Genomic DNA, 55,877 nt, shown 5'->3' on the forward strand with positions numbered 1-55,877 from the left:
CATCCGGCCTCACCTTCACACGCGAAACACTCTTCATGGCGGCGCTTCGTGGCGAGCGACTCTGGACCATCTGGGTCGGCCCAGAATCGGTGGATGCCGCGGCCTCCCTCGTCGGCGAACTCGGGCGTCTCCGCGATGTCACGCCGGGGCCAGACGGCACTCTCTGGGCAATCACGAACAACACCGACGGGCGCGGCAACCCCAACCCCGGCGACGACAAGCTCGTGCAGATCCAACTCACCGAGCGCACCCCGGGCTAACCTGAGATGAAACTGATCGGGGCACGACGTGAGCATCATCCTGGGCTATGACCCAACCACCCTTCGCGAGAAGGTTGACCTCAATGGCGCCGGCGCCAGGCTTGAGGAGCTGGGCGAACTCCGCAGCTCAGACGCCCTCAACGAGAAGGTCGAACTACTGCGCCTCGTCGGGCGGCTCGATGAGGCGTGGGAGCTCGCCAACCAGACCCTCCGCACGGCCCGCTTCTCGACGACGCGTGACGAAATCTGCCTCGCCCGCATCCGCAAAGCCATGGTGCAGCGCGACCTCGGCAAGCTCGAGCCGGCCCTCATCGAGCTCGCCTCGTGCGTCGATGAGGCGCGCGCCCACGATTGGGCGGCCATCGAAGCGAAGGCGCTGCTCGAGCGCGGGCGCGTGCAGTTCGAGCTCGGCGAATACACGGCGGCGCTCATCGACTTCCGTGGTGCCGTGACCCTCCGCGTGCGCATCGGCGCGAGCGCTGCCGACATCGACAATGCCATGATGGCGACCGCGATCGCGGAGTCGTTCGTCGAGCCGTAACCCTCCCTCACGTCGGCGCCGGATGCTGCGCTGTCGGATGCGGCGCGTAGGCTTTTCTGCGTGGCAGACCTGGTCAGAGTGCGCGTGTGGGCGAACGCCCTCATCGCCCTGCACCTCGACCCGTCGTGGAGTTTCGACTTCGACCACGCCCGCCGCCGGGCGGGGCTCTGCAACTACACGCACAAGCGGATCACCGTCTCGCGGCACCTCGCCACCCTCTTCGAGGACGACGACATCCATCAGGTGTTGCTGCACGAGGTCGCCCACGCGATTGCCGGCGCCGGCACCGGGCACGGGCCCAAGTGGAAGAAGGTCGCCGCCGAGCTCGGCTACGAGGGCGGAACAACCCACGACGGCCCCACCGCCGACCACCTCGCACCGTGGGTCGGGGCGTGTCCAAGCGGGCACACGTATTACCGGCACCGCGAGCCGAAGCGTCCGCAGTCGTGCGGCCGGTGCGCGCGGGGGTTCAGCGCGCAGCACACGATCGTGTGGCAGCGGAGGAATGCCGCCGCGAGCGCGTGATCTGGGTCGGGTCGAGTCAGCTCGCGAAATCGCGGAGCACTGGCACCTCGGCGCTCGGCGTGAAATCCGGATGCACCCCGCCGAGCTCGCGCGCCGACACCGACGCCCCAACGAGGTGCTTCACGGCGCGGCGCAGTCCCTCATAGGCGGCGGATGCTGCGGCCGCCTCCGGCGAGTTGTGATCGATGCCAACGGCCGTGAGGGCGTCAATGACGGCACCGGCGCCGAGCAGATCCTCGACGGCGAAGCGCAGCGAGCCATCCTCGCGCGGCTCCCCCGCCGCGACGACGGCGATGCGAAAGCGGTCCCCGCGTTCCGTCTGCTTGGTGATCACCCAGTCGGCGACCGCGGCGGCGTTGGCGATGCCGCCCGCGATGATCGCAGCATCCGTCGTCGGCAGCTGCTGTCGAGTGCCGAGCTCGTCGATCCACACGACAGCATCCGCGCCGTCGAGGATCGCGGTGGCCCCCGCGAGGCCCCAATCGAAGCGGACCTGGTACATGGACTGGGCTGAGGGAGACGTCACCCGAAAAGCGTAGCGGCGAAGCGTGCCCGACGATCGAGGAGCCCGTAACGTTGGGTAGCCGTCGTGCAGACCCGCTGGGAGACTGCAGGCATGCGCAAGGGAATCGCTTCGATCATCCTCACAGCGGGAATCGCCGTGCTGTTGACCGCGTGCAGCATGGTGCCATTCGCCTGCACGATGGTCGGCTACAGCTTCTCAGTCAGTGTGACGAGCGACATTCGTGTGGCCGGTGGCACCAAGCTCCTAGCCTGCATCGAGCAAGAATGCACGCTGGAGGGTGAGCCCGTTGACTACACAAATGCGTCTGCCGTGATCGTCACGAAGCGACCGCCCGTTGGCTGGAATATCGAACTCGGGATGAACAGACCCGAGCGACTCGAACTGGCGCTCCTCGATGCCGATGGCATGGAGATCACGCGCGACGAGTATGAACTCGACTGGGTGCGCACGGGCGGCAGCGAACGGTGTGGCGGGCCCATGGAAACGCCGCCACTCTCAATCACTTCTGGGTAGGGAGCTTTTCGGCCGCCGCGGCGAGGTCGGCCACGACCGCCTTCCAGTGGCCGAGCATCATGGTGCGCTCATCGCGGTCGGCGAGCCCATCGTGGCTGATGCTGATCGTCGTTCCCGCATCCTTCTGCTTCACGGCGAGCGTGAGGGTCGAGTTGTGGGGCCAGTCGCCCGGCCGCCACGTGAGCTTCACCCTGGAGTTCTCGGCGTAGCGGTGGATGATGCCGCGCACGCCATCATCCGTCTCATACTCAGCGTTCTGGTCGTGCGGCAGTTCGGTCTCGCCGAGCCAGAGCGGCAGACCTTCACCGACGAGGAACTCCCACACGAGTGGCAGCGGCACGGCCACCGTCTGCCGCACGCCAACATCGAAGGAGTCGCCGCGATTGCGGCCGGTCTTGTGCGAGTTCGAAGCCATGCTCTGAGCGTAGGCGAGCGGATGCCCAGCGGCCGACAGCCGGGTAATGATAGGGTGGTGCTACTTGTGAATCCATCGTTGGGTTCCCTGCGTCGTTGAACGCTTACTCTTCTCGTCTCTCACCGAGGCTCGCAGATACTTTCTCCGGCGAACGGATGTGGCCATCGCCACCTTCGCCCATGCAGCTGGTTTCGATACGGCGCTGCGCGCCTACTCAACCGGCAATCATCCGAAAGACACCACACCCTTGACTGAAATCACCTTCGGCGCGCTCGGCGTGCCAACAGCCCTCGTCACCGCCCTCGAGAAGGTCGGCAAGACGACGGCCTTCCCCATCCAGGTCGACACCCTGCCCGACACCCTGAACGGGCGCGACGTGCTCGGGCGCGGCAAGACGGGCTCCGGCAAGACCCTCGCCTTCTCGATCCCCATGGTCGCGCGCCTCGGCGGCAACCTCGCCGGAGGCAAGCGTCGCCCGGGTCGCCCGCTCGGCCTCATCCTCGCCCCGACGCGTGAGCTCGCCACCCAGATCACCGCCGTGATCGAGCCACTCGCCGCCGCATACAACATGAACGTCACCACGATCTTCGGTGGCGTCTCGCAGCAGCGTCAGGTCGCCGCGCTCAAGGCCGGCGTCGACATCGTCGTGGCCTGCCCCGGCCGCCTCGAAGACCTCATGAAGCAGGGCTTCGTGCAGCTCGACGCCGTCGAGATCACGGTGCTCGACGAGGCCGACCACATGGCCGACCTTGGGTTCCTGCCCGTTGTCACCCGCATCATGGACAAGACGCCGCAGACCGGCCAGCGCATGCTCTTCAGCGCCACGCTCGACAACGGCGTGGACAAGCTCGTGCGTCGCTACCTCCACAACGAGGTGTTGCACTCGGTCGACGAGGCCACCTCCCACGTCGCCGACATGACCCACCACCTCTTCGAGGTCGACGGTGTCGACGCCAAGAAGGCACTCGTCGAGAAGCTCGCCTCAGGCAGCGGCCGTCGCATCCTCTTCATGCGCACCAAGCACCACGCCAAGAAGCTCGCCAAGCAGCTCACCGACGCCGGCATCCCCTCCGTCGACCTGCACGGCAATCTTTCGCAGCCGGCCCGTGACCGCAACCTCGCCGCCTTCAGCGATGGCAGCGTCAAGGTGCTGGTGGCGACGGATGTCGCGGCGCGCGGTGTGCACGTCGACAACATCGAACTCGTCATCCACGTCGACCCGCCCGCCGAGCACAAGGCGTACCTGCACCGCAGTGGCCGCACCGCCCGCGCGGGAGAGTCGGGCGATGTCGTCACCCTCATGATGCCGACGCAGAAGAAAGACACCCTCGCGCTGCTGCGCAAGGCCGCGATCGACGTGCAGCCGCAGCGGGTCACCGCCGACTCGGCACCCGTCGTCGCCCTCGTCGGCGCCGTCGCCGAGTACGTGAAGCCGAGCCCGCGCCAGGAGCAGACTCGTGGCGGTGGACAGTCGCAGGGCGCCAACGCGCAGCGCAAGCGCGACGCGCGCGACGGCTCGGGCGCACCCCGCCGCGACCGCTCGGGCCGCCCGGCCCGCTCGGGTGCCGGCGCCCCGGCATCCGGCGACACCGTGCGCTCAGGCGCACGCAGCGGCCAGGGCCGACCGGCCCGCGCCGCCGGCTCGGGCGCCGGATCGCACGCGCCACGCACCCGCAGCGGCGGCAGCACCACCACGTTCAGCACCTCCACGCCGAGCGCCGCACCCAGCGGTCAGCGCCGTGCCGGGCGCCGCGCGCAGGGCTAACAGCCACTCGCTGGTTGAGTAGCGAGCGTCAGCGAGCGTATCGAAACCCCGACGAAGGTTCGTTCCGGGTTTCGATACGGCCTGGCGGGCCTACTCAACCTACGGGAGCGCTCGGCGAGAGCGGCGCGCCAGGGTGGACGGTCGATTTCGCTCGGGACCGCCCGCGTCTTAGGCTCAAGCCATGAGCACCAACGATGTTGCCAACGCCCTTATCCGCCCGATCCGCGACTCCGACGTCGAAGACCTTGGACGCGTGCACGCAACCTGCTGGCACCAGACCTATGACCACCTCGTCAGCACGGCTGCGCTCGAGAACCTGTCGCCGCGACGCATGGCCGAACTGTGGTCACGCATGGCCACGCGCGGTGAGGAGTATCACCAGTACGCGGCGCTCGTCGACGGCGAGATCGTCGGCTTCGTCGGCTCCGGCCCGGCGCGCGACGACGACGCACCGCGCGAACGCGAGCTGTACTTTATCTACCTGCTCGCCGACTACCAGGGCACCGGGCTCGGTCAGCGCCTGTTCGACGCGGCGTGTGGCGCCAACCCCGGGTACCTCTGGGTTGCGAAAGACAACCCCCGTGCCCACGCGTTCTACACGCGCAACGGGATGGCCCTCGATGGGGCCGAGCAGACGAAGCCGTTCCTCGGCGAGGAAATCGTCGAAGTGCGGTTCGTGCGGTAGGAGCCGAAGGGTGCGGGTTTCGATACGGCCCTGGCGGGCCTACTCAACCAGCGGCTCTGGCTAGGGCAGCACTCCGACGTGCGCGAGCGCTGCACGGAGCAGCGTCGCCCTGCCACCCTCCATCTCATCGGTGAGGGTGTAGCTCGTCGCCTCGTCTGGCGTCACCCAGGTGATCTCGAGTGCGTCTTGGCGCGGCTCGCATGTGCCGGTGACCGGCACAACAAAGGCGAGCGCGACGGCGTGCTGGCGATCATCCGTGTAGGCGCTGATGCCGGGCATCGGAAAGTACTCCGCGACCGTAAACGGTGTCGGGCTCGCCGGCAGCTGCGGGAACGCCATCGGCCCGAGATCCTTCTCGAGGTGGCGAAAGAGCGCCTCGCGCACCGTCTCGCCGTACATGACGCGGCCGGAGACGAGCGTGCGCGTCATCTCCCCCGTGATGGATGCCCGCAGCAGCACGCCGACCTGCGTCACCACCCCGAGCGGGTCAAGTCGCACCGGCACCGCCTCGACATACAGGATCGGGATCCGTCGCCGAAGTTCGAGCAGCTCAACGTCGGAGAGCCACGAATTGCCGGGGTCGGGGGTGCCTGTAGCGCTCATGACTTCATTCTGTAGCACTGCAAGGGGGAAGACTGTCAGGGGTCTCGGCGAGGATAAACACCATGGGTTCCGCCCTTGACCTCTTCAGCCCCGCAACACGCGAGTGGTTTGAGGGTGCCTTCACCGGGCCGACACCGGTGCAGGATGGCGCGTGGAAAGCCATATCAGGCGGCGGCAACGCACTCGTGGTGGCGCCGACGGGCTCGGGAAAGACGCTGGCCGCGTTTCTCTGGGCCATCGATCGGCTGGCGGCCGAAGCATCCGCCGACCGCCCTCCCGGCACGCGCGTGCTCTACATCTCCCCGCTTAAAGCGCTCGGGGTCGACGTCGAACGCAACCTGCGGTCGCCGCTCGTCGGCATCACCCGCACGGCGGCGAGGCTCGGGATGCCGGCGCCGGCTGTGAGCGTCGGTGTGCGCTCCGGCGACACCACCTCGGCGGAGCGCCGCGCACTGCAGCGCACCCCGCCCGAGATTCTCATCACAACACCCGAATCGCTCTACCTCATGCTCACGTCGTCGGCGCGAGAAGCCCTCGCGACGGTCGACACCGTCATCGTCGATGAGATCCATGCGGTCGCGGCGACGAAGCGTGGGGCGCACCTCGCCGTCTCGCTCGAACGCCTCGACGCTCTGCTCGCGCGGCCCGCCCAGCGCATCGGACTCTCGGCGACCGTGCGGCCTCGGGAGGAGATCGCACGGTTCCTCGCCGGCTCGGCACCCGTCGAGATCATTGCCCCCGCGTCGGCGAAACAGTTCGACCTGACGGTCGCCGTGCCGGTCGAAGACATGACCGAGCTCGGCTCGGCGCCGGTCCGCGAGGGTGCCACGGCGAGCGCCGCCCCACAGCAGTCGATCTGGCCGCATGTGGAGGAGCAGATCGTCGACCGCATCCTCGAATGCCGCTCGACCATCGTGTTCGCCAACTCCCGAAGGCTTGCCGAACGGCTCACCGCGCGGCTCAACGAGATCTATGAGGAGCGGTTGGGGGTGTTGGCGGAGAGTGGTGCGGGGGGCGGTTTCGATACGCTCGCTACTCAACCAGCGGGAGGGGGCACTGCGCGCCTTACTCAACCAGCGGCGGTGCCCGCGCAAATGATGGGCCAGTCCGGCTCGACGGGCTCATCGGCAGGGCTGCTCGCCATGGCACACCACGGATCGGTCTCGAAGGAGCGTCGCGCGTACATCGAGGACGAGCTGAAGTCGGGCCGACTGCGGTGCGTTGTCGCGACCTCCTCCCTTGAGCTTGGCATCGACATGGGGGCGCTCGACCTCGTCATCCAGGTGGAGTCGCCGCCGTCGGTCGCGAGTGGGCTCCAGCGCATCGGCCGGGCCGGCCACGGCGTCGGGGAGGTGTCGCGCGGCATCCTGTTTCCCAAGCACCGCGCCGACCTGCTGCACTCCGCGGTCGCGACGGAGCGGATGGGGCAGGGTCTCATCGAGCAGATCGCGGTGCCGCAGAACCCGCTCGACATCCTCGCCCAGCAGACAGTCGCGGCCGTCGCGCTCGACACGCTCGATGTGGAGGAGTGGTTCGACACGGTGCGGAGGAGCGCCCCCTTCGCGGCACTCCCCCGCAGCGCCTTCGACGCGACGCTCGACCTGCTGAGCGGTCGCTACCCTTCCGACGAGTTCGCAGAACTGCGCCCTCGAATCGTGTGGGATCGCGTTGCCGGCACCATCACCGGTCGGCCCGGCGCCCAACGCCTCGCCGTCATGTCGGGCGGCACCATCCCCGACCGTGGCCTCTTCGGCGTTTTCATGGTCGGCGGCGATGCCTCGACAGGATCAGCGACCGGCGGAGGCGGGCGGCGCGTCGGCGAGCTCGACGAGGAAATGGTCTACGAGTCGCGGGTTGGCGACGTCTTCGCGCTCGGTGCGACAAGCTGGCGCATCGAAGACATCACGCACGACCGCGTCGTGGTGTCACCCGCGTTCGGGCAGCCGGGCCGCGTGCCGTTCTGGAAGGGCGACGGTCTCGGCCGCCCAGCCGAACTCGGGCGCGCGATCGGCGAGTTCACCCGCGAGGTCGCCGCGGGGCACGAGGATGCCATGCGGCAGCGACTTGCAGAGGTCGGCCTCGATGAGCGCGCCGTCAACAACCTCATCTCCTTCGTGCGGGAGCAGCGCGAGGCGACCGGCCATGTGCCGACCGACCGCACCCTCGTTGTCGAGCGGTTCCGCGACGAGCTCGGCGACTGGCGCCTGGTGCTGCACTCCCCCTACGGCATGCCGGTGCATGCACCGTGGGCGCTCGCGGTGAGCGCGCGCATCCGCGACACCCTCGGTGTTGATGGCGCCGCAATGGCGGCGGATGACGGCATCGTCGTGCGCATCCCCGACACGGATGCTCCCCCGCCCGGTGCGGACCTGTTCGCGTTCGACCCGACAGAGTTGGCCGAAATCGTCACCCGTGAGGTGGGCGGATCCGCGCTCTTCGCCTCGCGTTTTCGCGAGTGTGCGGCGCGCGCCCTGCTGCTCCCCCGCTACAACCCTGCACGGCGGTCGCCGCTCTGGCAGCAGCGGCAGCGGGCGGCGCAGCTCCTTGCGGTCGCGTCGAAGTACCCGACGTTCCCGATCGTGCTCGAGACGGTGCGGGAGGTGCTGCAAGATGTGTACAACCTTCCGGCGCTCACCGAGTTGGTGACACAGATCGAGGGTCGCAGCATCCGTGTCGTTGAGGTCGAGACTGTGTCGGCGTCGCCGTTCGCCCGCTCCCTGCTCTTCGGCTATGTCGCCGCGTTTATGTACGAGGGTGATTCGCCGCTCGCCGAGCGTCGGGCTGCCGCGCTCTCGCTCGACTCGGCGCTGCTCGGTGAGCTGCTCGGCCGGGCTGAGTTGCGCGAGCTGCTCGACGCCGACGTGATCGCGCAGACCGAACGTGAGCTGCAGCGGCTCGCGCCCGAACGCCAGGCGCGCGACGTCGAGGGCGCTGTCGACCTGCTGCGGATGCTCGGGCCGATGAGCGTCTCGGAGCTGCAGGAGCGCTCGACCGTGCCCGTGGAGACAACCGCGCTCGACGCGCTCGCCCGGGCAAACCGGCTCCTGCAGGTGGCAATCGCGGGCGATGCCCGCTGGGCTGTCGTCGAGGATGCCGCCCGACTTCGCGATGTGCTTGGCGCACCACTGCCGGTCGGTATTCCGGAGGTGTTCCTCGAACCCGTCGACGACCCCGTTGGCGACCTCGTGAGCCGCTACGCCCGCACCCACGCGCCGTTCACGGCGGCGGAATGCGCCGCACGATTCGGGCTCGGCACCGCCGTCGTCACCGACACGCTCCGCAGGCTGGAGCTGCAGCGTCGCGTGGTGGAGGGCGAGTTTCGGCCGGGCAGCAGCGGCGCCGAATGGTGCGATGCCGAGGTGTTGCGTCGTCTGCGCAGCCGCTCGCTCGCCGCCCTCCGTCACGAGGTCGAACCGGTGGATGCCGCAACCTACGGACGCTTCCTCAGCTCCTGGCAGCACCTCGACGAGCCGCTCCGGGGCATCGACGGGGTGGCGCAGGTGATCGAGCAGCTTTCGGGCGTCGCCGTGCCCGCCTCCGCGCTCGAGACCCTTGTGCTGCCGTCGCGGGTGCGCGATTACTCCCCAGCCATGCTCGACGAACTCACCGCGACCGGTGAGGTCGCCTGGGCGGGGGCTGGATCACTCGGTGCAAGCGACGGCTGGGTCACCCTCCACCTGACAGAGACAATGCCGTTCACGCTGGGCGAGCCGGGGCCGCTCGACGAGACCGAACTGCACCGCGGCATCCTCGACGCTCTCGCCGGTGGGGGCGCCTACTTCTTTCGCCAACTCGCCGACGCCGTCGCGAGCCGGGACGACAAAGCCCTCACCGGTGCGATCTGGGATCTCGCCTGGGCGGGGCTCATCACCAACGACACGCTCGCGCCGCTGCGCGCCTCTGCGGGGGGCCCGGCGCGGCGCCCGGCACCGCGCACCCGATCATTCCGAGGGCACGCGCGACCATCGCTGCCGAGCCAGTCCGGCGGGCCGAGCGTTGCCGGACGATGGTCGCTCGTGCAGCGCACAGGCAGCGACGACACGACTGTGCGCGGGCTCGCTGTGGCGGAGGGCCTGCTCGAGCGGCACGGCATCGTCACGCGCGGTGCGGTGATGAGTGAGGGCATCCGTGGCGGGTTCTCACTCGTCTACAAGGTGCTGAGCCGCTTCGAAGAGAGCGGGCGGGCGCGTCGCGGGTACTTCATCGAGGGGCTTGGCGCGGCCCAGTTCGCGACCGGCCCCACCGTCGACCGGCTGCGGGTGTTCGCCGTCGACCCAGATGCTCCGCCACGACTTCACGCGGTCACACTCGCCGCCGCCGACCCAGCGAACCCCTACGGTGCCGCCCTCCCCTGGCCGAAAGGCGAGACAAGCCACAGGCCCGGACGCAAAGTGGGCGCGATGGTCGTGCTCGTCGACGGGGCACTCGCGCTCTATGTTGAACGCGGCGGCAAAAGCATGCTGCTCTTCGACGACGAACCGGCCGTGGTCACCACGATCGCCAGCAACCTGGTCAGCACCATGACCAGGGCGCACACGGGGAGAATGCGGGTCGAGCGGGTCAACGGCGAGTTCGTCGTCGGCACCCCGTTCGGCGACGCCCTCGTCGAGGCCGGCTTCGCGGTGACACCGCAGGGGCTGAGCCTCCGTGCCTGAGGGAGACACCGTCTACCTGACGGCGAAGCACCTCGATGAGGCTCTCGCCGGCCGCACACTCGAACGCTGCGACATCCGGGTGCCGAAGTTCGCCACGGTCGACCTCAGCGGCGACGTGATCGAGTCGGTCGTGCCGCACGGCAAGCACCTGCTCACCCGCGTTGGTGACCACTGCATCCACACCCACCTCAAGATGGAGGGGGCCTGGCACCTCTACCGGCACGGCACACGATGGCAGAGGCCCGGATGGAAGGCGCGCATCATCCTCGGAACCGACGACCGGCTCGCGGTGGGCTTTGAGCTCGGGCTCGTCGAGGTCGTGCGACGCGATGAAGAGTCGTCGCTGCTCGAGCATCTGGGCCCTGACCTCCTTGGTGACGACTGGAATGCGGATGCTGCGCTCACGCGGCTGCTCGCGAGACCGGAGCGTCCCGTGTTTTTTGCCCTGCTGGATCAGAGGAACCTCGCGGGCCTCGGCAACGTCTACGTCAACGAGCTGTGCTTTCTCCGCGGCGTGCTGCCGACCACTCCCGTCGGCGACGTGCCGCAGGCCGAGAAGCTCGTCGACCTCGCGTTCCGCCTGATCCAGGCCAACAAAGACCGCAGCGAACGCACCACGACGGGGCGGCTGCGCGGGGCAACGTCGTGGGTGTATGGACGGGGCGGCAGGCCCTGCCTTCGCTGCGGCACCCCCGTGCGCTCGGCAGAGTTGGGGGCCGAGGGCGAGCATGCTCGACAGAGCCACTGGTGCCCCCATTGCCAGCATTAGGCGCGCCATCGCGCCCGCCGCGGAATGTTAGGGTCTCCTAAGATGAGTCGGTGAAACGGGTGCTGGCTCTCTCAACGAAAGGCGCATCTTCGAATGAGCTACGTGACGTCAGCGGCGCTTGAGTCCACCGGCTTCGTCATCCTCGACCGGTACGACCAGTCGCAGGACCCCAAAGAGTGGCTCGACCTCGAATACGTCGACTGGAAGTCATCCGGCGACACCCGATTCGCCCCGCTCGCGAGCGCGAACGGCGCAATCGAGGTCAACGGGTTCTGGAACCACACGCCGCCACGCACCGACAAAGACGGTGTCTGGATCGCCTCCCAGGTCGAGAAGGCCCCCAATCTGACCCGCCGCGCGCAGGAGCCGGGTTCGAATGTTGGCCGCTGCCGCGTCATCGAGCTCAAACCAACGTCGTATCCCGAGACGCTCTACAACCTGCACCAGGACGACAACAACCGGCTCAACCCTGACGGCAGCGGTTGGATTGTGCGCGGGTTCTTCAACCTCAGCGACGACCCCGCCTCGTACTTGGTGCTCCGCGAAGACCGCTACGACTCCGACACCGAGATCCGCATCCCGCTGCCCGCCGGCGCGCAGGTCATCGTCGACACCCAGCGCTTCTGGCACGCGGTCTGGCACCGTGGCCCCGAGAACCGCTACTGTCTCATCACCTCGTGGGAGTCCGGTCCAGCGCTCGACGCCTATATTGCGCAGTGGCATGGCACAAGTGAACACATGAACGCGCCGCTCGATCGGTCGGTCATCGACGACGCGCAGGCGGACGTGCAACGCCGCCTCGCCGAGCGAGCCGCGGCCCTTGCCGAGCAGGGACGCGACGACCGCGGCCGCGGGATGTCGGAGATCTAACCGCGCGGAAATCTCACCACGCTTCGTGCCGCGACTGTTATGCCGCTGGAGTGTGCTCGCGAATGAGGCTGACGGCCATTGCCTTCGCCCGGTCGGCCGCGTTGCGGTCACCCATCGATGCGGTGATGATCGATCCCTTCATGAGGATCTGCATCGAGTGCGCAAAGTCGTCGAGTTCGGTGAGTCCCGCCCGCTCGGCGATGCCGCGAAGGGCTGCTCGCACCGTGTTGAGGTGCGCGATGCTCGCTTTGCCAAGCGGATGCTCGGGGCCCATCTCGAGAAGCACCTTGACGAAGGAGTCCCCCTCATAGTCATCAAGCGCGAACCACTCCTCGAAGATGTCAAAAATGGCAAGCAGTTGTTCGACTGGATCGCTCGTACGCTTCTGCGCCTCGGCAACGATGAGTTCTGAGGTCCACACCTCCTCGCGACGTTCGAGGAACGCTTCGGCCAGCTGCTCCTTGGAGCCGAAATGCCGGTAGAAGGTGGCAATGGCGACGCTGGAGCGGCCAATGATTTCATCAACGCTGACGTCGCGAATACCCCGGCGAGAGAAGAGGTCGTAGGCCGCCTGAAGGATGCGCTCTCGCGCTCCGGACTTCGATGGCTCTGTCATGTCTCGGCCCATCCTATTGGTATAAGAACGTTCTCTCTACCCCTCCTCGCGGGGTGCGTCTATCCCGCAAACGTGGTACAGAGCGTACGTTCTGGTTGATAGTGAGCGTTCTCTCTCGTTTGGACTTGACAGAACGCTCTCTCTCCCCCTTGGATAGGGGTAGAGAGAGCGTTCTCCATGAAGACAATTGCTCTCCGAATTTCATCGAAGGAATGAGGGATACCGTGAACACCATCGCAATCGCGGCACCACCATCAAGCAGAAGCACAACCGCACAAGCACAGTCAGACGCAGGATTCGCACGGGTCTCCGATGACGCCGTGCGCGACTACCTGCAGGGGATCTCAGCGATCCCCCTTCTCGCACCTGAAGAAGAACCCGAGCTTGCCCGCATCATCGAAGCGGGCGTGCTGGCACGCGAGGCACTCGACGTCGGCGTCGATGACCAGCGGAAGGCACGCGAACTCAAGCAGCTCGTGCAAGACGGAGAAGCGGCCTATCGCAACTTCGTGCGCGCCAACCTGCGCCTCGTCGTCAGCGTCGCCAAGAACTACCTCGGTCACGGGGTGCCCTTCATGGACCTCATCCAAGAGGGCAACATCGGTCTCGACCGCGCGGTCAAGAAGTTCGACTACGCCAAGGGCTACAAGTTCTCCACGTATGCAACCTGGTGGATCCGTCAGTCGATCAGCCGCTGCATCGCCGACTCCTCGCGGCTCATTCGCATTCCCGTGCACGCGGCAGAAAAGGTCGTCACGGTGCGCAAGCTCTTCCGCGAAATGGAAGCCGAGACCGGTCGTCGCCCCAGCATCGAGGACATCGCCATCGAAACAGGGTTCTCGCCGGAGAAGGTGCAGTTGTACCTCGATGTCGATCGCGACCCCGTGAGCATCCACACGCCGGTGGGCGACGAACAGGACACGGTGCTCGGCGACCTCATCGAGGACGAGCAGCATGCCCCCATCATCGATATCGTCAGCGCCGGCATCCGTCACGATCTGCTCCACAAGTGCATCGCGACGCTGCCAGACCGCGACGCGAAGGTCCTCAAGCTGCGTTTCGGGCTTGGCGGTGAAGCGCCGATGACCTTCGATCAGGTTGGTGCGCACTTCGGCATCTCGCGCGAGCGCGTTCGCCAGATTGAGCAGCGCGCCATCCGCGCCCTGCGCTCCCGTGAGTTCCGCGGGGCCCTCGCCGAGTAATTCGGCGGGGCCCGGCGGCCCTCACTGTCCTGTTTCTCGGACCAGTCGTCCTGCTTACTAGGCTTTCGACATGAGTTGTTGCTAGCATTCGACCATGCAGGAACACCTTTTTCGCGCCGAGTCCATTCCCACCGAAGTTGCGGCCTTTAATGCGTCGCTCGCCGAAATGGGACCCATGCCCGGCCTCTTCGACCTGGGTATCGACGTCGCCCGAGGCGGCGGCTTCATGCCAGCGCCTCCGCCTTCGGAGCGGGCCTACGATGTGGCAATCGGCGACGGGGTCTCGCTCCACGTTGTTCCGAGCGCTCAGCCGAAGGGTGTCCTGCTCCACATTCACGGCGGAGGGTTCGCTCTCGGCGGCGCCGCCCAGCAAGACCCTATCCTCGAGCGGATCGCCGATGCCGCGCAGGTGACGTGCGTGAGCGTCGAGTACCGCCTGGCGCCCGAGAACCCATACCCCGCGGCGTGGGACGACTGCGAGAAGGCAGCCCTCTGGCTGATCGACCACGCGGCCGCAGAATTCGGTTCGGATTCGCTCGTGATCGCCGGCGAATCGGCCGGGGCGCTGCTCGCCGTCGCGACCCTGCTGCGACTCCGCGAGCGAGGCATCCCCCAGCACTTCCGCGCCGCCGCGCTCAGCTTCGGCGTTTACGACTCGACCATGACGCCGAGCCAGGCCCAGGCCGAGACCGGCGTGCTGAAGGCCCGGGACATTGCGCGGCTCGTCGACGCCTACGCTCCCGACCCGAGCATCCGCCGCACCCCCGACCTCTCGCCGCTTTACGGCGACCTGCACGGCCTGCCGCCGGCACTGTTCACGGTCGGCACCCTCGACGCGATGCTCGACGACTCGATGTTCATGTATGGCCGCTGGCTCGCTGCGGGCAACCAGGCCGAACTCGCCCTCTACCCCGGTGCCGACCATGCCTTCACTGAAGGGCCGCACCCTTCGGCGCGTGTCGCGAACGACCACATGGACGCCTTCATCGCGCGGCACGTTGTGGAGAGTGCCTAACTGCCCCTAGGCCACGGATGCGGCGAGCGCGACCTGCCCGAAGGCGCCCTGGTGGAACACCAGGGGTGACACACCGTGCCCCGCCGCCATCGACTCGACTTCGCCGAGGACAAAAACGTGGTCACCCGCGTCTTGCACCGAGTGCAGTGAGCACTCGATCCACGCGACCGCGCCCTCCAGCATCGGCAACCCGCGGTCGGAGACGCGATACGCGACATCCGCGAACTTGTCGACCTGACGGCTCGCAAACTTTAGGCCGAGCTGATCTTGATCGTGCGCGAGCACGTTGACGCAGAAGCGCCCGGCGCCAGCGATGGTTGGCCAGCTCGTTGACTTGCGGTCGGGGAAGAAGCCGATCAGTGGCGGGTCGAGCGATACCGAGGTGAACGTGCCGACGGTCAGGCCCGCTGTCACGCCTTCGTCGGTGACGGAGGTAATCACGCACACGCCGGTTGGGTAGTGCCCCATGATCGTTCTGAAGGTCTGTGGGTCGATAGGCATCGTTGCAATCCTTTCCCGGAAAATCGGTGGTCTGATCGTACTAGAATTGTCACTATTAGGCAATTGATGCTCTTATCGCGGCTCGACGGAGCCGGATGATGGGAGCGATCCCCCCATCGGTGAACACGATCGACGCATTCTCGTCGATCGCCTCAAGCACCCTCACCCCCACCGCGAGGGGGTCCGCCCCGTGCGCGAGCATCGCTCTGGCCATCTCCTGCCGGCCCTCCAGTTCGGCGTCGCTCCCCCGCACGCCGCTCGCCCGGAACTCCTCTGGGCGCATCGTCTCGTGGTCGTGAATATTGGTATTCACCCCGGCGGGGCAGAGCGTGGTCACCCCGATCCCCTCCGACGCGAGCTCGGCCCGGAGACAGTCCATGATCGCGACCACGCCGAACTTCGCCGAAGAATAGATCCCGCCATCGTCTGCCACCATCAGCCCGCCGGCTGAGGATGTGGCCACCACCGTGCCGCCGCGACCCTGGGCGCGCATGATCGGGAGCAGCGCCTCTATGCCATTCGTCACACCCTCAAGGTTGACTCCCATGACCCACTTCCAGTCGGCCTGGCTGCTCTGCAGCACGGTGCCGAGGATGCCGATGCCGGCGTTAAGACAGACAACGTCGATGGTGCCGAAGCGCTCGATAACCTCGGCAGCGGCCTGCTGCCATGCCCGTCGGTCGGTCACATCAAGGCGACGAGACATCACGCGCCCGCCATACCCCGCAAGCCGCTCCATGGCATCCGCGATGTGATCTTCGCGCACGTCAGCGATCACCACGTTGAGCCCGCGCCCAAGCAGCGCCGTCGCGATCCCGAGCCCGATGCCGCTCGCACCACCCGTGACGATCGTCGTCGCTCCAGGCACAGCGCCCGCCACCGCCGCCAACCCGGCCGCATCCGTCAACCCAGCCGCATTCACAAACCCAGAAGCTTTCGCCGCGGCATCCGGAACCTGCTCAGCACTAGCGGGTGCGAGTTCCGCATTCTCCGCTTCGGCCTCGAGGCCTCGCAGCTCCGCGCGGTACACCTCGCCCATCGGGCCGAGCGGGGGCAGGGTGGTGTCGGAGGAGGTGCTCGCAAGCGCCTCGAGCCACGGATCGAAGACGGCGGCGACATCTGCTTCGACGACCGACGCGGGGAGGGAATAGAGGCCGCCGTTCGCTAGCGCGGCATCGATTCGCGCCGCGACGGCATTCTCTTCGCCGTCGTCGGTCAGCACGATCGATACGGAAACCTCCGTGCCGAGCAGCTCAGCGCGGAGCCCCTCCGCAAGCCCGAGGAGGCACCGCCCAACGACAGACTCGGCGGTGCGGTCGGAATCGGCGACGAGGGCGGTTGATGGCACGACCACGACGACGTTGCCGCCAGCGGGTCGCTGCAGCATCGCGGGAACAATGCCGCGGATGCTCGTGAACGTCCGCCGCAGCGGCCGGTGGACCTGCGCCTGCCAATCGACGCCGGCAGCACCGCCCTGGTCGAGGTGCGGGAAGGCGATGACCAGCGAGGCGTCATCGCGATGATGTGGTGAGGATGCCGGCGCCAGCCGCTCCGGGTCGTCGACCGCGTTGTCGACTTCGCGCAGATCGAGAACGCCGACACGCAGACCGAAGCGCGTGAGAGCACCCCCGACTTCGGTCGGCCCCGCGGGCTCCACCAGCACGATTCGTCGCAGCACTTGAGTCATCGACCCATCCATTCAATTCTCGAACGTCATGACAAACGACATTGATTGTCACGATATGACAGTGTAGTGTCCAATGTGTTGCAACCGATAGACATTGCAGACGATCATCGGCGATCACGAGGAGAAGACAATGCACGTAGGAATTGCCACCGGTTTCCAGCACCAGAGTGCGGAATCGGTCAACGACACCACATTCCTGAAAGAGGATCTCGACATGGCCATCGCGGCCGAAGATCTCGGCTTCGAATCAATCTGGGTCACCGAGCACCACTTCAGCAACTACTCGATTTCACCGTCGCCACTGCAGAGCCTCGCGTATCTCGCGGGCAAGACCCGGTCAGTGAAGCTCGGCACACAGGTCGTTGTGCTGCCCTGGAACGATCCAGTGCGAGTCGCGGAACAAGCGCTCTGGCTCGACAATGTCACTGAAGGCCGCCTCCTTCTTGGTTTCGGGCGCGGCCTTGGCAAGATGGAGTACGACGGGCTTCGGGTCGACATCAACCAGACGCGACAGCTCTATAAGGAGTACGCGGAGATGATCATCAACGCATTGGAGACCGGCGTGATCGAGGGCGGCGACATCACGCAGCAGCCTCGCCGGGAGCTTCGGCCGCGTCCCTTCAAGAGCTTCGAGGGCCGCGTGTTCGGCTCAGCCGGGTCGCCTGAATCAGTGCGCACCGTGGCAGAGCTCGGTATGGGCGTCATGATCATCAACCCAGAACCGCGCGCGAAGCTCGGTGTCGACTTCGATACCTACAACCAGGTCTGGAGCGAGACCCACGGTGACCAGCGCACCGCGCCGGCGCCAATGCTGTCCGGCACGATCTTCGTCGACGAGAGCGGCGACCGAGCCCGCGAACTGTCGCTGCAGTACCACCGCGTCAACTTCCGGGCCGCGGTCAAGAACTACGGAATGGCCGAAGAGCACTTCGGCAACACGAAGGGCAATGAGTTCTACAAGAACATGCGGATCGCGCCAGACAAGATCGACGAGATGGCCGAAGTGACCGCGAGTGTCATGCCTGCTGGAAACCCGACCGAAGTTCTTGAGGCGCTTGAGCGCATCAACGCGGAGACCAACCTCCAGGGCTTCTTCCCGCACTTCCACTTCGGCGGCATGCCGCGTGCGGAGGCCGAACGCAACATGCGTCTCTTCGCCGAAAAGTGCCTTCCCGAGCTCAAGAGCTGGCCGTCAGAGAACACTCTCGACGGGCAGCCGAGCGCTCTGCAGAACGCCTGATCGATGAAGGACCTCACTGGAAAGAGGGCATTCGTCACGGGAGGGGCCAGCGGCATCGGCCTCGGCATTGTCGAAGCGCTGCTCGATCGTGGTGCCAAAGTGATGATCGCCGACCTGCGGGCCGACCACCTCGCTGAAGTGCAAGCCAAGCTGGGCGAGCGAGACAATGTTGCCGTCCTCGCGGTCGATGTGATCGACCGCGACGCGATGCAGGGTGCCGCTCAGACGATGCTCGACACCTTCGGCGGATGCGACATCCTTGTCAACAATGCTGGCGTTGGTGTGAACCCGCCCGTCGACACGGTGAGCTTTGCCGACTGGGAGTGGGTGCTCTCAGTAAACCTCTGGGGGCCCATCAACGGTGTGATGGCGTTTTTGCCGCTCATGCTGCGCCAGGGCGAGGGCCACATCGTCACCACCTCGTCGATGGCCGGCCTCTTGCCCACCGCAGAGAACTACATCTATGCGGCGTCGAAGTACGCGGTGCGAGGGATGAGCGATTCGCTTCGCCTGACCTTGGCGTCGCGCGGCGTTGGCGTCTCGGTGCTCTACCCAGGGCTGACACGCAGCCGCATTCTGGAGTCAGAGGAAAACCGGCAAGCGCGCTTCCAGCCCGAGGTCGCTCAGTCGAAGCCTGTCGGCGGACCCGTTGCACCGCCACCGGATTCTGGAATGGATCCGCGCGACGTCGGCGAGGCCGTAGTCGAGGGCATCATCAACAATCGCGGGTACATCCTCTCCCACTCGGAGTTCAAGGATGAGCTGGAGGAGCACTTCGCGTCGATCCTCGCCGCGAGCCCGCCGCCGCAAGACATCGATCCTGGTCGTCTCATGCTCGAAGAGGCCCGTCGCGCGCAGACCCGCGACGCCATGAACGCTGTTGATGCCCTGACCCGCGGTGAAGAGCGGAGCTGACCATGACGTCGTCCGCGTTCGCACCTGAGGCCGGCACGACGGTCTCACCCCCAGAGCAAGCCCTCACCCCGAAAGGGATGATCGCTCGCGCTCAGAACCTGCGCGGCATCCTCCGCGAGCGCCAAGCAGAAACCGAGGCGGCGGGGAACATCTCCGACGAGACAAACCAGCTGCTCATCGACGCCGGCTTCTACCGGATGATTCAGCCGCGAGCATTCGGAGGCTACGGCTTCGACCTGCCCACGTATGTGCGGGTCGTCACCGAGGTCGCGCGCGGCTGCCCGGAAACCGCGTGGGTGCTGTCTATCCTGCTCGGCCACGTGCATCAGCTCGCGACCTTCCCCCTTGAGGCGCAGCGTGAGGCCTACGGGGCGGATGGGGACTTTCGGGCGCCCGAGGTTGCCGCGCCACAGGGACACGGTGTCTCGGAACCGGGCGGATACCGCGTGACGGGTGCGTGGGACTACGCCTCCGGCAGTTCGCACGCCACGCACATCCTGCTCGCGTTCACGGTCGCCGACGCGGCGGGCGGTGACGCGGCGGGCGGTGACGCGACAACGAGGATGGGTCTGTTCGAACGCTCCGACTACACGGTTGAACACAACTGGGATGTCATCGGGATGCAAGGAACCGGCTCCGATCGCGTCGTGCTGCACGACGTCTTCGTGCCGTCCCACCGCACGAAGGCATATCCTGTCATGGCGCCGAGCCTCTCCCGTGAGATCTATGAGGAGAGCCCGGTGTTCTTTGGGCCGGCCAGGCCGTTCATCATCACCGAATCCGCCGCCGTGGTCGTCGGCGCCGCTGAGGGCGCACTCGACCTCTATGAGGAGACGTTCCTTGCGCGCAAGGCAACAGGCGCAACGGGAGGGCGGCGAGACGAGCTCGCCGAATACCAGCTCAACTTCGGTCGCTGCCGCGCCCTCGTCGACACCGCGCGCGCCGCGCTGCTGCACGCCACCGCCGACTATATGGAACTCGCGACCACGAGCAGGGACACGGGCCAACCGTGCTCCGACGACGACGCCAGGCGACTGACCCTGGTGATCTTGCAGAGCATCCATCTCGCGCACGAAGCGGTCGACATCATTTTTCGAACGGCAGGTTCGTCCGCCTCGAAGAAGGGTTCCATGCTGGGGCGGTATTGGCGCAACGTCGGCGTGCTGCGAGGGCACCTGGCGCACCAGTCCGACAGCGCAGCAATCAACTACGGGCGCACGCACTTTGGGCATCCGCCGGTGGGCGTCTCGTGAGCAGCAGAGACGCGCTGCTTGCCGAGCTGGACGCGTATTTGGCGGCCGTCTCCGCGGGCACCCCCGACGCGCTCCGCCTTGCGCCGGGGTTCCGCACCACCGAGAACGGCGCAGCGATTGCGGCGGGCGCCGGGCTATGGAGTGCGCAGCCGGTGTTCGATGGCATCCAGGGCTTCGCCGACCCGGAGACGGGTCAGGCCGTGTGCATGGGCGTGGCCACCGTCGCTGGCGAACTTCGGCCGTTCGCGCAGCGGATCCACGTGCGAGACGGGATGCTCCACGAGGCAGAAGCGATCGTGAGCACCGATGGCACTGGCCACTTCGCCGACGTCGAGCAACTCCTCAAACCCGACATCATCTACTCGGCCGTCGTGCCCCCGCACAGGCGCTCGGATCGGGACGGCCTCCGTGATGCCGCCGACCGATACTGGGAAGGCTTGGAGCAGAGCGACGGGCATATCCCGCGGTTCAATTTTCGGTGCGATAAGTACGACAACGGCGCCAAGACGACGAACACGCTGCGCACCCTGCTCTCACCCGATGGCAAGGTGCACACCCCCGCCTCAGCGCTGAACGACACGCGCGCAGCACGCCCCCGCTCCCGCGAGCGGCGCTTTCCCGTGCTCGACACCGAGCTCGGGGTCGCCGCCAGCTTCGTCGTCGTCGACTTCCATCCGATCCCAGACCATCCGCGACCCGATGCCGGCTCCATGTATATGCTTGGATTCTTCAAAGTCGTTGATGGTGAGCTCCGGATTATCGATGAGATCCGAGAGATTCTCCCCTTGGGATCGTCGTCCAACTGGGCGGGCGGCGGCTGAGTACCAGATCGGACATCAAGGCGGGATGACGAAGACAAGCTCTGACCGGATGCTCTCGGTGATGGACCTGTTCACACCAGAGCAGCCAGAGTGGACGGTCGAAGAGGCCTGCGCAGTGCTCGGCCAGTCCGAAAGCACGGTGTACCGATACTTCAGGAGCCTCAGCGCGGCTGGACTCATCTTCAGTGTGCGGTCCGGCCGCTACCTCCTCGGACCGGGGATCGTGCACTTCGATCGGCAGCTGCGCAGCTCTGACCCGCTCATTCGCGCGACTGAGCCCGGCATCGTGAAGATCGCTGCTCGCTATACCGAGCCAGGGATGCTGTTTATCAGCCGCATCCACCGTGATTACCTCATGACGATGCATGAGCACCGCATCGGTGCATTGGAGTTCCCCGAGGGCGTCTACGCGCGGGGTCGACTGGCGCCCCTGTTCGGCGGTGCGCCGGCGCTCGCAATCCACTCGTTCACTGAGGTCCGTGCGGTGCGCGCGATGTTCCAGGCGTCACACGCCGACGACGCGGAGTGGCTCGAGCTCAAGCGCCGGATGCGCGCGATTAGAGCGCTCGGGTACGCCACAGACGTCGATGACCCTGACGACGGGGTGCTCCACGTCTCCGTGCCCTTGAAACGTGCAGATTTCGGCGTTGCGGGGAGCCTCAACATCGCCCTCGAGAGCCGGCCAGACAACGCCGCCGCTATCGAGCACGCCGCCGAGCTTCTCCTCGAGGCGGCAGACGCGATGGCGCGCGAGGCCCTGAAGTCAGCTCGCGACTGACCCCCTCTGTTGCATCATGAGACCGAGCCGCATGCGTGCTGCTTGGTGCGGCAATCACATGGTTTTCGGGGTGCGCATCACGCTGCGGATCTTCGAATAAGAGCATCGATTGTCACAATACGATATTTCTGCTAGCCTCGCTGCGAAGGCGATCCACTGAGGTATCGCCAATCGAAAGGACCAATGATGCTCCGATGGAAACCCGCTCTCGGACTAGCCACCCTCGCCGTCACAGCACTCGTCGTCACGTCGTGCTCAACCGGCGCAGAAAGTTCGAGCGACAGCAGCGGTAACGCCGAAAGGCTCACTCTCACCACCACAGTCTCTCCGCCGAGCTACAACCCGGCAGAGGGCGTCGATTGGGAGTATGGCCGGGCGTACTACGAGGCCGTCTTCGACACACTTCTGTCGGCCAACGCCGACGGAGAGGTGCAGCCCTGGCTTGCCACCGAGTGGTCGTACAACGACGACAACACCGAACTCACGCTGACCCTGCGTGATGACGTCACATTCACCGACGGCGAAGAATTCACTGCAGACGTGGCGAAGCAGAGCCTCGAGCAGTTCCGTGACGGCACCTCGACGAACGCGTCGAACCTGGACGGCACCTCCTACGCCACGCCCGACGACACCACCCTCGTCATCACGCTCGACCAGCCCAACCCGGGGCTGCTGAGCTCACTCTCGCAAGACGCGGGCCTCATCCAGTCGCCATCGACGTGGACCAACGAGAACGCATCGACGGAGCCAGTAGGGTCGGGGCCGTACATCCTCGACGCCAGCGCCACCGTGAGCGGGTCAACCTACTCGTACACCAAGAACGAGGACTACTGGAATCCCGAGGCCGTCAGCTACGACGCACTCACCATCAGCGTGCTCCAAGAGCCGAACGCCATCGTGAACTCCGTGCGAGCGGGCGAGGCGAACGGCTCGATCTTCACGCAAGCAGCGACAGTCGCAGAGATTGAAGGAGCCGGCTGGACGGTCGAAAAGCGAGAGAAGAACGTTAATGGGCTCTGGCTCATTGACCGCGACGGTGCGCTGAACCCAGCCCTCGCCGACGTGCGCGTGCGTCAGGCGATCAACTACGCCTTCGACCGCGAGGCCATGCTGGAGGCGACCTACAGCGGATATGGCACCGTCACCACCCAGGTGTTCCCAGAGAGCTCAGTCGGGTACGACTCGTCACTCGATGAGTACTACACCTACGACCCAGAAAAGGCCAAGGAGCTCCTGGCCGAGGCTGGCTACTCGTCGGGGCTGACGATCGAGGTGTCCTACAGCGTCGTCAGCGCGACAACGTATGAACTCATTCAGCAGCAGCTCGCAGATATCGGCATCACGCTGACATTCAACGACTCTGCAGCACCTGGTGACTTTACGCCGATTCAGACGGGCAAGTTCGCCATGTTCTGGCTGCCTCTCGGACAATCCACCGACTGGGACGTCATCGAGTCGATGATCGCTCCCAACGCAACCTGGAACCCGTTCCAGACCGAGGATGCCACGGTGGAGAGTCTCATCTCCACCATTCGCACCGGGGGCGATGACGCCGACGCTGCCGTCAGCGAACTCAACGAATACATCGTCGAGCAGGCCTGGTTTGCGCCGCTCTTCCGCCAGCAGAGCCTCTTTGCGGTGGACGAGAACACTACAGTGACCATGTCGTCCATGACGGACTTCCCGGCATTGCTTTCATTCGAACCAAAGAACTGACCTGAGCTGACCCTGCACCTCGGTCTGCTCGCACGCGAGCAGACCGAGGTGCCGTCAGGCTGAATTCCCAACTCACGGAAGGCCTCATGCTCCCGTTCATCCTCAAACGACTCGCCGGCGGGGTCGTGGTAATAGCGATGGTCTCACTCGTCGCCTTCTCGCTGCTCTACATCGGCGGCGGCGACATTGCGCGTCGGATGCTGGGCGCGTCAGCGAGCGAAGAGACCGTGCAGCTCAAACGGGAGCAACTCGGGCTCGACCGTTCACTGCTCGTCCAGTACTGGGACTGGCTCACGAGCGCCATCCAGGGTGACCTCGGGAGGAGCTGGTACGGCAACGAACTCATCGCGTCGAACCTTGGTGGTCGACTCGCGGTGACGCTCTCCCTCGTGATCGGGACGACACTCGTGTCGATGATCATCGCCACGATCTTGGGTGTGCTTGCGGCTCGTCGGGGCGGCAAAGTCGACTCCGCCGTTCAGGTAGTGAGCCTCGTCGGGTTTGCGATGCCGAGCTTTCTCATCGCCCTCGTCTTCGTGCTCGTGTTCGCCGTCGAGCTCGGCTGGTTCCGAGCCACCGGGTATGTGCACCCCAGCACCTCGGTGATGGGGTGGCTCGGCGCGATCGCGCTCCCGATAGCCGCCCTCTCCCTCTTCTCGATCGCCGGCGTAGCGCAGCAGGTTCGCAGCTCGGTGATCGACGCACTCAATCAGGACTACGTGCGCACCCTCCGAGCGCGTGGGCTCTCAATGAACCGAGTCGTCTACCGGCATGTCCTGCGCAACGCCGGCGCACCGGCACTCGCAATCCTCGCCGTACAGTTCGTTGGACTGTTGGGCGGTTCAGTCGTGGTGGAGACCATCTTCGCGCTGCCCGGCATGGGAGCACTCGCGGTCACGGCAGCGAATCGCGGCGACATCCCCGTCATGATGGGCCTCGTCGTCGTCTTTGCGATCATCGTCGTCATTGTCAATCTTCTGATCGAACTCCTGCAGCCTGCACTGAATCCGAAAGTTCGTTTGTCATGAGCGCCATCGACCCCGCGCCCCCGCGTCCTGCCCCCGCATCCGCGGCGCACACTCATCTGGTTCGCCGAGTCTTGCGGCGCCCGCTCGGGCTCCTGACGTGCGCCTTTCTCGCTCTGGTCGCGATCGTCGCCATCTTCGGCCCAATCCTGGCCCCCCAGGATCCAAGCTATTCAGACATCCGCAACATCCTGGCCGGGCCAAGCGCCGAACACTTGCTGGGCACCGACGCCACAGGGCGCGATGTCTTTTCCCGCCTCTTGGAGGCGACGCAGCTCACCATTGCTGCGGCAATGGTGGGCATTGTGACGGCGATACTCATTGGCGTCACCTCTGGGCTCATTGCGGGCTACTACCGCGGGTGGTACAACTCCGTAGCCGAGTGGGCAACCAACGTCACGATGGCGCTGCCGGCGATCGTCGTGCTGCTGGCGGCCCGCGCGGTGCTCGGACCCTCGCTGTGGTACATGATGCTCATCCTCGGTGTCATCCTTGCCCCAGGCTTCTACAGGCTGGTGAGCACCACCGTTGCGGGCGTCCGTGGAGAGTTGTACGTCGATGCGGCGAGAGTCTCCGGCCTCAGCGATACGCGCATCATCAGCCGCCACATCCTCTCGGTCGTGCGCGCGCCGCTCATCATTTTGTCGTCGATGGGTCTCGGCATGACGATCTCGATCCAGTCTGGGCTCGAGTTCCTCGGGCTGGGCGATGCCTCAAGCCCGACCTGGGGTGGGATGCTCAGCGAAGCGTTCGGCGTCATGTACAGGCAGCCGATCCTGATGCTGTGGCCGTCGCTTGCGATCGGACTCACCTGCCTCTCATTGGTACTCCTTGCCAACGTCATCCGCGACGAGCTCGAGCGTGCGACCCCGGCAGCTCCCCGGCGCAGCAAGACAGGCGCCGTGGAGACGATCTCCGCCCACACCGGCTCTGTGTCCCTGCCAGACGACGATGTTGTCCCGATTGTCACGCACCCGGATGACACGCACACGGCCGAAGCTGGCAGCGCGCCGCTCCTCCGCGTGCGCGGGCTTCGCGTTGCGTATGGCCGTCCAAACGGCGGCCTCAATGAGGTCGTCTCTGGAGCCGACCTCGACATCAGGCGGGGCGAAGTTCACGGGCTCATCGGTGAATCAGGGTCTGGCAAGACCCAGACAGCATTCGCGATCCTGGGTTTGCTCCCGCGCGGCGGACGCGTCACCGGTGGCACGATCGATTTCGACGGGCTTTCGCTCTCGGATGCTTCGGCTTCTGCCTACGCCAAGGTTCTCGGCCTGCGCATCGGATACGTGCCGCAGGAGCCGATGACAAACCTTGACCCGGCATTCACGGTCGGGAGTCAGCTCGTAGAGCCACTCCGCGTGCGACTGGGCATGAACAAGGCGGATGCTGTCGCCAAGTCCCTCGCGCTGCTCGACCGGGTCGGCATCCCCAACCCCGAACGCATCTTCCGCTCGTACCCGTTCGAGCTCTCGGGCGGGATGGCGCAGCGCGTGCTCATCGCCGGAGCGGTCTCCATGGATCCGGACCTCATCATCGCGGACGAACCCACCACGGCGCTCGATGTCACCGTGCAGGCCGAGGTGCTCGACCTGCTTCGCGACCTGCAGTCGGAGCGGGGAATGGCAATGCTCCTTGTCACCCATAACTTCGGTGTTGTGGCCGACATCTGCGACCGCGTCACCGTGATGCAGGAGGGCCACTTCGTCGAGCAGGGCCCGGTTCGCGCGATCTTCAACACTGCGCAGCATCCATACACGAAGTCACTGTTGGGCGCGATCCTCGATGAGAGCACGCTGCGCTCGCCAAGGGTCGATGCGCGCGAGGAGGTACGGCCGTCATGAGCTCACCACTGTTGGAGATCAACGATCTCGTCGTCGAATACCCTGGCGGCCGGGTTCGGTCGCGGCCGTTTCGCGCCATCAAAGGCGTCTCGCTTGACATCCACCCCGGCGAGACCGTGGGCCTCGTCGGCGAATCTGGGTCGGGAAAAACGACGCTCGGTCGTGCGGTTCTCGGGCTCGCTCCGGTCAGCGGCGGAACGATCACGTATGACTCCCAAGACATCTCGAACCTGAAGCGCCGCGAGCGTCGAGCGCTCAGCAGCCAGATCCAGGTGGTGTTCCAAGACCCATACTCGTCGCTCAATCCGTCGATGACGATCGGAAGCATCCTCGCAGAACCACTCACCGCCAACGGCGTGAGCTCCGTGGATGCGAGCGGTCGGGTGCGAGATCTGCTCGAGCAGGTCGGCATGCCGACTAATGCGGCGAAGCGACTCCCGAGGGAGTTCTCGGGCGGCCAGCGGCAGCGTGTCGCGATCGCACGTGCACTTGCGCTCGATCCGCGTCTCATCATCTGCGACGAACCGGTTTCGGCGCTCGATCTGTCAACCCAGATCCGTGTGCTCGACCTGTTCATCGAGATTCAGGAGCGCACGGGTGTTGCCTATCTGTTCGTCACCCACGACCTTGCCGTGGTGCGTCACGTCAGTCACCGGGTTGCCGTCATGAACGGCGGCGAGATCGTCGAGACCGGCGAGGTCGAGCAGGTCACAAGCGATCCTCGTCACCCCTATACCCAGCGCTTGTTCGCTGCGGCGCCGGTGCCAGATCCCGACCGCCAGCGCGAGCGTCGCCACCTGCGCCGCGCGCTCCTGGACGCTCAGCCGAGCTGAGCTCCCGGCGCTGCGCTTCTACGCCGCGCTTCTCAATGCTGCGCTAACGCTGAAAGCCCGGATCGAAGAGCACGAGTGCTCCCGATCCGGGCTCTTGGCCGTTGTGACCCGTCGCTCAGCTGGCGCGGTAGATGTGCTTGACCTCTTGGAACTCGGCGAGCCCGCCCGGGCCGTTCAGTCGTCCGAGGCCGCTCTTCTTGTAGCCGCCCTCTTCGAACTGGTCAAAGATCTGCGCCCACGAGTTCGTCCACACCGTGCCGGCTTCGATCGCTTTCGACATGCGAAGTGAACGGGCACCGTCTGCGGTCCAGAGCGAGGCGGAGAGCCCGTAGTCTGTCGCGTTGGCGCGGTGGATGGCCTCATCTTCGCCGTCGAAGGTCTCGAAGGTCGCGACAGGGCCGAACACCTCGTCTTGAATCAGCGGTGAGTGGAGGTCCGCCACGCCCACAAGGCTTGGCCGGTAGAACGCTCCTGGACCTTCGACGGCCCCGCCTCGCAGAATCATCTCGCCATCACTGCCACCGACCAAGCGGTCGACCCGCTCGACAGACGCCCGGTCGATGAGCGGACCCATCTCCGTGTCGGGCTCGATGCCGGGGCCGATCCGCACCGCAGCGAGTGAGGCGGCGAGGCGATCGCGAAGCTCGTCTGCAATCACAGTGTGCGCGATGACCCGGCTGCCGGTCATGCAGAACTGGCCGGCGAAGGTAGTGACAGCCGCCGTGAGGGTGGGCACCACGACATCGAGATCCGCGTCATCGAACACGATCATCGGCGTCTTGCCGCCAAGCTCGAGCGAGACCCGCTTCAGTTGCGGCGCCGCAGCGGCCATGATTCTGGCACCGACCGCCGAGCTCCCCGTGTAGCTCACGACCCCCACATCTGGGCTGGTCACAAGCTCTTTGGCGCCCTCGTCGCCGGTTTCGGTGAAGAAGTTGACCACGCCGGGCGGCAGCGAGCCCGTCTCGGCGAACAGTTCGGCGATCAGCGCGTTGGTGAGCGCGGTCTGGGCCGGCATCTTCACCGCGACGGTGCAGCCGGCCGCCAGCGCTGGCGCGATCGAGCGGATCGACAGCACGCCGGGAGAGTTCCACGGCACGATCACGCCGGCGACCCCGATCGGCTCCCGCACCAGCAGGGAGAACCCTCCAGCGGTCTCTGACGCGGTGCCGAGATCGGTCAGCGCGAGTCCGGCGAAGTAGCGCAGCTTTGGCGCGGCAATACTGAGCTCGAACTGCGCCTGGCCGAGCGGCTTGCCGTTCTCGAGCGTGATCGCTGTTGCGATGCGATCGAGGTTCTTCTCGAGCACGAGCGAGATGTCCCACAGGGCACGCGCCCTGAGTTCGCGATTTGATCGCCATTCGCTCGTCGTGAAGGTTGCGTGTGCCGCGGCGATTGCCTCCTTCGCGGCGTCGAGGCCACCGTCGTAGAACTCTCCGAGCACCTCATCGGTGGCGGGGTTGATCGACTCTGTGAGCGAACCGATGGTGCGCCACTGGCCACCGATGTAGTGCGCGGCCGGCGTCGTGGTGAATGGACTATCGGGCATTGCAACTCCTGAATGGCTTCGTTGTCATCGGTCGTGAATTATCACATTATGAGATCGGATGCTTATCGTCAATGCTCCTCCGCTGCGACCTGACTGTCAATCCGCCCGACGCCGTCGATCTCCACCACCACGCGGTCGCCCGGCGTGAGAAAGACCTGCGGGTCGCGTCGGAAGCCGACGCCGCCAGGCGTCCCCGTCAAAATGACGTCGCCAGCTTGGAGCTCAGTGAACTCGGAGACGACCGCAATGAGGGTCGGGATGTCGAAGATGAGCTTCGACAGATCCGAGTCCTGCACGACCTGCCCGTTTAACACGGCGCGGATGCCCGAGGCGGAGATGTCGACCTCGTCGGGAGTGACGATCGTCGGGCCGAGGGGGGTCGACGCATCCCAGGCCTTGCCCTGCATCCACTGGTGCGTCTTGTATTGGTAGTCGCGCATCGTGACGTCGTTGGCGACGGAGTAGCCGAGCACATAATCCAGAGCATCGGCCTTGGCGATCCGTCGACCGGCGCGGCCAATGATGACCGCCAGCTCGGCCTCGTAGTCGACCTGCTGCGATTCGGGCGGCACGACGATGTCGTCGTCCGCGGCGATGAGATTCGAAGCGAACTTCGGAAAGAGCACCGGATAGGTGGGCAGGTCGCGCTTGGTCTCTTCGACGTGCGCCGTGTAGTTCAGGCCAACACAGAAGATCTTGGCCGCACTCGGGCTCGACGGCAGCAGTGTGACCGAGCTTCTCGGCACTGCGAGCCCAGTCTGCCGGGCCGCCGCTCGCAGCTCATCGATTCCGGCATCCGGCCCGATCGACGTAATCCCTTCGAGCGGGATGATGCTGTCGCCATCGACGACCCCGACTCGATTCTGCCCGTCTGCACGGTAGCTGATATATGCCATTAGATCCGTCCTCCACTCACTTGGCGCCACACGGGCGTTTGTCCTCCCCAGAGATTCACGCTCTGCGGGATGGGTTCCCAACGGCGCGGCTCATAGGCCACGACGTCATCCCAGAATTTCTCCATCTCTGCCGACAACTCGATGTGGTTGCCCGCCGGGTCGTCGAAGAAGACGAAGAGGTTGTTGCCGGGACCATGCCGACCGGGACCCCACTGCACGGTGACATCGAGCTCGGTGAGTCGGTCGCACCAGGACTTGAAGTCCTCCCATTCGGAGAGGTCGTAGGAATAGTGATCGATGTCGCCCTCGCGACCGGTGACCACCAGTGCAAGCGTGTGGTGATCTTTGTCGCTGCGGAGCCAGCAGAATCGGCCGTCGGCGAGCTGATCCGAGATGCGGAAGCCGATCGTGTCGACAAAGAACGCAACCATGCGCTCGATGTTCTTGGTCGCGAGAGTCGTGTGCTGAAACTTCACCGGGCGGCGTGCCGTGTCAGCCGCATTCTCGCCCTGGCGGTGCACCTCGGAGTGGAAGTGGACCTCGGTGCCATCCGGATCGATCACGACGAAGCCTTTCGGCTCCCCGACAGGCGCCACGATGAACGAGGGATCGATCTCGAAGGTCTCGTGCCCGGCCGCGGCGAGCCGGTCACGGATACCGCTCAGCCCGTTGTCATCCCTCACCTCGAAGCCGTAATAGGCGAGACCCTGCTCTCCCGGGAGCAGATCCACAACATGGTGGCCGGTCCCCCAGCCGAGCCTGACGCCGCCGTCGGCCAGCTCACCCTGGCGCACCATACCGAGCACGCGCGAATAGAACTTCTCGGTGGCCGCGACGTCGGGCACTCGAAACCCGATGTGTGACACCGCCGTCTTGCGGAGGGTGCCAGCGTTTTCATTCTGCGTCAGGGTTACTCGCTTCGGTGTATCCACCCGCGTGTCCTTTCTCATGCCTCCCAGGCCGACTCCATCGATCGGTGTCCTGCTATATAGGTAATGTAACCTGATTTTCAGTACAACTCCACTGTGTTCTCTGTCTCTGTACGCTGAGCAGGTGAGACGCGACAGTGAGAGCCCCCCGAGTGTCAGTGGATATCGTGAGCGGAACAGCACCGCCGACCGCGCACTGACGATTCTGGAAATGTTCTCCGACGAACGTCTCCTCATCACGGCGGCAGAGGTAGCCGAAACCCTCGGGGTCGCCCGCTCGACGGCGTATCGCTACCTGCAGACGCTCGTCCAGGCATCCTTTCTCGAAGAGGATCCTGGTCGCGGCTTTCGTCTGGGCGTCAAGATATTGCAGCTGTCACGGATCGCGAGGCGCGGCCAGGGAATCGCCGAGCTGGCCCTCCCGACCATGCGCGCGCTGGCGCACACCCACCACCAAACGGTGCTCTTGACCAAACTGTCGGGCACCTCGATTGTCTGCCTCGAGCGCGAGGAGTGGCAGGGTCAGTATGTGCGGCTGATGTACGAGCGCGGCTCGCTGCTGAACCTCAATGCGGGCGCGTCAGCGCTCGTGCTCCTGGCGTGGTTGCCAGAAGACCGGGTGCGCACCATGCTTGCCGCCCAGCCACTCACGCGCTTCGCCGACGCGACGCTGACAGATCCCGACGCGATCGTTGACCGGCTACGGAGCATCCGCGCCGATGGGCACTCGGTCACGCGTGGGGAGGTCAACGCGGAGGCCATGGGCATCGCTGCCCCCATCTTCGGCAATAGCGAGAACGTTGTCGCCGCAATCAGCATCGTGCTTCTGCAGTCGCGGCTTGCCCCCGGCGAGCTTCCGGCGATGGTGGAATCGGTGACCAGGGCAGCGCAAGAACTCAGCGAGCGGGCGCAGCTGCTCGAAGGCTAGGTCGCCTTCGCTCTAGCGCTGTGCGCTTACTCGCCGTTCGGCGCACCGATCGCCCGGAGCACAAGGGCGAGCATGCCCCAGTGTTCGGCGAGCTGGCCGTCGCGCACCCGATAGGTGGTGGTGAGGAAGGCCGGATCTGGCCCGAAGGCCCCGTGCGGCACCTGCAGGAGCACGCTCACCAGATCTCCCGTCGCTGTGATCGCGACCGGGGGCGGAGGCTTCGGGCCAGCTGCGCCACCCCGAAACCACTCGGCCAACGGCGCGCGGCCGTCGCCAATCAGCGGGTCATGCTGCACGTAGTCTTCGGCGAGGTAGCGCTCAAGTAGGTCGTCAACCCCAGCATCGACGGTGCCGTTCGCCACCAACCGGGCCATCTCGACCTCGAAGTCCATCGCGAGCTTGCGATTGGCGACCGTCGCATCATCGTCACCGACGACCGCCGCCATGAAGTCTTCGCGATACATCCAGGTGCCGAAGACCTCGTCATCGAGAATCTCGACGATGCTCCCGTTCAGCTGGAACCCGTCGAACGGGATCGGTGCGGTCACTGCACACTCCTTCTCACTCAAAGCCATGGCGTCTGGGACGCTGGGCAAAAGTACCCTGCGTCTACAGTACGGTTCGAGTGAAGCAAGGAGGATCATGGCGCTGATCGACAACGGAATCTATGTGAACGGGCGACGCACCGGATCACCGGGCACGCTCGACGAGACGTTTGAGCTGCTCCACGAACTCAAGGGACTCGCCTGGATCGGGCTCTACCGGCCCGACGAGCGCGAACTGCTCTCGGTCGCCCAGGAGTTCAGTCTTCATCGACTCGCAGTTGAAGACGCCCTGAAGGGGCATCAACGGGCCAAGCTCGAACGCTACGGCACCACGCTGTTCGTCGTCCTGCGACCAGCACGGTATCTCGACGCCGAAGAAGTCGTTGAATTTGGCGAGGTCCACCTGTTCATGGGGCCAGGGTTCGTGGTAACGGTGCGGCACGCCGAAAGCCCAGATCTCGCGAAGGTGCGAGACCGGATGGAAGCAAGCCCTGAAGTGCTCGCGCTCGGCCCCGAAGCGGTGCTCTATGCGGTGCTCGACGAGGTCGTCGACGGCTATGCGCCGGTCATTGCCGGTCTCGAGAACGACATCGACGAAATTGAAGACGACCTGTTCGGCGGGTCACCGAAGGTCTCCCGCCGCATCTATGAGCTGCTGCGCGAGGTGATCTCGTTTCAGCGTGCGACCGGTCCTCTGCCAGGCATGCTCGAAGCGCTCCTCCGCGGAGCCGAGAAGTACAGCCTCGACCTCGAACTCCAGCGAGCGTTCCGCGACGTTCACGACCACGTGCTCCGCATCTCGGAACGCGCCGACGCGTTCCGCACTCTGCTCGAGAGTGCGCTCACGGTGCACTCGACCCTGGCAACCCAGCAGCAGAACGACGAGATGCGTCGACTTTCGGAAGCCAGCCTCGCTCAGAACGAGACGACGCTTGCGCTCTCCGAGACCAGCCTGAAACAGAACGAGCAGGTTAAGAAGATCTCTGCGTGGGCCGCCATTCTCTTTGCGCCAACCCTCATCGGCACGATCTACGGCATGAACTTCACCTACATGCCTGAGCTTGACTGGCCCATCGGCTATCCGCTCTCGATCGCAGCCATGCTCGCTGGCGGCCTCGCACTCTGGGGCATATTCAAGCGAAAGCGCTGGCTGTGAGTCGGTGCAACCTCCTGCAACTCTTGGCACGGGCCGCCCGCGTGTGTTACACGGGGCGCTCGCCCGGCACCATCTTTTGCCACGGCGCCCAATGCTCGGCAAGGCGCCCATCCTCTACCCGGTAGGAGGTGAGGAGAAAGAAGTCATACGTTTGCCCAGGTGCGGTTGGGTCGGGCAGCAGGAGCTGCAGGAGAAGGGTCACAATGACGCCATCCACCATGATGGCCACCGGCGACCCGGCACCGAGCCCGAGTGCACCGCTGCGAAACCACGCGGCGAGCGCTTCTCGCCCATCGTCGATGTTGGGATCGTGTTGCCGGTAGTCCTCAGAAATGTAACGCTCGAGGATGCCGTCGATCTCCGAGTCGACACGACCAGACACCACGGCGCGCAGCAACTCGACGTTGAAGTCGAGGACCAGCTTGCGCATGCTGCGCACACGCTCGTCATCAGACGCCACGAGTGCCTCGAGGTAGTCGGGCCGGTCGTACCAGGTGTCAAACAGGCCAGGATCGAGCACAGTGACAATGCCGTGCTTCACGACGAAATCACTCATCTCTGCATTCCGTTCACTGTGCGCGCTCACTCGGCGGACGGGGTGCCGAGTGAGCGGACGACGAGGGCCAGCATGCCCCAGTGTTCTGCGAGACGGCCATCGCGCACTCGGTACGTCGTCGTGAGGTAGGCCGGGTCTGGCCCGAACGCACCCGGCGGCACCTGCAGCACGACGCTCACGAGATCGCCAGTCGATGTGATTGCGACTGGAGGAGGCGGCGTCGGCCCGGCAGCACCACCTCGGAACCACGCGGCCAACGCCTCGCGACCGTCGCCGATCAGCGGGTCGTGTTGGACATAATCTGCGGTGAGGTAGCGCTCGAGGAGCGCATCGATACCGGCATCGATCGTGTCATGTGCAACCAACTGGGCCAGCTCGGCCTCGAAGTCCATCGCGAGCTTGCGATTCGCTATCGTCGCGTCGTCGTTGCCGACGACCGCCGCTGCGAAGTCTGCGCGATCCATCCAGGTGGCGAAGAGCTCGTCGTTGACGATCTCAACAACACTTCCGTTCACCTGAAATCCGTCGAACTGGCCCAGTGTGGTCATTGCACGATCTCCTTATTCGTCAGTCAGAAGCGGATCAGCTGGCCGGCGGCTGGATGAGTTCGCCGTCGGTCGCATCGACCCACTCGCCATCACCCATGTAGGTGTAAGCGCGAGACGAGAATGTGCCGAGAGCGCCGAGGTCGGGGGTCGAGTTGAACGCCAACTCACCGAGCCCAAGGAATGCAGGTCCCGTGAACTGCGCCATGGCGTCGCCGACCGTGTCGCGCGTGATGTCGTCACTCGTCGAGTTCAGCACTTGCGCAGCCGACAGCAGAAGCTGAAGCGTGAGCACCGAATCCTGTGAGTCTGCTGCCTCGCTGTTCGCAACCCACTCGCCGTAGGCCGCGATCTGCGCCTGCGTCTCGGGGTCGCTACTGCCCGCAGAGACATTGACGGCCTGGCCTTGGTAGGTCCACTGTGCGTGGTCGCCGAGGGCACTTTCCACGGCGTCGGAGAGGCAGGTGTCGAAGCCGACCGTCGGGGTGGTGATGCCGAGGGTCTGGAGTCCCTGCGCAATCGAGGTGCACTGGTTCGGTGTGCCTGTGATGGCCATCAGCATGTCGGCGTCGCTCGCGCCACTCGCGATGAGCGCGGCGCTGTAGTCCGTGCCGCCGCCGTCGTATGTCGACTGCGTTACGGTGATCCCAGCCGCCTCAAAGGCGGCAGTCAGGCCTGCTGTCAACTCCTGGACTACTGCGATGCCTGCGGGCGCGGTCATTGCGACCGTGTCAGCTTCCAAGAACTCTGCCGCGTAGGTGACGACACCCATGATCCCGAACTGGCCGGAGGCAAGATAGTAGGAGTTCTCCGAGGATGCATCGATCGCATCGTTCGCAATCGTGCCGAGCACTGGAACTTGACCGTCGAGCGTCTGGTGGAACGTGGCGTTGCCGCTGATGAGCGAGCCGGAGACCACCCCGACGATTTCCGGGTCGTTGAGGAACTCCTGCCCACACACCTGGCCCTGCTCATCGGCGTCACCGACAAAACACTCGACGAGTTCGATCGGACGCCCGTCGACACCGCCAAGCTCCTCATTGATGAGCTCGACAGCAGCATTGGCCGAAACGGTGTACTGCGAGAAGTCCTGGGCGCCGCCCTGACTGTTAATCCAGCCAAGCTTGATCGGTTCGCCCGTCGCTTCACCGGCGGCACCGCCCGTGTATGACGTGAACGTCGCGATTGCCTCGTCGGAGTATCCGGCACCTTCGCCGGAACCCGAGTCGTCTGTTGATGTCGCTGCGCAGCCAGCAAGAACCAGGGCTGCAGCAAGGCCAGCCGCAGCAGCGCGGCCAAACCGGTGGGTGTTTCTGTTCATGCGTGTTTCTCCTTTAGGGAATGTGACGGGAGGTGCGAGGTGTGGAGCTTGAGGGCGTTGGGCCGGCTGCCCCGAGGTAACTCGAGGCGATAAGGTCTGTATCCGCGCGCAACGCGGCAGCCGGACTGTCGAAGGCGATCTCGCCGTGGACGAGCAGCGCCCCGCGATCGGCGATCGCCAGCGCGAGGTGGACGCGCTGTTCGACGAGCAGGATTCCTGCACCTGTCTCATCGGCGTACCGTTGGAGCACCGGCAGTATTCGCTCGACGATGACCGGTGCAAGGCCCTGGCTGAGCTCGTCGATGAGGATGAGGCGCGGCCCGCGAGAGAGCACACTCGCGATCGCGAGCATTTGCTGCTCGCCACCAGACAGCAGACCCGCCCGCCGTGTGCGCAACGCCTCGAGCGCCGGAAAGTAGTCGTAGGCGACGCGACTGTCGACCTTCTGCCCGCGGCTGCGAAGGCGAAAGTGCTGCTCGACGGTCAGCCCGCCGAAGACGCTGTGCCCCTCCATCACGTAGCCCAGACCCTCGCGAGCAAGCGACTGGACCGTGGCGCCCGCCGTGTCGCGGCCAAAGAGCTGCACGGTGCCCGAGGTCAGTCGGAGCAGGCTCGAGATCGCACGCAGCGTGCTGGTCTTGCCCGCGCCGTTCGGCCCGAGCAGAGAGACGACCTCGCCCGGAGCAACCGCGAGATCCACGTCGCGGATGACGAGCCCGTTGCCGTATCCAGCGCTGACGCCCGACAGTTGAAGAAGCGGTTCACTCAAGGTGTCACCCCCGTAGTCGGAGCCGCAGCCGCCTGGTCCATCTCTCCGAGATAGGCGCGGATGACGTCGGGATTGCTTCTGATGGCCTCGGGGCTGCCTTCGGCGAGCACTCGTCCGAATTCGAGCACGACAACCCTGTCGCACACGGCGAGCACCAGCCCCATGTCGTGATCGACGAGTAACAACCCCGTGCCCTGCCCACACACTCGACGAAGGCTCGCGCCAAGTTCTGCACTCTCGGTGGTGTCGAGCCCAGCGGCCGGTTCGTCGAGGCATAAGACCTTGGGTCGCGCTGCCAGCCCGCGCGCGACCCCGACGAGTCGTCGTTGCCCGGTGGTGAGCTCTGGCGGCATCCTGAAAATGAGGTCCTCGATCCCGAGCAAGTGCACGGCATCGGCGATGTGGGTCGGCACGTCACGGCCTCCCAAGGTCGAATGTGCAGTGTCGCGCGCCGCCTGCCACGCCACCGTGAGGTTGTCGAGAACGGTGAGGTCGTCGAACAATTCACCCGCCTGCCACGTGCGGGTGAGGCCCGCTCGGGCACGTCGCTCGGGCGCCATCGATGAGACGTCGATACCGTCGACAAGGACGCGACCCTTGGCTCGGGCAAACCCGGTGACGGCATCGAGAAACGTCGTCTTTCCCGCGCCATTCGACCCGATCAGCCCGACGAGCTCGCCGGGTTGCACTGCGATGGTCACATCCTGAACTGCCCGAACGCCGCCGTAGGAGACGAAGATCTGCTGTGCGTCGAGCGCCGCGCTCATGACACCACCTCCAGCTGGGGCTGCGACTCAGAGGCTCGACGCGCCTCACGTTTCGCCCGCCATCGGGCACGGTCGGCGCGAAGCTGCCCAGCGATGCCTTCCGGCTGTCGAGCGAGCATGATCACGAGCCCGAGACCACCGAGCAATGCCTGCCATTGCGACGTCAGGCCGATCGTTTCGTTGAGTAGGTGGCTCATCAACCCGGCCGAGACGGCGAGACCGGCGAACACGGCGCCCGACACCGAAGTGATGCCCGCGATGTAGGCGAACGCGAGAAAGAGGAGCGCCGTCATGATGTCGAACCGGGCCGAGGTTACCGAACCGTAGTTGTACGTGTAGAGCACCCCGCTGAGCCCGGCGAGTGCCGACGCGATCGCGACCCCAATGACCTTGGTGCGCCGCACCGCGATGCCGGCCGCAGCGGCCGCCCGCTCGTTTGAGCGCACCGCAAGCATGCGCTTGCCGAGCGGCGAGCGGCGCAACCGAGCGACGAAGATCGCAGCGCCGAATGCACACACAGCACACAGCACTCCGAACAGCGGGCTCGGCACCCCATCAGTGAGGATGCGGAACGGGGAATCCGTGCCGATGCTGAAGCCGAAGACAGAAGGCTGATCGATGGTGAGCGCTGAGCCACCCGCACCCAACACAGGGTTCTGAAAGACGAAGCTCTTGAGGGTGACCGCCGCCGAGATGCTGAGGATGGCGAGGTTGATCCCTCGCACGCGCAGCGCGGCGCCCGAGGTGACGACGCCGAGCACAACTGAGACACCGATCGCCAGGATCGGGCCGAGCGGAAAGGCGATTCCGAGCTCATTCGCCAACCGGCACATTGCGAATCCGGCCGCTCCCGCGAGCGCCACCTGCAGCAGCGAGACAAGGCCGAGGTAGCCGGTGATAACAACGAGTGACAGACACAGGATGATGCCGATGAGCGACACCGCGAGCGCCTGGCGGTAGTCATAGGGCAGCAATGCCACGCCCGCCAAGACGACGACCCCGCCGATGATCGCCGGGCGCAGGATGTGCTCGGGCTCAGGCGCGCTCGGCAGACTTCGCTCGAGGATGGTTCCACGTGGCGGCAGACGATCGCCTCGCCAGAGCACCGCCACGACGATGACGAGGAAGAAGATGAGATCGGCAACCCCTGGGATCTGCTGGCTCTCCACGGTGGGAAACCACGACTGCGCCTGGACGTAGGTCACAAGCGACTGCACTATCCCCAGGCCAAAACCGGCGGCGACGGCGATGCCGAACGAGGTGAAGCGGGCGAGGAGTGCCGCGCCGAGCGCGGGGACGACGGCGAGCGCGATTGTTGTCGGATCGAGCTGTGTCTGTGAGGCGCAGAGGATGCCGACCGCGCCGCATACGACAGCGGCGGCGACCGTGTTGACCATCGACAGCGTCCGGGGCGACAGCCCGTTCACCTGCGCGAGCGCCTCGTTTTCGGAGGCAGCCCGGGTCGCGAGGCCAAACCGCGTGAACCGATAGATCACGACCGCGATCACGGTGACGACGACGACAACCGCTGCGATGGAGAGCCGGCTCGCCGGGATCCGTGTGCCGAAGATGTCGAGCCATGCGTTCGGGTCGAAGACGGCGGGGGCGCTCAGCGCGTTGCTCCCGAAGTGGAGGGCGGCCGCGGTGTTGAGCACCATGAGTGCGCCAAGTGTGGCGAGCAGACGCGCCATCGGGTTCGCATTCCGGAGGGGATACAGGGCGACGAGCTGGATGAGCCCACCCACGATCCCCGACAGGATGAGCGAGACGATGAGCGCTGGAACGACACCCCAGGGGTCTCCAAGCTGGATGCGATCTGGTAGCCACGGCAGCGGGAGCAGCCAGAGATAGCCGCCGGTGTGGAGCCCGTAAAACGTGTACGCAGAGAAGGCCGCGATCGCCCCAACCGCCATGTTGACGGTTCCGGAGCCCCGATAGGTCAGTACGAGGCCGAGCGAGAGCCCCGCATAGAGTGCGCCCGCGCCAAGGCCGAGCACCACGAAGACGATGATCTGCGTCATGTCACAGTCCCCGATGGCTGCGCGTCTCGGCGAGGGTACTTGAACAACTGACATCCTTGTCGGTCGATGGTGCGTGGAGATTGAGCTATGTTGACACCGTAGCAGTACTGTCAAGTGTAGTTAATTTCCCGCGCATTTCGGAGTGTTGAGGAGTCCCCCACCATGGCCACGATCGGCCCCACCGAACGCACGTCCCCGCTCCCGCCCCTCGCCTCCCGCTATCTCTCCGAGCATGGCCGGCGAATCGCAGCAGGCATTGCACAGCTTGAACCACGCATCCGCGAGCTCGGCGCTGAGGCCGAGCGGAACGGGCGACTCCATCCCGAGATTCTTGAGGCGCTCACCGAACTGGGCCTCTATCGATGCGTCGCTCCTATCGAGTTCGGCGGCTATGCACTCGGCGCGCGCGACGTCGCGGAGATCGCCACCGCCCTGGGCCGGGGCGATGGCGCGGCGGGGTGGACCTTCCTCGTCGCCGGCTCTCTGCGCATGGTTAGCGCGTTTGGCCCTGAGCTCACGCACGACCTTTATTCGCGGCTCGAGGGGCATGTCGGCCCTCTCGCGGTCGGAGGCTCGACCTTCGCCGCGATCACCGGCACCGCGACGAGGGCGGATGGCGGCTGGCTCGTCGAAGGAAAGTGGACATATGTTTCCGGCAACCGCAATGGCGCGTGGATGTTCGGTGGTGTCCAGTGGTCTGAGGGCGACCGCAGCGGGCGTGTACTCATCATGATCGACCCGGCCGACCTCACCCGGCTCGATGACTGGCACGTCAGCGGCATGGCCGCATCCGATTCGAATTCGCTCGTCACCACCGCGCCGGTCTTCATCCCGGATGCACACTTTGTCGACATGACCGAACTGCCGATGCACATGGACACGGTGTCGCAGCGCTACTCCGGCCTGGCCTACAAGGTGAAGGCGCGCGGTTCGATGATGACCGTCGGCGTGCTCACGGTCGGAATTGTTGTCGGCATGGCCCAGGGCGCCTTCGATGTTTTTGCCGAGCTTGCGCAACAACGAAAGCCGTTCAGCCCGCCGTATCCCTCCGTCGCCGAAATGGCGTCAGCGCAGGTCGCGGCAGGCAAAGCGAAAGCGATGATCGCCGCAGCGCAGGCGACGCTCACCCGGTACGCCGACGAAATCGATTACCTCGCGACAATCGGCGAAGATTACTCGGCGGATGAAGAAGCACAAGGATCGATGGACCTCGCCTATGCCGGACAGTTGAGCCACGACGCCATCACCATGCTCGTGCGGATTCTGGGATCGTCGGTCATGACGCTGTCAAACCCTCTGCAACGGTATTCGCGCGACGCTCAGGTGATCTTGTCGCACGGTGCGCTCCGCATCGAATCGCTTGCGGAGATCACCGGCCGCCGGCTCCTCGGCCAGCCCCCGTTCGACATGTTTGCGGCGGGGCTGCAAAACAGGACCGGTACGGCGTAGCGCGGTTCACGGTCGCAGTCCCGCCGCTCCGAGGTATCGATACCCAGCGGGAAGCACCATTTCGCTGCGGCCGGCGGGGAATACCCCGTTCACGAAGATGTCGACGATGAAGCGCACATGCTGCTCAATGAGCGCTTCATCGGGGTCGAGGTCTGAAACCAGCATGTCGAACTGCAGTCCTGGCGCGACGAGGCTGACCAAGACAAATACCCAGGGCTCCGGGTCGTCTACCTTCACCCCGCGCTCGGCGGCCAGCGCCTCGATGCAGGGGCCGAGCATGGCGACAAAGCTCGGCACTCCGACGGCGGCCCGCGCCTCTTCAAGCATGCCCTGCAGTCCCTCCCATCGCTGGCGCTCAGATATGAGGACCCGGAAGAAGCCGAGCAGTTCGGGCTGCGTTGCAAGGCGCACCACCTCGGAGAGTGTCAGGACGAGGCGCTCGATGTTGCTGACGGAACTATCCACCTCGAGGCCTATCTCGAGATCAGGGCCCCACTGCTGAACGGCGCGACCCATTGCCGCTTGGAACAAGCCCAGCTTGTCCGAGAAATGCGCGTAGATGGTGGCTTTGGACACCCCGGCATTCGCCGCGACCAGGTCGATAGACATGCCGTCATAGTCGCCTGAGAGCAGCAACTCCGTCGCCGCCGCGAGCACGGCCTCCCGCTTCGCGCCCGCGTCTTGCGCGCGTGGCCGAGGCATGGTGTCCCTTCTTCCAGCACTTGCAATGTCACAACAGTGTCCTGAATGTTACATTACGACTCGCGAGCCCTACAGCTCGATGGGCGCGGGCGGTTCTGTCTCGGCGACTTCGGGGTGACGGGCGAGATTGATGATGGCGGCGGCCAAACCGCCCCACACGGTGACGAGGGCAACGATCATCATGACGATGGCGGTCGGGGTCATCAGCGTTCTCCACTCTTCGGCCGATCAACAATGCGCACGGTGTCGGTCTCCGGGTCAGGATCGTAGTGTTCCTCGGTGAGGAACTCGTCATACTCGGGATCGTCCTTCGCCCGCGAGCGGCCGCTCCACGGTAGGAGCGACAGCAGGAGCGCGAGGACGACGAGGGCGATCACCATGCCCCACCCGAAGACGGCGACGAACCAGCCCGGATACCCACCGTACGGATCCGAGGTCTTCGAGATGAGTTCGGTGATGAACAGGTACCCGAGCACGATCGGCGCGAGCCCCGCGATGAGCACCTTCCAGAGCAGGCCGACGCCGAAGCTCGATCGTTCATTGAGATGGGCCTGCATCGTCGGCAGCTTCTGCAGCAGCCACGCGACCACAATGACGGCGACAAGGGCCACCGCCATGATGCCGAACGAGTTGACGAACGCGTCCGTCGTGTCGAGCACCGCGAGTGCGGTGGTCGTCGAGAACAGCGCGATCGAAACGATGGCCAGCGGGATGGACACCGTGAGGGTCGTGCGGATGCGCGTCCACCCGAGCTTGTCCTGCAGCGCGGCGACGACAACCTCGAGCACGGAGATGAGTGAGGTGATGCCGGCGAACACCAGCGCGCCGAAGAACAGCACACCGATGATCGACCCCCCAGTCGCCTGCGAGACGATCGTCGGAAAGGCGATGAAGGCGAGACCGATGCCGGATGTCGCGACCCCCGCGACATCCGTCCCCTGCGCCTGCGCCATAAACCCGAGGGCCGCGAAGACGCCGATGCCGGCAAGGATCTCGAAACTGGAGTTGGCGAAGGCGACGACCAGGCCCGAGCCGGTGAGGTCGGTTTTGCGCTTGAGGTACGACGCGTAGGTCACCATGATGCCGAACGCGACCGAGAGCGAGAAGAAGATGTGGCCATAGGCGGATGCCCACACGCCAGGGTCGGCGAGCGCCTCCCAGTTCGGGGTGAAGAAGGCGTTCAGCCCCTCCATCGCGCCCGGCAAGAAGAGTGACTGCACGACGAGGATGACGAACATTGCCGTCAGCAGCGGCATCAGCACCGTGTTGACCCGGCCGATCCCGCGCCGCACGCCGAGCGCCATGATCACGATGACCACAAGCCAAATCACCACGAGCGGCACGCCAACCTGTGGCACAAACGTCGTCGACACGCCCCCGTCAGCGACATCCCCCATCTGCAGGAAGTCAGTGAAGAAGAAACCCTCCTCATTGCCCTCACCCCAGGCAAGTTGCGCCGAGAACCAGGTGTACATCGCGGCCCACGCAATGATGACCGCGTAGTACACGGCGATGATGGCGCAGATGAGCACCTGCCACCATCCGAGGGGCTCGGCAGCCCGATGCATCCGTCTGAAGGCGAGCGGAGCCGATCCGCGGAACCGGTGCCCGATCGCGTAGTCGAAGAACAGCAGCGGGATGCCGGCGGTCAGCAGAGCGCACAGGTACGGGATGAGGAAGGCGCCGCCGCCGCCCTCATACGCGACGTAGGGGAAGCGCCAGATGTTGCCAAGGCCGACAGCAGAGCCGATGGCCGAGAGGATGAACACGTTGCGTGAACCGAATGCCTCGCGCCTGCGAGGCTGCGTCGTTGCGGTCGCCATGCCGCGACCCTACCCCCGCGCGGCAGATGCCGAAAGGGTGAGCGTCAGGCCTTCTCGTCTTCCTCCGGCTCGAAGGTGGACTCCTCGCCCGTGAACCCTGCCGCGACGCCGTCGGGGTGGCTGGGGATTGTGCCGTCCTTGCCCTCGCCGCCAGGCTTCTCGGTGCCGTCTTCGTCGTTCTTGGGCGTACCGTCGTGTGAATCGGACATGTCTGCTGACTCCTTCGTCGTGTGTCGCCATGGTACGTCGGAGAGCTCGTTCTTGGCAGAGACCGAAAACAGAAAACCCCCGATTTCTCGGGGGTTTTCGCTGGCGGAACCGGTGGGATTTGAACCCACGGTGGGCTTTAACCCACACAACTTTTCGAGAGTTGCACCTTCGGCCGCTCGGACACGGTTCCGCCGACAAGTGTATTACACCCTGGCCTGAACCCAGAACGGGGCTGCGTCAGCGGAGCGGATGCTCCAGGAGCCCAGAGCTCAGGCTCGTGCCGTTGAGGTCGAGGTAGAGCTGACCCTCGGTGACGGTGAGGGTGACCTCGTTGCGGCGACCGAGCGACGCCACCGCGGCATCGATGAAGCCCGCCTCGAAGCTGCGAAGGGCGATCTCTTCCGCCCGGTGGATGGTCTTGCCGTCCCACGCTGCGAGCACCTTGGCGGGGTCACGGTGGGTGTAGATGGCGACCCGTTCGGCGAGTTTGCTGCCGTGGTGGAGGCGCGCAGCATCCGGGGCTCCGACCTCGATCCATGCGGTCAGCCGCCCGGTGAGGTCGCGCACGACGACCGCCGGTTCGTCGGTGGAGGATATGCCCTCACTGAACGCGATGCCCTCCTCGTGCTCGAGGAGATAGGCCAGCACCCGCGTCATCATGTATGCGGCCGTCTCGGAGGGATGCCGGGCTACGCGGAGCATCAGCTCTTCGTAGGCTCCGCGATCCATGTCGGCCAGCTGCACAGTGAACGTGTGAATGAGAGCACCGGCAGCCATGAAGGTTGAGTTTACTGCCGCATTCACAGGCGAGAATTCGTACGATTCGATCATGAAGCACATCAAGCTCCTCGTCGGCGCGAGCACGACCGCGCTGCTCGCGGCTGGAGGTGCGCTCGCCACCACCCTCGTGCAGCAGCGCCGGATGCGCGGCATGGAGACACTCGCGCAGTTGCTGCCCGTTCATTCCAAGTGGTGGCGTGAGCACGCCAAGCATGAGGGCGAACTGCTCTACGTGGTGCTGGGCGATTCGCTCGCGCAGGGCATCGGGGCGAGCAGGCCGCACCGTGGCTACGTCGGCGCGATCATGAAGGAGCTTGCCGAGACGACGGGGCGAAGCATCCGTGTCATCAATCTCAGTGTCTCTGGCGCGCGGCTGCGGGAGGCGCTCGAGGTGCAGCTGCCCGCCATGCGCAAGCTCGGACACCCCGACTTCGTGACGCTGGGCCTCGGGGCGAACGACATCGGCACCTACGACCGCGCGCGGTTCGAGCGAGAAGTGGAGGAGCTGTTCTCGGCTATGCCGTCACACACGATCGTCGGCGACATTCCGAGCTTCTACGTCGGCGCAGCGCAGAAGCGCGTGCGCGAGGCCAACGAGATCCTGCACAGCACGGCGGCGCGGCACGGGCTCATCACCGCCCCCGTCTATGCCGAAACCCATCGGGCGGGGGTCGTGCGCTATGCCCTCAATCAGGTGGCTGCCGACTTCTTTCACCCGAACGACCGGGGCTACCGCGCTTGGAAGCGGGCGTTCTTGCCCCTCGTGACGGTTGCCGCCAAAGGGCTCGGACCCGGCGCAGCGGATGACGGTGGTGCCGCCTACGCTTAGGGCATGGCCCGCGCTACCACCAACTTCCGCTGCACCGAGTGCGGGTGGACCACCCTCAAGTGGGCGGGCCGCTGCGGCGAATGCCAGGCGTGGGGCACGATCGCCGAGGCGAGTGAAGCGACCGGCATCGTGCGGGCCCTCAAGCCTGTCGCGATCGGCGACGACCGCGTCGCCCGACCCATCACCGACATCACGGCGCCGGAGGTCGAACACTGGCCGAGCGGCATCCACGAGTTCGACCGCGTGCTCGGCGGCGGCATCGTGCCCGGCGCCACCATCCTGCTGAGCGGCGAACCCGGTGTCGGCAAGTCCACCCTCCTGCTTGAGGTCGCCTCCAAAGCGGCGCAGAGCGGGCAGCGCGTGCTCTACGTCTCGGCCGAAGAGTCGGTCAACCAGGTGCGGATGCGGGCGCAGCGCACCGACGCGCTGCATCCATCGCTCTACCTCGCCGCCGAGACCGACCTCGCGACCATCATCGGCCAGGTCGACCAGGTGCAACCGCAGCTGCTCATCGTCGACTCGGTGCAGACCGTCTCATCGTCACTCAACGACGGCCTCGCCGGTCAGCCCGGCCAGGTGCGCGAGGTCGCCTCCACCCTCATCCGCGTCTCCAAAGACCGCGGGCTCCCCCTCCTCCTCGTCGGCCACGTCACAAAAGACGGCTCCATCGCCGGCCCCCGCGTGCTCGAACACCTCGTCGACGTTGTGTGCCAGTTCGAGGGCGACCGGCAGACGTCGCTCCGCTTCATCCGCGCCCACAAAAACCGTTTCGGCCCCACCGATGAGGTCGGATGCTTCGAGATGACCGGCGACGGCATCGCCGAAGTCGCCGACCCGAGCGGGCTGTTCATGAGTCGCGGCACCGCCCCCGTCAGCGGCACCTGCGTCACCATCGCCGTCGAAGGTCGCCGCGCCCTCCCCGTCGAAGTGCAAGCGCTCATCGTCAAGAGCTCAGCACCGCAGCCGCGGCGCGTCACCAACGGGGTCGACTCCTCCCGCGTCGCCATGCTGCTCGCCGTGCTCGAGCGCCGCGCCGGAATGCAGCTCAGCACCCACGATGTCTACGTCTCGACGGTTGGCGGCATCCGGCTCACCGAGCCGGGCGCCGACCTCGCCATCGCGCTCGCAATCGCCAGCGCCTACAGCGACAAAGCCTTCGCCGGCTCACTCGCAGCCGTCGGCGAGATCAGCCTCGCTGGCGAAATCCGGCCCGTGTCGCACGCCAAACAGCGCGCCGCCGAAGCCCGCCGGCTCGGGTTCACCACCCTCATCAACAGCGACAGCAGCCACCTGCGCGAAGCCATGCGCACCGCCTTCGCGACCGCCGAGACCGTGCAGGCCGAAGTGCCGCAGTTTTAGGGTCGCACTCGCAGTCAGAGCACGTGAGAGGTCAAAAGGCGCGCCACCCTCGCCTCGAAAGCGCATCTTCTGACCTCTCGAGCCGTACTATCGAACCCCGAGCGAGGAGACTACCGATGCGCAACGTCACCTATTCGATGGGCATGACCCTCGATGGCTACATCATCGGACCCGACGGCAACTTCAACTGGTCAGAACCCAGCGAGGAAGTCTTTCGGCTCTCCATCGACGAAATCAAAACCGTCGGCGTGCACCTGATGGGTCGACGGCTGTACGAGACGATGCTGTACTGGGAGACCCCGGAGCAGCAAGAGTCTTTCGGCGACATCGAACGCGAATGGGCTGCGCTGTGGAACCCGCTGCCGAAGGTCGTCTTCTCGAGGACGCTCACGAGCGTGGAGGGCAACGCCCGCCTCGCATCCGGGAGCGTTGCGGAGGAGATCGAACGGCTGCGTGCCGAACCCGGCGACGGTGACATCGCGATCGGCGGCGCAACCCTCGCCGCCGAAGCGGCCGCACTGGGCCTCATCGACGAGTACCTCATCAGGGTGTTCCCGGTGCTGGTCGGCGGAGGCGTCCCGTTCTTCGTCCACGAACAGCGCCGGGTCGACCTTGAACTCGTCGAGACCCGCACCTTCGACTCAGGAGTCGTCTTCCTCCACTACCGCGTGGTGCGCTGACTCAGCGCCAGCCGAGCCCCGGCGCCACATACTTGAGCACGGATTCCAGCAGCCTGGCGTTGAAGTCGACACCCAACTGGTTCGGCACCGTGATGAGGAGAGTGTCGGCATCGGCGACGGCCGGGTCATCCGCCAATTCTTCGATGAGCTTGTCTGGTTCGCCGATGTAGCTGCGCCCGAAGGTCACATGCATGCCGTCGATGACGCCCACCTGGTCGCGTGCCTCCGCCTGGGCGCGCAAGCCGAAGTAGCGGTGGTCTTCGTCGGTGACGAGCGGGATGATGCTGCGGCTCACCGACACCCTCGGCTCACGGTCGTGCCCGGCCGCCGCCCACGCCGTGCGGAACGCGGTGATCTGCTCAGCCTGCAGGCCGGCGAGCGAGTTGCCTGAACCCTCCACGAGGGTCGAACTCATGAGGTTCATGCCCTGCTCCGCCGCCCATACTGCCGTCTCGCTGCTGGCGGAACCCCACCAGATGCGGTCGGAGAGGCCCGGCGAGAGAGGGTCGATCGGCATCGGCTGGGAGACGCCGGTCATGGCAGGGTCGGTCATGGCAACACCGGCGCCGTCGAGCGCCGCCAAGAAGAGCGCCGTCTTTTCGCGGGCGTTGCCGTCGTCGCCATAGCCGAACGCGCGAAAGCCATCGAGCGCCGGCGAGGGTGATCCGCGGCTGATGCCGAGCTCCAGTCGCCCGTCGCTGATGAGGTCGGTGACCGCAGCCTGCTCCGCAAAGTGGAACGGGTTTTCGTAGCGCATGTCGATCACGCCGGTGCCAAGCTCGATGTGAGAGGTGCGCTCGGCCATGGCGGCAAGCAACGGCATCGGCGACGAGTGCGACGTGCCGAAGTGGTGCACGCGCACGTAGGCGCCATCCGCCCCCACCTCTTCAGCGGCGACCGCGAGTTCGATCGTCTGCCGGTGCGCCTCCCGAGCGTTGGGAACCAGCGAGCCTGGCCCGTCTTGATAGTGGCCAAAGCTGAGGAATCCGATACGTTTCACCATTGCTCCAACACGGTCACACCGTGCGAAATTCCGTCACAGCAGACGAAACGTCTTCTGCGCCGATTCGAGTTCGCCGAGCCGCACCTGCAGGTAGTAGGTGGCGTCGGCCGCCGGAACCTGCTGGTCGCTGCCATCACACGGGGACGACCGCGTGCGATCCCACGCAATCGGTGTCGTCGATTGGGCCACATTCGGCTCCAGCGTGACCGTGAGCGGATCTGCCGCGGCCTGGCAGTCGCTCGACAGCCAGTACGGTTCGTTCGCGCTGCCAACCTCATACACCTGGCTCGTCGGGGTGACATCGAGGATGCACGCACTCGACCCAACGTTGGTGAGACGCATGCTCACCTGCGGCTGCTCGCCCGCCGCATACGCGTCCTTGTCGGTGATGGCTTCGATCGTCACGTTTTCTGGGCGGCACATGCCGTCATCGGTCGTGTCGGCCTCCGCGTCTGCAGCGTCGTCAGCGGCAGAGGCACTCGGCGATGCGCTCGGGCCGGCAGAAGGCGTGCCCTCGTCGCCGGCGCCGGGGCGCACCACGATGAGCACGATCACGATGATGACCGCAAGAAGGCCGAGTCCGACCATCAGCCGGCGCCGCCGGTAGACCTCTGGCGGCTGCGGGCCGACGGGGTTGCGGTTCGTCGACATGCGACCAGCGTAACTAGAGGGTCTTCAGCATCCGGGTATTGCCGAGCGTGTTGGGCTTCACTCGTGACAGATCGAGAAACTCGGCGACACCCTCATCGGACGATCGCAGCAGCTCCGTGTAGATCTGCGGGTCGATCGGCTCCTCCCCCATCGGCCTGAACCCGTGCCGTTCGAAAAACTCCACCTCAAAGGTGAGGCAGAACAACCGCTCAAGCCCGAGCGTGCGCGCGTGGGCTTCGAGCGCTTCGAGCACGGCATGACCGACACCACGACCGAGCCAATCGGATGCCACGGCAAGGGTGCGCACTTCGCCCAGGTCTTCCCACATCACGTGGAGGGCACCGCACCCGACCACCGTGCCATCAGCATCCACGGCGACGCGGAACTCCTGGATGGCCTCGAAGAACACCACGAGGTCTTTGCCGAGCAGGATGCGCTGCTGCACGAGCGGCTCAACGAGTTCTTGGATCTGCCGCACGTCGGTGGTGCGGGCCGGGCGCACGGTGAACGCGGGGGCGGAAGTCATCCCACGATCCTACGGCCGCCGAGGATTGAGAACGCCGGTTGAGTAGGGAGCGCTAGCGACCGTATCGAAACCTGTGGGGGTTTCGATACGGCCCTGACGGGCCTACTCAACCGGCATACTTTAGCTCGCGAGCGACGGTCCACCCTCGATCGCGACCGCAGCCGCCTCGACGGGCTCGCGGCCCGGCTGGCGTGACGTCGTGAACACGTATTCGCCGTCAACGTGGTCGACGTGGACGTGGTCGCCGGCGCCGAGCTCACCCTGCAGGATGCGCTCGCTGAGACGATCTTCAATCTCGGACTGCATCGCGCGACGCAGCGGGCGGGCACCGAGCGTCGGGTCGAAGCCGACCTTGATGAGCTGGGCCTTGGCTGCGGGCGTGAGATCGACGGTCATGTCGCGGTCGAGCATCCGCTCGGCGAGGCGCTTCGTGAACAGGTCGACGATCTGGAGGAGCTCCTCCTGGTTGAGCTGCGGGAAGACGATGGTCTCGTCGACGCGGTTGAGGAACTCCGGCTTGAAGTTCTTCTTCAGCTCCTCCACGACCTTGGCCTTCATGCTCGCGTAGTCCTGTGCGGCATCGCCCTCGATCGTGAAGCCGACCGGGCCGCCCGTGATGTCCTTCGTGCCGAGGTTGGTCGTCATGATGATGACCGTGTTCTTGAAGTCGACGACACGACCCTGGCCATCTGTGAGACGCCCCTCCTCAAGAATCTGCAGAAGGGAGTTGAAGATGTCAGGGTGTGCCTTCTCGATCTCGTCGAACAGCACGACGGAGAACGGCTTGCGGCGCACCTTCTCGGTGAGCTGGCCGCCCTCCTCAAACCCGACGAACCCGGGAGGGGCACCGAAGAGGCGCGAGACGGTGTGCTTCTCGCCGTACTCCGACATGTCGAGCGAGATGAGCGCATCCTCGTCGTCGAACAGGAACTCGGCGAGGGCCTTCGCAAGCTCGGTCTTACCAACACCGGTGGGGCCGGCGAAGATGAACGAACCGGAGGGGCGCTTCGGGTCTTTGAGACCGGCACGCGTGCGACGGATGGTCTTGGACAGCGCAGAGATGGCCTGCTCCTGACCGATGACCCGCTGGTGCAGGGCCTTCTCCATGAAGACAAGACGCGCGGTCTCCTCCTCCGTGAGCTTGAAGACGGGGATGCCGGTCGCATTGGCGAGCACCTCGGCGATGATGCCCTCGTCGACGATGCCGGTTGATCCGGCCTCGCCGCTCTTCCACTGCTTCTCGAGGCGCAGACGCTCGCCGAGAAGCTTCTTCTCTTCGTCGCGCAGGGAGGCGGCCTTCTCGAAGTCCTGGTCCTCGATCGCGGCCTCCTTCGAGGCCCGCACGCCGGCGATCCTGTCGTCGAACTCGCGCAGCTCAGGCGGCGACGAAAGAATCGACAGGCGCAGGCGGGCACCAGCCTCATCGATCAGGTCGATCGCCTTGTCCGGGAGGAAGCGGTCTTGCACGTAGCGGTCGGCAAGGTTCGCCGCCGCGACAAGGGCACCGTCAGTGATGGACACCTTGTGGAACGATTCGTACTTGTCGCGGAGCCCCTTGAGGATGTTGATCGTGTGGGGGAGGTTCGGCTCCTCAACACGCACCGGCTGGAAGCGACGCTCAAGCGCAGCATCCTTCTCGAAGTGTTTGCGGTACTCGTCGAGGGTGGTGGCGCCGATGGTCTGCAGTTCACCGCGGGCGAGGAGGGGCTTCAGGATGCTCGCCGCATCGATCGCACCTTCGGCCGCACCGGCGCCAACAAGCGTGTGGATCTCGTCGATGAAGGTGATGATGTCGCCGCGCGTGCGGATCTCCTTGGTGACCTTCTTGAGGCGCTCCTCAAAGTCACCGCGGTAGCGGCTGCCGGCGATGAGCGAACCGAGGTCGAGCGTGTAAAGCTGCTTGTCTTTCAGCGTCTCCGGCACGTCACCGCGCACGATCGCCTGGGCGAGGCCCTCGACGACGGCGGTCTTGCCGACACCGGGCTCACCGATCAGCACGGGGTTGTTCTTGGAACGGCGGGAGAGGATCTGCATGACCCGCTCCATCTCCTTCTCGCGACCGATCACAGGGTCGAGCTTGCCGTCGCGCGCCGCCTGCGTGAGGTTGCGCCCGAACTGGTCGAGAATCTGCGAACCACCCTGGGCGGTCGCCTGCTCGTTGCCGCCGACCTGCACCTGCTCTTTGCCCTGGTATCCGGAAAGCAACTGGATGACCTGCTGGCGCACCTTGTTGAGGTCTGCACCAAGCTTCACGAGCACCTGGGCTGCGACACCCTCGCCCTCACGAATGAGGCCGAGGAGAATGTGCTCGGTGCCGATGTAGTTGTGGCCGAGCTGGAGCGCCTCGCGCAGGCTCAGCTCAAGCACCTTCTTGGCGCGCGGCGTGAACGGGATGTGCCCGGTCGGCTGCTGCTGGCCCTGGCCGATGATGTCTTGCACCTGCTCGCGCACGGAGTCGAGCGAGATGCCCAGCGACTCGAGCGCCTTCGCGGCGACGCCTTCACCCTCGTGAATGAGCCCGAGCAGGATGTGCTCGGTGCCGATGTAGTTGTGGTTGAGCATCTTGGCTTCTTCTTGCGCCAAAACAACGACCCGGCGGGCACGGTCGGTAAATCTCTCAAACATCTCTAACTCCTCTGGCACCTGGCAGGTATGGATGCCGATACATCGAGGGTAACGAGCGAACCCTGTCGTTACTGCCCGTGTTCGCCGTGGGCGTTACGTGATTGCTTCTGGAGCAGATGACGGCATTTCGGCGGGATGCGCGCGCCGTGGCGCGGTCATCCCGCCGATTTCGTGTCATTTCGCCTCGAAGCGCGACTCGTCGGGTTGAGCCGTCGGCGAAAACGGATGCCCGGCTCAGCACACTGAACGCCGAAGGCTGCTCGGGGTACGCTCGGGTCACGCAGCAACGATGGGAGTGTTCCTTGCCGAACGACGACAACTTGCCGGCCGACGGGGCAGACGACGCCACCAAACCCCTGCCGAAGTTCGACGAGCACGCGGCATCCGACGCCGAGACGGTGCGGATGGACGCGGTCGAGGGCGGGCACAACACTCCGCTCGGCCCCGACGCCGCCACAACCCCTATCGCGGCCCATGTGCCCATCGCAACGGTGACCGCCGCGACGGGCGGCGCTGGCGGGATGCCCCCCACCCCGCCGGAGGGCGACGAACGTCGCCGGGCACCATGGCCGTGGATCATCGTCGGCATCGTGCTGCTCGCGATCATCGGCATCGCTGTCGCCTTCGCGCTTGCGAACGGCGAGAGTGGCGACGACCCCGACCCTTCGACCACGCCGTCCCCGAGTGTCTCATCAAGCCCCTCGGTGGAACCGAGCGAGACCGCGCCGCCCGTCGAGACACCGACCGAGGAGCCGGGGCCGGCACAGCCCGCACCGGAGCCTGCGCCGGAGCCGGCCCCGGACCCCGCGCCAACTCCGACCCCCACGCCCACCCCGACACCGACACCAACACCAACACCAACCGAAACCCCCGCCGAGGGCGGCGAGACGGCTCCCTGACGCACCCGGGCAACAACGCGCGAACCCAGGCGCACGAACCCAAGCGGATTCAGGGGGGGGCGACGGCCCCGCAATCTAGGCTGATCGCATGAGCAACCTCGACACCGCGACCGATGACGACGTCGTAAGTGATCGCCCGCGCGACCCCGGCGTCGTCGAGGTGCTCACCCCACGCGATGTGCCGCTCGGCGGTCCGCGTGCCATGTCGGTGCGCCGCACTCTCCCGCAGAAGGGCCGCTCCCTCATCGGTGCGTGGTGCTTTCTCGACCACTACGGCCCGGATGACGTCAACGAGAGCGGTGGCATGGTTGTGCCGCCGCATCCGCACACGGGCCTCCAAACGGTGTCATGGCTGTTCGCGGGCGCGATCGAGCACCGCGATTCGAGTGGCGGCCATGCGATCGTGCGCCCTGGCGAGCTGAATCTCATGACGGCCGGGCGCGGCATCCAGCATTCCGAAGTCTCTGTCGGTGCTGTTCCCGGCGAGGCTGGCGCGACGGATGCTTCGCCAGATGCCGGCAACATTGGCGGTCAGACGGTGGGCACTGTCGCTGAGGGTGAAGCCCCGAACGTGCTGCACGGCGTGCAGTTGTGGACGGCCCTGCCGGATTCGGCGCGCCACGGCGAGCCCTTCTTTGAGAGCATCGTGCCGCCGGTGGTCGAGCATGACGGCGCGACCGTGAGCGTCTTTTTGGGCTCGCTCCTCGGCCAGACTTCTGCGGCGACCACGTTCAGCCCGCTGGTCGGCGCTCAGATTGATCTGCCGCCGAACACTGAGATTCTCGTGCCTGTCGACCCCCGGTTCGAGCACGGTGTGCTGCTCGATGCCGGCAGCGTCGCCGTTGACGACCTGCCGGTCGAGCGCGACCATCTCGCCTACCGCGCTCCGGGGGCCGACGCGATCGTGCTGAGTTCGGGCGATGAGCCGACCAGGGTTGTGCTCATCGGGGGCGAGCCGCTCGGCGAACAGATCGTCATGTGGTGGAACTTCATCGGCCGCACCCACGACGAGGTGGTCGCCTATCGGGAGCAGTGGCAGCGCGAGGTCATCGGCGGGGCGGATGCTGCGGGCCGCTTCGGATCCACCGTCTACGACGGGCCGGCGTTGCCCGCACCCGAGTTGCCGACGGTGCGCCTGCGGGCGCGCGGGTAGGCTCCGCGAACCGGCGGGCTACTGCCCGATCGGCGTCACGACGTAGATGGCCTCTGTGCCGGCATCGGTGACCGAAAGGTTCACGATGACCGAGTATTCGCCCGAGAAGACACCGTTCGCCGTCTCGGCGGTTTCGGTGACCGCATTCTCGGTGTAACCGGCGGCGACGATGTCGGCACGGATGCCTGCGAACGTGGTCGAGAGTGGCTCGGCGGTGACGATGGCGACCGTCCACGTGGTTGCACCTTCGAGCGTGAGCGAGTTGCCGTTCGACACCTCCCCGGCGACGAGAGGAACGGTCGTCGGAAAGTCCGCGGGGACTTCATCGCCGCTTTCGACGTTGATCCCGGTGGAGCTTTCAACCGCGTCGCCGACGGCGTCGCCAACCTCTTGACCGATCGTGTCGGCCACGGTCGAGCAGGCGACGAGGGTGGAGCTCAGGGCGATGGCAAGCGCAATGGCAGCGACGGCAGGCTGACGGCGCATGCCACCCGTATCGGTACTCACGGCTGGGTCTCCGCCGCCGGCAGCCCGAACTTGAGACGCTCTTCGGCCTCGATCTCGGCATATACTTTGCGCTCGGTGCGGTCTGCGCGAAGAATTGCGCGCATCACCAGCCAGAAGATGAGTCCGACGAGGATGGTCGGTGTGACCGAGAATGCGGCGTTCGCCCAGAAGTTTTCAAGCACGATATGAAGTCTACGCATCGCTAGCTGTGGCAAAGCGGGAGTGCGCTTGGGGTTGGCTATGAAGTGATGATGCCGATGATGCCTGAGAGCAAGAAGTACAGGCCGATCACCCCGGCGATGACCCACAGGCCGATGCGGGCGGGCGGGATCTTGGGCTTTTCCGAGTCGCGCTTCTCCAGATTGGGCTGCTGCGGGTCGGGCTTCTCCGGGTCGGGCGTGTTCGCATCTGTCATGACGTTCTGCCTCACTTCACCAGGGGGAACAGGATGGTCTCGCGGATGCCGAGCCCCGTGATGGCCATGAGCAAGCGGTCGATGCCCATCCCCATGCCGCCGGTTGGAGGCATGCCGTGTTCAAGGGCCCGCAGAAATTCCTCGTCGAGGCGCATTGCTTCGGGGTCGCCCCGACCGGCGAGCAGCGCCTGTTCGACGAACCGCTCCCGTTGGATGACGGGGTCGACAAGCTCCGAATAGCCGGTCGCAAGCTCGAAGCCGCGGATGTAGAGGTCCCACTTTTCGACGACACCCTCGATCGAGCGGTGGTCGCGCACGAGGGGCGAGGTGTCGACGGGAAAGTCCATGACGAAGGTGGGGCGCACGAGGCCACCCTTGACGTAGTGCTCCCACAGCTCTTCGACAAGCTTGCCGTGGGTCGGGTGATCAACCTCGATCTCGAGGGTCGCGGCGTGGGCTACAAGCTCGTCGACGGGGGTGCTCGGCGTCACCGAAAGGCCGGATGCTTCGTTGAGGGAGTCGTACATCGAGATGCGGCTCCACTCACCGCCGAGGTCGTACTCGGTGCCGTCGGCCCAGGTGACGATGTGGCTGCCGGAGACGGCGGCCGCGGCATCCTGCACCAGCTGCTGCGTGAGGTCGGCCATCTGGTGGTAGTCGCCGTAGGCCTGGTATGCCTCGAGCATCGCGAACTCGGGGCTGTGGGTGGAG

General features: G+C 65.6%; 57 protein-coding genes and 1 tRNA gene (2 of these 58 only partly in view). 28 read left to right on the top strand and 30 right to left on the bottom strand.

All coding sequences use genetic code 11. The annotated features are described in order from the left end of the window. The 3 genes in view from ACY48M_RS09040 to ACY48M_RS09050 are tightly spaced (at most 60 nt apart) and all read left to right on the top strand, a layout consistent with a single transcriptional unit that may run on beyond the window. A protein-coding gene (locus ACY48M_RS09040; RefSeq protein ID WP_462819955.1) for a PQQ-dependent sugar dehydrogenase crosses the window boundary here: on the top strand, window positions 1-260 show its end. It extends 886 nt beyond the left edge of the window; 260 of the gene's 1,146 nt are visible here — the last part of the coding sequence; the start codon falls outside the window, past its left edge; the stop codon is at window positions 258-260. A 28-nt stretch (window positions 261-288) separates the two neighbouring features. Next, window positions 289-801, top strand: coding sequence for a hypothetical protein (locus ACY48M_RS09045; protein WP_462819956.1), 513 nt, complete (start codon window positions 289-291; stop codon window positions 799-801). A 60-nt stretch (window positions 802-861) separates the two neighbouring features. Continuing rightward, a complete protein-coding gene (locus ACY48M_RS09050; protein WP_462819957.1) occupies window positions 862-1,326 on the top strand; it encodes a SprT-like domain-containing protein in 465 nt (154 codons plus the stop codon). Between the two features lie 16 nt (window positions 1,327-1,342). On the opposite strand, the gene ACY48M_RS09055 is transcribed toward ACY48M_RS09050, so the two are convergent. Next, window positions 1,343-1,852: a 2-phosphosulfolactate phosphatase gene (locus ACY48M_RS09055; protein WP_462819958.1), complete on the bottom strand. Its 510-nt coding sequence runs from the start codon at window positions 1,850-1,852 to the stop codon at window positions 1,343-1,345. A 90-nt stretch (window positions 1,853-1,942) separates the two neighbouring features. On the opposite strand from ACY48M_RS09055, the gene ACY48M_RS09060 reads away from it, so the two are divergent. Next, complete coding sequence (locus ACY48M_RS09060) at window positions 1,943-2,365, top strand: hypothetical protein (protein ID WP_462819959.1); 423 nt, start codon at window positions 1,943-1,945, stop codon at window positions 2,363-2,365. On the opposite strand, the gene ACY48M_RS09065 is transcribed toward ACY48M_RS09060, so the two are convergent. Then, a complete protein-coding gene (locus ACY48M_RS09065) occupies window positions 2,352-2,780 on the bottom strand; it encodes an SRPBCC domain-containing protein (protein ID WP_462819960.1) in 429 nt (142 codons plus the stop codon). The genes ACY48M_RS09060 and ACY48M_RS09065 overlap by 14 nt on opposite strands. Before the next feature lie 247 nt (window positions 2,781-3,027). On the opposite strand from ACY48M_RS09065, the gene ACY48M_RS09070 reads away from it, so the two are divergent. After that, window positions 3,028-4,545 (top strand): DEAD/DEAH box helicase, encoded by a 1,518-nt coding sequence (locus ACY48M_RS09070; RefSeq protein ID WP_462819961.1) that lies wholly within the window; start codon window positions 3,028-3,030, stop codon window positions 4,543-4,545. 181 nt (window positions 4,546-4,726) lie between these two features. Continuing rightward, window positions 4,727-5,230 (top strand): N-acetyltransferase family protein, encoded by a 504-nt coding sequence (locus ACY48M_RS09075; RefSeq protein ID WP_462819962.1) that lies wholly within the window; start codon window positions 4,727-4,729, stop codon window positions 5,228-5,230. A 60-nt stretch (window positions 5,231-5,290) separates the two neighbouring features. Here ACY48M_RS09075 and ACY48M_RS09080 read toward each other — a convergent pair whose 3' ends face one another. After that, on the bottom strand, window positions 5,291-5,833 hold the full coding sequence (locus tag ACY48M_RS09080) for an NUDIX hydrolase family protein (RefSeq protein WP_462819963.1): 543 nt from the start codon (window positions 5,831-5,833) through the stop codon (window positions 5,291-5,293). 62 nt (window positions 5,834-5,895) lie between these two features. Here ACY48M_RS09080 and ACY48M_RS09085 point away from each other — a divergent pair, with 62 nt between their 5' ends. From ACY48M_RS09085 to ACY48M_RS09095, 3 genes are all read left to right on the top strand, one after another. Next, window positions 5,896-10,488: an ATP-dependent helicase gene (locus ACY48M_RS09085; RefSeq protein ID WP_462819964.1), complete on the top strand. Its 4,593-nt coding sequence runs from the start codon at window positions 5,896-5,898 to the stop codon at window positions 10,486-10,488. Next, entirely contained in the window at window positions 10,481-11,257 is a 777-nt protein-coding gene (locus ACY48M_RS09090) for a DNA-formamidopyrimidine glycosylase family protein (protein ID WP_462819965.1), read from the top strand. The genes ACY48M_RS09085 and ACY48M_RS09090 overlap by 8 nt, the downstream gene beginning before the upstream one ends. Before the next feature lie 93 nt (window positions 11,258-11,350). Further along, window positions 11,351-12,127 (top strand): hypothetical protein, encoded by a 777-nt coding sequence (locus ACY48M_RS09095; RefSeq protein WP_462819966.1) that lies wholly within the window; start codon window positions 11,351-11,353, stop codon window positions 12,125-12,127. 37 nt (window positions 12,128-12,164) lie between these two features. On the opposite strand, the gene ACY48M_RS09100 is transcribed toward ACY48M_RS09095, so the two are convergent. Then, window positions 12,165-12,743 carry a TetR/AcrR family transcriptional regulator gene (locus ACY48M_RS09100; protein WP_462819967.1) on the bottom strand — a complete coding sequence of 193 codons (579 nt, stop codon included), beginning with the start codon at window positions 12,741-12,743 and terminating at the stop codon, window positions 12,165-12,167. 224 nt (window positions 12,744-12,967) lie between these two features. Here ACY48M_RS09100 and ACY48M_RS09105 point away from each other — a divergent pair, with 224 nt between their 5' ends. After that, window positions 12,968-13,945: a sigma-70 family RNA polymerase sigma factor gene (locus tag ACY48M_RS09105; RefSeq protein ID WP_462819968.1), complete on the top strand. Its 978-nt coding sequence runs from the start codon at window positions 12,968-12,970 to the stop codon at window positions 13,943-13,945. A gap of 94 nt (window positions 13,946-14,039) precedes the next feature. Next, window positions 14,040-14,960 carry an alpha/beta hydrolase gene (locus ACY48M_RS09110; protein WP_462819969.1) on the top strand — a complete coding sequence of 307 codons (921 nt, stop codon included), beginning with the start codon at window positions 14,040-14,042 and terminating at the stop codon, window positions 14,958-14,960. 6 nt (window positions 14,961-14,966) lie between these two features. Here the strand turns inward: ACY48M_RS09110 and ACY48M_RS09115 are convergent, their stop codons facing one another. Next, window positions 14,967-15,461 (bottom strand): flavin reductase family protein, encoded by a 495-nt coding sequence (locus ACY48M_RS09115; RefSeq protein WP_462819970.1) that lies wholly within the window; start codon window positions 15,459-15,461, stop codon window positions 14,967-14,969. A gap of 55 nt (window positions 15,462-15,516) precedes the next feature. Then, window positions 15,517-17,148 carry an SDR family oxidoreductase gene (locus ACY48M_RS09120; RefSeq protein WP_462819971.1) on the bottom strand — a complete coding sequence of 544 codons (1,632 nt, stop codon included), beginning with the start codon at window positions 17,146-17,148 and terminating at the stop codon, window positions 15,517-15,519. A 130-nt stretch (window positions 17,149-17,278) separates the two neighbouring features. Here ACY48M_RS09120 and ACY48M_RS09125 point away from each other — a divergent pair, with 130 nt between their 5' ends. From ACY48M_RS09125 to ACY48M_RS09165, 9 genes are all read left to right on the top strand, one after another. Next, window positions 17,279-18,388: an LLM class flavin-dependent oxidoreductase gene (locus ACY48M_RS09125; RefSeq protein ID WP_462819972.1), complete on the top strand. Its 1,110-nt coding sequence runs from the start codon at window positions 17,279-17,281 to the stop codon at window positions 18,386-18,388. A 3-nt stretch (window positions 18,389-18,391) separates the two neighbouring features. Then, entirely contained in the window at window positions 18,392-19,303 is a 912-nt protein-coding gene (locus ACY48M_RS09130; protein ID WP_462819973.1) for an SDR family oxidoreductase, read from the top strand. A gap of 2 nt (window positions 19,304-19,305) precedes the next feature. Then, window positions 19,306-20,556, top strand: a complete 1,251-nt coding sequence (locus ACY48M_RS09135) for an acyl-CoA dehydrogenase family protein (protein ID WP_462819974.1) — start codon at window positions 19,306-19,308, stop codon at window positions 20,554-20,556. Continuing rightward, window positions 20,553-21,377 carry a DUF8021 domain-containing protein gene (locus tag ACY48M_RS09140; protein ID WP_462819975.1) on the top strand — a complete coding sequence of 275 codons (825 nt, stop codon included), beginning with the start codon at window positions 20,553-20,555 and terminating at the stop codon, window positions 21,375-21,377. The genes ACY48M_RS09135 and ACY48M_RS09140 overlap by 4 nt, the downstream gene beginning before the upstream one ends. A 25-nt stretch (window positions 21,378-21,402) precedes the next feature. Continuing rightward, window positions 21,403-22,155 (top strand): helix-turn-helix domain-containing protein, encoded by a 753-nt coding sequence (locus tag ACY48M_RS09145; RefSeq protein WP_462819976.1) that lies wholly within the window; start codon window positions 21,403-21,405, stop codon window positions 22,153-22,155. A gap of 183 nt (window positions 22,156-22,338) precedes the next feature. Continuing rightward, a complete protein-coding gene (locus ACY48M_RS09150) occupies window positions 22,339-23,871 on the top strand; it encodes an ABC transporter substrate-binding protein (RefSeq protein ID WP_462819977.1) in 1,533 nt (510 codons plus the stop codon). An 86-nt stretch (window positions 23,872-23,957) separates the two neighbouring features. Continuing rightward, window positions 23,958-24,899, top strand: a complete 942-nt coding sequence (locus tag ACY48M_RS09155) for an ABC transporter permease (protein WP_462819978.1) — start codon at window positions 23,958-23,960, stop codon at window positions 24,897-24,899. Then, window positions 24,896-26,740 carry a dipeptide/oligopeptide/nickel ABC transporter permease/ATP-binding protein gene (locus ACY48M_RS09160; RefSeq protein ID WP_462819979.1) on the top strand — a complete coding sequence of 615 codons (1,845 nt, stop codon included), beginning with the start codon at window positions 24,896-24,898 and terminating at the stop codon, window positions 26,738-26,740. The genes ACY48M_RS09155 and ACY48M_RS09160 overlap by 4 nt, the downstream gene beginning before the upstream one ends. Next, a complete protein-coding gene (locus tag ACY48M_RS09165; protein ID WP_462819980.1) occupies window positions 26,737-27,573 on the top strand; it encodes an ATP-binding cassette domain-containing protein in 837 nt (278 codons plus the stop codon). Before ACY48M_RS09160 ends, ACY48M_RS09165 begins: the two co-directional genes overlap by 4 nt. Window positions 27,574-27,688: 115 nt before the next feature. Here the strand turns inward: ACY48M_RS09165 and ACY48M_RS09170 are convergent, their stop codons facing one another. From ACY48M_RS09170 to ACY48M_RS09180, 3 genes are all read right to left on the bottom strand, one after another. Continuing rightward, the gene (locus tag ACY48M_RS09170; RefSeq protein ID WP_462819981.1) at window positions 27,689-29,122 is read right to left on the bottom strand and encodes an aldehyde dehydrogenase family protein; all 1,434 of its coding nucleotides are present in this window, start codon (window positions 29,120-29,122) and stop codon (window positions 27,689-27,691) included. A 68-nt stretch (window positions 29,123-29,190) separates the two neighbouring features. Beyond that, window positions 29,191-30,018, bottom strand: a complete 828-nt coding sequence (locus ACY48M_RS09175; protein WP_462819982.1) for a fumarylacetoacetate hydrolase family protein — start codon at window positions 30,016-30,018, stop codon at window positions 29,191-29,193. Next, window positions 30,018-30,950 carry a VOC family protein gene (locus ACY48M_RS09180; protein WP_462819983.1) on the bottom strand — a complete coding sequence of 311 codons (933 nt, stop codon included), beginning with the start codon at window positions 30,948-30,950 and terminating at the stop codon, window positions 30,018-30,020. Before ACY48M_RS09180 ends, ACY48M_RS09175 begins: the two co-directional genes overlap by 1 nt. Window positions 30,951-31,071: 121 nt before the next feature. On the opposite strand from ACY48M_RS09180, the gene ACY48M_RS09185 reads away from it, so the two are divergent. Next, the gene (locus ACY48M_RS09185; protein ID WP_462819984.1) at window positions 31,072-31,875 is read left to right on the top strand and encodes an IclR family transcriptional regulator; all 804 of its coding nucleotides are present in this window, start codon (window positions 31,072-31,074) and stop codon (window positions 31,873-31,875) included. Window positions 31,876-31,901: 26 nt separating this feature from the next. On the opposite strand, the gene ACY48M_RS09190 is transcribed toward ACY48M_RS09185, so the two are convergent. Then, window positions 31,902-32,423 (bottom strand): nuclear transport factor 2 family protein, encoded by a 522-nt coding sequence (locus ACY48M_RS09190; RefSeq protein ID WP_462819985.1) that lies wholly within the window; start codon window positions 32,421-32,423, stop codon window positions 31,902-31,904. Window positions 32,424-32,517: 94 nt separating this feature from the next. Here ACY48M_RS09190 and ACY48M_RS09195 point away from each other — a divergent pair, with 94 nt between their 5' ends. Further along, the gene (locus ACY48M_RS09195) at window positions 32,518-33,576 is read left to right on the top strand and encodes a magnesium and cobalt transport protein CorA (protein WP_462819986.1); all 1,059 of its coding nucleotides are present in this window, start codon (window positions 32,518-32,520) and stop codon (window positions 33,574-33,576) included. Between the two features lie 46 nt (window positions 33,577-33,622). Here ACY48M_RS09195 and ACY48M_RS09200 read toward each other — a convergent pair whose 3' ends face one another. Genes ACY48M_RS09200 through ACY48M_RS09225 form a run of 6 tightly spaced genes read right to left on the bottom strand, consistent with a single transcriptional unit; the run spans window position 33,623 to window position 39,555 of the window. Further along, window positions 33,623-34,132 carry a nuclear transport factor 2 family protein gene (locus ACY48M_RS09200; protein ID WP_462819987.1) on the bottom strand — a complete coding sequence of 170 codons (510 nt, stop codon included), beginning with the start codon at window positions 34,130-34,132 and terminating at the stop codon, window positions 33,623-33,625. Between the two features lie 26 nt (window positions 34,133-34,158). After that, window positions 34,159-34,680 carry a nuclear transport factor 2 family protein gene (locus ACY48M_RS09205; RefSeq protein WP_462819988.1) on the bottom strand — a complete coding sequence of 174 codons (522 nt, stop codon included), beginning with the start codon at window positions 34,678-34,680 and terminating at the stop codon, window positions 34,159-34,161. 34 nt (window positions 34,681-34,714) lie between these two features. Next, a complete protein-coding gene (locus ACY48M_RS09210) occupies window positions 34,715-35,998 on the bottom strand; it encodes an ABC transporter substrate-binding protein (RefSeq protein WP_462819989.1) in 1,284 nt (427 codons plus the stop codon). A 13-nt stretch (window positions 35,999-36,011) separates the two neighbouring features. After that, window positions 36,012-36,767: an ABC transporter ATP-binding protein gene (locus tag ACY48M_RS09215; RefSeq protein WP_462819990.1), complete on the bottom strand. Its 756-nt coding sequence runs from the start codon at window positions 36,765-36,767 to the stop codon at window positions 36,012-36,014. Beyond that, window positions 36,764-37,534 carry an ABC transporter ATP-binding protein gene (locus ACY48M_RS09220; protein WP_462819991.1) on the bottom strand — a complete coding sequence of 257 codons (771 nt, stop codon included), beginning with the start codon at window positions 37,532-37,534 and terminating at the stop codon, window positions 36,764-36,766. Before ACY48M_RS09220 ends, ACY48M_RS09215 begins: the two co-directional genes overlap by 4 nt. Then, a complete protein-coding gene (locus tag ACY48M_RS09225) occupies window positions 37,531-39,555 on the bottom strand; it encodes an ABC transporter permease (protein ID WP_462819992.1) in 2,025 nt (674 codons plus the stop codon). The genes ACY48M_RS09220 and ACY48M_RS09225 overlap by 4 nt, the downstream gene beginning before the upstream one ends. A 162-nt stretch (window positions 39,556-39,717) precedes the next feature. Between ACY48M_RS09225 and ACY48M_RS09230 the strand changes: the two genes are divergently transcribed. Beyond that, entirely contained in the window at window positions 39,718-41,004 is a 1,287-nt protein-coding gene (locus ACY48M_RS09230) for an acyl-CoA dehydrogenase family protein (protein WP_462819993.1), read from the top strand. A gap of 6 nt (window positions 41,005-41,010) precedes the next feature. Here ACY48M_RS09230 and ACY48M_RS09235 read toward each other — a convergent pair whose 3' ends face one another. From ACY48M_RS09235 to ACY48M_RS09260, 6 genes are all read right to left on the bottom strand, one after another. Then, complete coding sequence (locus ACY48M_RS09235; RefSeq protein WP_462819994.1) at window positions 41,011-41,706, bottom strand: TetR/AcrR family transcriptional regulator; 696 nt, start codon at window positions 41,704-41,706, stop codon at window positions 41,011-41,013. A gap of 69 nt (window positions 41,707-41,775) precedes the next feature. Continuing rightward, the gene (locus ACY48M_RS09240) at window positions 41,776-41,910 is read right to left on the bottom strand and encodes a methionine/alanine import family NSS transporter small subunit (protein WP_462819995.1); all 135 of its coding nucleotides are present in this window, start codon (window positions 41,908-41,910) and stop codon (window positions 41,776-41,778) included. Continuing rightward, window positions 41,910-43,529 carry a sodium-dependent transporter gene (locus ACY48M_RS09245; protein WP_462819996.1) on the bottom strand — a complete coding sequence of 540 codons (1,620 nt, stop codon included), beginning with the start codon at window positions 43,527-43,529 and terminating at the stop codon, window positions 41,910-41,912. The genes ACY48M_RS09240 and ACY48M_RS09245 overlap by 1 nt, the downstream gene beginning before the upstream one ends. Before the next feature lie 44 nt (window positions 43,530-43,573). Further along, complete coding sequence (locus ACY48M_RS09250; RefSeq protein WP_462819997.1) at window positions 43,574-43,738, bottom strand: hypothetical protein; 165 nt, start codon at window positions 43,736-43,738, stop codon at window positions 43,574-43,576. A gap of 101 nt (window positions 43,739-43,839) precedes the next feature. Beyond that, a tRNA-Ser gene (locus ACY48M_RS09255) sits at window positions 43,840-43,929 on the bottom strand. Window positions 43,930-43,976: 47 nt separating this feature from the next. Then, the gene (locus ACY48M_RS09260) at window positions 43,977-44,516 is read right to left on the bottom strand and encodes a YaeQ family protein (protein WP_462819998.1); all 540 of its coding nucleotides are present in this window, start codon (window positions 44,514-44,516) and stop codon (window positions 43,977-43,979) included. Window positions 44,517-44,568: 52 nt separating this feature from the next. Between ACY48M_RS09260 and ACY48M_RS09265 the strand changes: the two genes are divergently transcribed. From ACY48M_RS09265 to ACY48M_RS09275, 3 genes are all read left to right on the top strand, one after another. Next, entirely contained in the window at window positions 44,569-45,348 is a 780-nt protein-coding gene (locus tag ACY48M_RS09265; RefSeq protein WP_462819999.1) for an SGNH/GDSL hydrolase family protein, read from the top strand. 3 nt (window positions 45,349-45,351) lie between these two features. Continuing rightward, complete coding sequence (radA, locus tag ACY48M_RS09270; RefSeq protein ID WP_462820000.1) at window positions 45,352-46,707, top strand: DNA repair protein RadA; 1,356 nt, start codon at window positions 45,352-45,354, stop codon at window positions 46,705-46,707. A 116-nt stretch (window positions 46,708-46,823) separates the two neighbouring features. Beyond that, window positions 46,824-47,387 (top strand): dihydrofolate reductase family protein, encoded by a 564-nt coding sequence (locus tag ACY48M_RS09275; protein ID WP_462820001.1) that lies wholly within the window; start codon window positions 46,824-46,826, stop codon window positions 47,385-47,387. A 1-nt stretch (window position 47,388) separates the two neighbouring features. Here the strand turns inward: ACY48M_RS09275 and ACY48M_RS09280 are convergent, their stop codons facing one another. From ACY48M_RS09280 to ACY48M_RS09295, 4 genes are all read right to left on the bottom strand, one after another. Further along, window positions 47,389-48,390, bottom strand: coding sequence for an LLM class flavin-dependent oxidoreductase (locus tag ACY48M_RS09280; RefSeq protein WP_462820002.1), 1,002 nt, complete (start codon window positions 48,388-48,390; stop codon window positions 47,389-47,391). Window positions 48,391-48,423: 33 nt separating this feature from the next. Beyond that, window positions 48,424-49,041 carry a hypothetical protein gene (locus ACY48M_RS09285; protein WP_462820003.1) on the bottom strand — a complete coding sequence of 206 codons (618 nt, stop codon included), beginning with the start codon at window positions 49,039-49,041 and terminating at the stop codon, window positions 48,424-48,426. 13 nt (window positions 49,042-49,054) lie between these two features. Then, complete coding sequence (locus ACY48M_RS09290) at window positions 49,055-49,567, bottom strand: amino-acid N-acetyltransferase (protein WP_462820004.1); 513 nt, start codon at window positions 49,565-49,567, stop codon at window positions 49,055-49,057. Window positions 49,568-49,687: 120 nt separating this feature from the next. After that, on the bottom strand, window positions 49,688-52,192 hold the full coding sequence (locus ACY48M_RS09295; RefSeq protein WP_462820005.1) for an ATP-dependent Clp protease ATP-binding subunit: 2,505 nt from the start codon (window positions 52,190-52,192) through the stop codon (window positions 49,688-49,690). A 302-nt stretch (window positions 52,193-52,494) separates the two neighbouring features. Between ACY48M_RS09295 and ACY48M_RS09300 the strand changes: the two genes are divergently transcribed. Together ACY48M_RS09300 and ACY48M_RS09305 are read left to right on the top strand one after the other, a co-directional pair. Further along, window positions 52,495-53,091, top strand: a complete 597-nt coding sequence (locus ACY48M_RS09300) for a hypothetical protein (protein WP_462820006.1) — start codon at window positions 52,495-52,497, stop codon at window positions 53,089-53,091. Between the two features lie 88 nt (window positions 53,092-53,179). After that, window positions 53,180-54,244: a pirin family protein gene (locus ACY48M_RS09305; protein WP_462820007.1), complete on the top strand. Its 1,065-nt coding sequence runs from the start codon at window positions 53,180-53,182 to the stop codon at window positions 54,242-54,244. Between the two features lie 18 nt (window positions 54,245-54,262). On the opposite strand, the gene ACY48M_RS09310 is transcribed toward ACY48M_RS09305, so the two are convergent. The 4 genes in view from ACY48M_RS09310 to lysS are tightly spaced (at most 56 nt apart) and all read right to left on the bottom strand, a layout consistent with a single transcriptional unit that may run on beyond the window. Next, window positions 54,263-54,751 carry a hypothetical protein gene (locus ACY48M_RS09310; RefSeq protein WP_462820008.1) on the bottom strand — a complete coding sequence of 163 codons (489 nt, stop codon included), beginning with the start codon at window positions 54,749-54,751 and terminating at the stop codon, window positions 54,263-54,265. Next, on the bottom strand, window positions 54,748-54,933 hold the full coding sequence (locus ACY48M_RS09315; protein WP_462820009.1) for a hypothetical protein: 186 nt from the start codon (window positions 54,931-54,933) through the stop codon (window positions 54,748-54,750). The genes ACY48M_RS09310 and ACY48M_RS09315 overlap by 4 nt, the downstream gene beginning before the upstream one ends. 56 nt (window positions 54,934-54,989) lie before the next feature. Further along, window positions 54,990-55,166, bottom strand: coding sequence for a hypothetical protein (locus ACY48M_RS09320; RefSeq protein ID WP_462820010.1), 177 nt, complete (start codon window positions 55,164-55,166; stop codon window positions 54,990-54,992). 11 nt (window positions 55,167-55,177) lie between these two features. Then, window positions 55,178-55,877: the 3' portion of a lysine--tRNA ligase gene (lysS, locus tag ACY48M_RS09325; RefSeq protein ID WP_462820011.1), read on the bottom strand. Its footprint extends 809 nt past the window's final position; the window shows 700 of its 1,509 coding nt (coding positions 810-1,509); its start codon lies off the right edge, out of view; its stop codon occupies window positions 55,178-55,180.

Source organism: Homoserinimonas flava, assembly GCF_054969005.1.

Coding starts and splice junctions, on each gene's coding strand:
- ACY48M_RS09095 (WP_462819966.1), top strand. CDS start 11,351: ATGAGCTACGTGACGTCAGCGGCGCTTGAGTCCACCGGCTTCGTCATC.
- ACY48M_RS09195 (WP_462819986.1), top strand. CDS start 32,518: ATGGCGCTGATCGACAACGGAATCTATGTGAACGGGCGACGCACCGGA.
- ACY48M_RS09135 (WP_462819974.1), top strand. CDS start 19,306: ATGACGTCGTCCGCGTTCGCACCTGAGGCCGGCACGACGGTCTCACCC.
- ACY48M_RS09260 (WP_462819998.1), bottom strand. CDS start 44,516: ATGGCTGCCGGTGCTCTCATTCACACGTTCACTGTGCAGCTGGCCGAC.
- ACY48M_RS09295 (WP_462820005.1), bottom strand. CDS start 52,192: ATGTTTGAGAGATTTACCGACCGTGCCCGCCGGGTCGTTGTTTTGGCG.
- ACY48M_RS09320 (WP_462820010.1), bottom strand. CDS start 55,166: ATGACAGATGCGAACACGCCCGACCCGGAGAAGCCCGACCCGCAGCAG.
- ACY48M_RS09085 (WP_462819964.1), top strand. CDS start 5,896: ATGGGTTCCGCCCTTGACCTCTTCAGCCCCGCAACACGCGAGTGGTTT.
- radA (WP_462820000.1), top strand. CDS start 45,352: ATGGCCCGCGCTACCACCAACTTCCGCTGCACCGAGTGCGGGTGGACC.
- ACY48M_RS09170 (WP_462819981.1), bottom strand. CDS start 29,122: ATGCCCGATAGTCCATTCACCACGACGCCGGCCGCGCACTACATCGGT.
- ACY48M_RS09155 (WP_462819978.1), top strand. CDS start 23,958: ATGCTCCCGTTCATCCTCAAACGACTCGCCGGCGGGGTCGTGGTAATA.
- ACY48M_RS09275 (WP_462820001.1), top strand. CDS start 46,824: ATGCGCAACGTCACCTATTCGATGGGCATGACCCTCGATGGCTACATC.
- ACY48M_RS09290 (WP_462820004.1), bottom strand. CDS start 49,567: ATGACTTCCGCCCCCGCGTTCACCGTGCGCCCGGCCCGCACCACCGAC.
- ACY48M_RS09265 (WP_462819999.1), top strand. CDS start 44,569: ATGAAGCACATCAAGCTCCTCGTCGGCGCGAGCACGACCGCGCTGCTC.
- ACY48M_RS09100 (WP_462819967.1), bottom strand. CDS start 12,743: ATGACAGAGCCATCGAAGTCCGGAGCGCGAGAGCGCATCCTTCAGGCG.
- ACY48M_RS09060 (WP_462819959.1), top strand. CDS start 1,943: ATGCGCAAGGGAATCGCTTCGATCATCCTCACAGCGGGAATCGCCGTG.
- ACY48M_RS09230 (WP_462819993.1), top strand. CDS start 39,718: ATGGCCACGATCGGCCCCACCGAACGCACGTCCCCGCTCCCGCCCCTC.
- ACY48M_RS09205 (WP_462819988.1), bottom strand. CDS start 34,680: ATGACCACACTGGGCCAGTTCGACGGATTTCAGGTGAACGGAAGTGTT.
- ACY48M_RS09225 (WP_462819992.1), bottom strand. CDS start 39,555: ATGACGCAGATCATCGTCTTCGTGGTGCTCGGCCTTGGCGCGGGCGCA.
- ACY48M_RS09200 (WP_462819987.1), bottom strand. CDS start 34,132: ATGAGTGATTTCGTCGTGAAGCACGGCATTGTCACTGTGCTCGATCCT.
- ACY48M_RS09250 (WP_462819997.1), bottom strand. CDS start 43,738: ATGTCCGATTCACACGACGGTACGCCCAAGAACGACGAAGACGGCACC.
- ACY48M_RS09240 (WP_462819995.1), bottom strand. CDS start 41,910: ATGACCCCGACCGCCATCGTCATGATGATCGTTGCCCTCGTCACCGTG.
- ACY48M_RS09285 (WP_462820003.1), bottom strand. CDS start 49,041: ATGTCGACGAACCGCAACCCCGTCGGCCCGCAGCCGCCAGAGGTCTAC.
- ACY48M_RS09110 (WP_462819969.1), top strand. CDS start 14,040: ATGCAGGAACACCTTTTTCGCGCCGAGTCCATTCCCACCGAAGTTGCG.
- ACY48M_RS09115 (WP_462819970.1), bottom strand. CDS start 15,461: ATGCCTATCGACCCACAGACCTTCAGAACGATCATGGGGCACTACCCA.
- ACY48M_RS09075 (WP_462819962.1), top strand. CDS start 4,727: ATGAGCACCAACGATGTTGCCAACGCCCTTATCCGCCCGATCCGCGAC.
- ACY48M_RS09210 (WP_462819989.1), bottom strand. CDS start 35,998: ATGAACAGAAACACCCACCGGTTTGGCCGCGCTGCTGCGGCTGGCCTT.
- ACY48M_RS09245 (WP_462819996.1), bottom strand. CDS start 43,529: ATGGCGACCGCAACGACGCAGCCTCGCAGGCGCGAGGCATTCGGTTCA.
- ACY48M_RS09125 (WP_462819972.1), top strand. CDS start 17,279: ATGCACGTAGGAATTGCCACCGGTTTCCAGCACCAGAGTGCGGAATCG.
- ACY48M_RS09175 (WP_462819982.1), bottom strand. CDS start 30,018: ATGGCATATATCAGCTACCGTGCAGACGGGCAGAATCGAGTCGGGGTC.
- ACY48M_RS09065 (WP_462819960.1), bottom strand. CDS start 2,780: ATGGCTTCGAACTCGCACAAGACCGGCCGCAATCGCGGCGACTCCTTC.
- ACY48M_RS09160 (WP_462819979.1), top strand. CDS start 24,896: ATGAGCGCCATCGACCCCGCGCCCCCGCGTCCTGCCCCCGCATCCGCG.
- ACY48M_RS09165 (WP_462819980.1), top strand. CDS start 26,737: ATGAGCTCACCACTGTTGGAGATCAACGATCTCGTCGTCGAATACCCT.
- ACY48M_RS09080 (WP_462819963.1), bottom strand. CDS start 5,833: ATGAGCGCTACAGGCACCCCCGACCCCGGCAATTCGTGGCTCTCCGAC.
- ACY48M_RS09280 (WP_462820002.1), bottom strand. CDS start 48,390: ATGGTGAAACGTATCGGATTCCTCAGCTTTGGCCACTATCAAGACGGG.
- ACY48M_RS09305 (WP_462820007.1), top strand. CDS start 53,180: ATGAGCAACCTCGACACCGCGACCGATGACGACGTCGTAAGTGATCGC.
- ACY48M_RS09220 (WP_462819991.1), bottom strand. CDS start 37,534: ATGAGCGCGGCGCTCGACGCACAGCAGATCTTCGTCTCCTACGGCGGC.
- ACY48M_RS09145 (WP_462819976.1), top strand. CDS start 21,403: ATGACGAAGACAAGCTCTGACCGGATGCTCTCGGTGATGGACCTGTTC.
- ACY48M_RS09150 (WP_462819977.1), top strand. CDS start 22,339: ATGATGCTCCGATGGAAACCCGCTCTCGGACTAGCCACCCTCGCCGTC.
- ACY48M_RS09130 (WP_462819973.1), top strand. CDS start 18,392: ATGAAGGACCTCACTGGAAAGAGGGCATTCGTCACGGGAGGGGCCAGC.
- ACY48M_RS09120 (WP_462819971.1), bottom strand. CDS start 17,148: ATGACTCAAGTGCTGCGACGAATCGTGCTGGTGGAGCCCGCGGGGCCG.
- ACY48M_RS09235 (WP_462819994.1), bottom strand. CDS start 41,706: ATGCCTCGGCCACGCGCGCAAGACGCGGGCGCGAAGCGGGAGGCCGTG.